Consider the following 56,221-nt stretch of genomic DNA (forward strand, 5'->3'; position numbering starts at 1 on the left):
CCCTGCCCTCGTAGCCGCGCGTCGTCATCCGGCACATCTGGTCCTCGAGGTCGCCAAGCCCGCGCAGGTGCCTTACCCGCCCCTGCTCGTAGAGTGCGGCCACCGGCTCTGCCCGCGCCGCTTTTCCCCTTTGCGCCCGCACAGCCCGAATAGGCAGCATGGGGTCGATCTGGTTCAGTACCGTCTGCACCAGGTCGCCGCCCTGGTTGACCTCGGCCACGAGGCGATCCGCCCCATGCCGCTCCCGCGCCGCCACGGCCGCATGCGCCCAGGCCATCGGGGAAGACGCCGAGACGCTGGCATCTTCCAGCACCCAGGCCACCCAGTCCTTCGGGTCGCCCTTCATCTCTGCGCCGACGACCACGATCCCGCATTCGTCTGACCCTGCGTGGCCCGTCACCGGCGGGTCGATCGCGACGACGATCCGGTCGAGCGCCGGCGGCGCGTCCCTCCGCGCCCGCTCGATCAGCTCCGAGGTCCAGAGTGCGCCCTCGCTGTCCTCGACCAGCACGCCATCCAGTTCCTGGCGCCCAAGACGCGTGCCGCCGTAGCGTGCCTCGACCTCTGCCAGGAAACTCGCGGCCAGGTTCGCCCGGTTCGCCTCGGTCGGCGCCGATGTCACGACCGTCGACTCCCGCTTCAGAAGATCTTTCAGGATCTGCACGTCCCGCGGGGTCGTTGTCACGCATTGCTGCGGATTGTCCCCGAGCCGTAGCCCGAACTGCAGCATCGACCAGGTTTCCTCGGCCTTCTTCCACTTCGCCAACTCGTCCACCCAGGCACAGTCGAACTGTGGCCCACGCAGGCTCTCCGGCTCGTGCGCCGAGAAGACCTGCGCCACCGCTCCATTCGGCCAGACCAGCCGCTTTCGGCTGGCCTGCCAGTCCGGCACGCGGTCGGGCGGCGAGCAGGCAAGGATCCCGCTGTCCCCGAACACCATCACCTCGCGAACCTGCTCGACGGTCTCTCCCACCAGCGCCACCCTGCGGGCCCGGCCGGCATCCCGGGGCCGCGGGCCCTCGACCTTCGACCGCACCCATTCGGAACCGGCGCGGGTTTTCCCCGCGCCGCGCCCACCCAGGATCACCCAGGTCTTCCAGTCACCCGCCGGCGGCAACTGATGCGGCATTGCCCAGAACTCGAACAGCCAGGGCAAGGCACAGAGCGCCGGTTGGGACAATTGCTCAAGAAACGCCTCCAGCACCTCGGGCGGCTCGGATGCGAGCAATTCTGCTCCCGATCTCATCGCGGGCCGCGGTAAGGTCGAGAGCCTGCTGATGAACATTCCCGACGAGCTTCCTGCGAAGGTCTTCGACATGGCGCGCCTCTTCCATCATGGCGACGGAAGCCTTGCGGAGTTCCGACAGGACCCCCTTGAGCTTCCCTGCACGATCGGTCTTCCCCTGACCGATCTCCTCAATGATATCCGTCAGCTCCCTGGAGCCGCTGCGATAGAGCGTAATGGCCTGATCAAAATACTGGCCGGACTGGTCACCCGATTGCTCGGTTTCGAACGTCTTATCCATGGTATGAACCTGCTCTTTCTCATGCCTCCGCACGAGCGAAACGAAAAAGCGCCGAGACCATCGGTCCGGCGCTTGCCCACTTCTTCCAGCTTGACTTGTTTCTACCCTGGACCGTTCGCCGAGTCAAGTTCGACGTCTGCCGCGCGAAATGAACACCGCGCGGCAGGTTACTGTTTTTTAACCTTTTCCCTACTGGTTCGCCCGCTGCGCCTCTATCTCGCGCCAGCGCTGAACGTTGCGGTTGTGCTCCGCGAGCGTCTCCGCAAAGGCATGGCCCCCCGTGCCATCGGCAACAAAGAAAAGGTAATCGCTCTCGGCCGGGTTCAGCGCCGCGGCGATCGACTCGCGGCCCGGGTTGGCGATCGGGGTCGGCGGAAGGCCGGTGATCACGTAGGTGTTGTAGGGCGTGGCCCGGCGCAGTTCGCTCTGGCGAAGCCCACGGCCGAGCGGCGCCTTGCCCTCGGTCAGCCCGTAGATCACCGTCGGGTCGGTCTGCAGCCGCATCCCTTCCTCAAGGCGATTCTTGAAGACACTGGCCACAAGCGGGCGCTCGTCCGCCACGCCGGTCTCCTTCTCGACGATCGACGCAAGCGTCAACGCCTCGAGCGGGGTTTCCAGCGGCAAGCCCGGAGCACGCGCGGCCCAGAGGTCGGACAGAATCGCCGCCTGGCGCTCCGTCATCTCGGTCAGCAGGGTCGCCCGGTCGCTGCCCCGCGACAGCTCGTAGCTGTCCGGCGCCAACGCGCCCTCGGCCGGAACCTCGGCAATCTCGCCCCTCAGGAACGGCGCCTGCTTGAGCTCCTCGACCACCTGCCAGCTCGTCACGCCCTCGGCGAGCGTCACCCGGTAGCGGGTGCTCGGGTTCTCGAGGATCGCGCTCAGCCCTTCCGGCTCCGGATCGACGCCCGGCACAAAGCTCGCCAGCTCGACGTAAGTCTGGGTCGCGGGATCAAGCTCCCGCACCAGCATGTTCGCAGTGGCGACGCCGATCCGGTAGTTGATCTCCGTGCCGCAGGTGCTGCGCCCGCTGGACGTGATCGCACCAAGGATCTGGTCCACCGAGGCACGCGGTTCGACGACAAAGCTGCCGGCCTTCAGCTGGCTGGCGCGGTTGCTGTATTCGGCACCCAGCCGAAACACCATGGCGTTGTCGATGGCGCCCTGCGCCAGCAGGTCCTCCGACACCCGCGACAGGGACGCGCCCGAAGGCACGACCACGCAGATCGCTTCCTCCAGCGGGCCCTCGCCCGCGTATTCGCTGCGGCCCCAGGCGAGGATGCCGGCCACCGCCAGCATCAGCACCACGAAGACCGTCAGCGCGTTCGAGGCGATTGCCCGGGCCATCAGGCGTCGACCTTGCCCATGACGAGGCTGGCATTGGTGCCGCCGAAGCCAAAGGAGTTCGACATCACGTAGTTGATCTCACGCTCCCGCTTTGCGTTCGGCGCGAGGTCGATCACCGCACCTTCCGGCGGCGTGTCGAGGTTGATGGTCGGCGGCGCCACCTGGTCCCGGATCGCGAGGATACAGAAGATCGCCTCCACCGCGCCCGCGGCGCCCAGAAGGTGCCCGATCGACGATTTCGTCGAGGACATCGTGACCTTGCCGGCGGCATTGCCGAGCAGCCGCTCGACAGCGCCGAGCTCGATCGTGTCGGCCATGGTCGAGGTCCCGTGCGCGTTGATGTAGTCGAGATCGGACGCCTGAATGCCGGCGCGTTTCAGTGCCACCTGCATCGCCCGATATCCCCCGTCGCCATCCTCGGACGGCGCGGTGATGTGGTAGGCATCGCCCGACATTCCGTAGCCCAGCACCTCGGCGTAAATCTTCGCGCCACGTGCCTTGGCGTGCTCGTATTCCTCGAGCACCACGACACCCGCGCCCTCGCCCATGACGAAGCCGTCCCGCTCGGAATCCCAGGGCCGGCTCGCACTCTTCGGATCGTCACCGCGCTTCGTGGAGAGCGCCTTGCAGGCATTGAAGCCGGCAATCCCGATCTCGCAGATCGAGCTTTCCGCCCCGCCCGCGACCATCACGTCCGCGTCGTCCAGCGCGATCAGCCGCGCCGCATCGCCGATGGCATGAGCGCCGGTCGCACAGGCGGTGACCACCGAGTGGTTCGGTCCCTTGAATCCGTGGCGGATGCTCACCTGGCCGCTCGCGAGGTTGATGAGCGAACCGGGGATGAAGAACGGCGACACCCGCCGCGGCCCCTTCTCGTTCATCAGGATCGCCGTATCGGCAATGCTGCTCAGCCCGCCGATGCCCGAGCCGATCATGACCCCGGTGCGCAGACGGCCTTCCTCGTCCTCGGGCGTCCAGCCGGCATCACGCACCGCCTGGTCGGCCGCAGCCATCGCGAACAGGATGAAATCGTCGACCTTCCGGCGTTCCTTCGGCTCCATCCAGTCGTCGGGACTGAAGGTCCCGTCGCTGCCGTCGCCCTGCGGAACCTCGCAGGCATACTTGGTCGTGACCCTGGCCGGGTCGAACCGCGTGATCGGGCCCGCGCCGGATTCGCCGGCCAGCAGGCGGCTCCAGGTCTCCTCGACGCCGCAAGCCAGGGGGCTGACCATTCCCAGACCGGTGATTACCACTCGCCGCATGTCGTGCACCTTGGTGTATTGTTGTCTTTCGGGGGGTGATACACGCGCCGCTCTGGCGGCGCAACAATCCGAGACCGCAGCCAAAGCCACGCGCCCCGCTCAGCGGCGCACCGCCGATCCCCTTGCCGAAGCGTGTCAGAAAGAGAAATGGCGCCTCCATCCGGAAGCGCCAAAACGGTTCGAGCAAGTGTCGAGCCGGAGTGCCGTCAGGCGGCTTCGGTGATGAACTTCACCGCGTCGCCGAAGGTCTGGATGGTCTCGGCCGCGTCGTCCGGAATCTCGATGCCGAACTCTTCTTCGAAGGCCATCACCAGCTCCACGGTGTCCAGCGAGTCGGCGCCCAGGTCGTCGATGAACGACGCGCTCTCGGTCACCTTGTCCTCGTCGACGCTCAGGTGCTCGACCACAATCTTCTTCACGCGATCCGCGATGTCGCTCATGTCACTTCCTCATGCGTTGGGGCTTGCTGCCCCGTTCTTGTCCGCGCCCGCTCGGGCTTCTTAAGTTGTTGCCCCGTTTGCGGGGCAGCTCGTCCCCGTCAGGCGCGGGGCATCTTCCAGACCCGTCCCAAGGACGGGCTACGGGCCGAAAACTGTGCCGCCTTTAGCACGTTCCCCTGCAAATGCAAACGTCTTGCCCTTGCAGGGAACTTGCCACGCTCACCGCTCTCGAACCGCTTCCCGGCAACATGGGCAAAGCCTTTGTCCAGCGCAAGTCCGCAGTCCGCAATACCGGTCTGCGGCTGGCGTCAGAGCATCGCCATGCCACCGTTCACATGCAGCGTAGCCCCGGTGACATAGCCTGCTTCGGGGCTGGCCAGATACAGCACCGCGGCCGCGATTTCCTCGGGCGTTCCCATGCGCGCGGCCGGGATCTTGGCGTTGATCGCCGATTTCTGGTCGTCCGTCAGCTTGTCGGTCATCGCGGTGGCGATGAAGCCCGGCGCCACCGCGTTGGCGGTGATTCCCCGGCTTGCGACCTCGTAGGCGATCGACTTCGTCATCCCGATCATGCCAGCCTTGGAGGCGGCGTAGTTCACCTGCCCCGGGTTGCCCGTGGCGCCGACAATGGACGAGATGTTGACGATCCGTCCCCACCGCTTCTTCATCATCGGCCGCATCACCGCCCGGCAGAGCCGCATCGTCGAGGTCAGGTTGACCTCGATCACCTGCGCCCATTCCTCGTCCGACATCCGCATGAAGATCTGGTCACGGGTGATCCCGGCGTTGTTCACCAGGATGTCGAGCCCGCCCATCGCCTCGATCGCCTGCTTCGGAAGCGCCTCGACGGCCTCGGCATCGCCAAGGTTGCAGGGCAGGACATGCGCCCGCTCGCCCAGCTCTGCGGCCAGTGCCTCCAGCGGCTCCACCCGGGTACCCGAAAGCCCCACCGTCGCGCCCGCTCCGTGCAGCGCCGCGGCAATCGCTCCGCCGATCCCGCCCGAAGCGCCGGTCACCAGCGCCGTCTTCCCTGTCAGATCAAACATCCGCTTCCTCTCTTCCGGCGCCGTCGCACCTTCTTCTGTCAAAAAATATCCTGCGGGGCTCCGGGGGTGCAAACCCCGGACTCCGGTTCTCAGCCGGCGGCTACCGCCTCGGCAACATCCTTCGGCGCCCCGATCGCCCGAACAGCGACCGACTTCTCGATCCTGCGGACCATCCCGCTCAGTGCCTTCCCGGCCCCGATCTCCCAGATCTCGTCGACACCCTGACCGGCCATCCACTGAATGGATTCGCGCCAGCGCACCGAATGCGTCACCTGCTCGACCAAAAGCGCCCGGATCTCGGCGGGGTCCTGCACCGCCTCGGCGCGCACGTTCGCCACCACCGGAACCTTCGGCGCCTTGATATCCACCTGCGCCAGCGCCTCCGCCATCACCTCGGCGGCTGGCTGCATCAGGGAGCAATGGAACGGTGCGGAGACCGGCAGCAGCAGCGCCCGCTTGGCGCCCTTGCCCTTGGCGATCTCGACCGCCCGCTCCACCGCGGCCTTGGTGCCGGACACCACGACCTGCGCCGGATCGTTGTCATTTGCCGCCGCACAGACATCTCCCTGAGCAGCCTCCTGCGCCACCGCCTGCACCGCGGCCAGATCCAGCCCAAGCACGGCCGCCATTGCGCCTTCGCCGACCGGAACGGCCTGCTGCATCGCCTTGCCCCGGGTCCGGAGCAGCCGCGCGGTATCGGTCACGCTCAGCGCCTCTGCCGCGGCCAGCGCCGAGTATTCACCCAGCGAATGCCCGGCCACGAAGGCCGCGCTGTCGACTCCCACGCCCTCGGAAGCCAGCGCCCGGATCGCCGCCAGCGACATCGCCATCAGCGCCGGCTGCGCATTCTCGGTCAGCGTCAGCGTCTCGATGTCGCCGTTCCAGATCAGGTCGGACAGCTTTTCGCCGAGCGCCTCGTCCACCTCGTCGAACACGGCCCGCGCCGCCGGATAGGCCTCGGCCAGGTCTTTCCCCATGCCGATCGCCTGGGCACCCTGCCCCGGAAAAACGAATGCCCTGCTCATGAGCGCTCTCCCAAGTCTCTCGTTTACGTTGCGCCCGTTTAGCCTCATGCGCCCCTGCCCACAAGCAAAGCCGGATGGCCAGCAAGTCGCACGAGACCGGACCACCCTTGATCCCGGCCGGGCCAAGCCCCTATCTCGAAAGAAAGAACGCACAACAACGACGTCGCGGACGTCAGGAGACAGACCCCAATGCGCAATGCCGCCCTGACCCTCGGCCTGATCGGCGGTCTGATCGCCATGATCATCGGCTTCTTCGGCTTCGGATATACCGAAGTGCTCAGGGCGCATTCCGAAGTGGGCGAGATCTTCGGTCCGGTGGACAATCCCCAGCTCCTTCACACCGCGAGCTTCCTCGCGCCGCTGCTGGCGATCGCCGGCGGCGCCATGGCCCGCACCCGCGCGCTTCTGGGCGGTCTGTTGATGCTGACAGCCGGCGCTCTGATGTATTTCGCCTTCGGCTTCGGCGTCTTCACCATGTTCCCCATCGGCTTCTGCCTGATCGGCGGACTGCTGGCCGTTGCCGCCGGACAGCCCGACGAACCCAAGGCGCATTTCTGACCTCTCGCCGCCCTGCGGCGGCGCCATCCCGCGGAACCTGCGGCAAACGCCTTGCCTTGAAACCCGGTTTGGCGTAACAGCGCCCATCTCCGCACCACAATCGTGACCAGCGGCACCTCTCGTGGACGGGCTGCGGAGCCAGACGCCCGACCTATGAAGGCCGCTTTAGAAATGACAGGAGCACGCATGCCGCTTTACGAGCATGTCTTCATTGCGCGCCAGGATCTGTCCAACGCGCAGGCCGAGGGGCTGATCGAGCACTTCGGGACCGTTCTTTCCGACAACGGTGGCAAGGTCGTCGACCAGGAGTACTGGGGCGTCAAGACCATGGCCTACAAGATCAACAAGAACCGCAAGGGCCACTACGCCTTCCTCAAGACCGACGCCCCGGCGCCGGCCGTGCAGGAAATGGAGCGCCTGATGCGGCTGCACGACGACGTGATGCGCGTCCTCACCATCAAGGTGGACGAGCACGGCGAAGGCCCGTCGGTGCAGATGCAGAAGCGTGACGAGCGCGAAGAGCGCCGCCGCGAGCGCCGTTGATCTCAGACATCAGGAAAGGATTGTAACCTATGGCCGCAAAACCGTTTTTCCGCCGCCGCAAGGTCTGCCCGTTCTCCGGCGACAACGCGCCCGCGATCGACTACAAGGACACCCGTCTTCTGCAGCGCTACATCTCCGAGCGCGGCAAGATCGTGCCCTCCCGCATCACCGCCGTCTCGGCCAAGAAGCAGCGTGAGCTGGCCCGTGCCATCAAGCGCGCCCGTTTCCTGGCCCTGCTGCCCTACGCCGTGAAGTAAGGAGCAAGACCCATGGACGTTATCCTTCTGGAACGCGTGGCCAAGCTTGGCCAGATGGGCGAAGTCGTCTCCGTCAAGGACGGCTATGCCCGCAACTTCCTTCTGCCCCAGGGCAAGGCTCTGCGCGCCTCCGAGGCCAACAAGGCCCGCTTCGAGGCCGAGAAGGCGCAACTCGAAGCCCGCAACCTCGAGACCAAGGCCGAAGCCGAAAAGCTGGCCGCGACCCTCGACGGTCAGCAGTTCGTCGTGATTCGCTCGGCCTCCGATGCCGGCGCGCTCTACGGCTCCGTCACCCCGCGTGACGCCGCCGACGCAGCGACCGCCAACGGCTTCTCGGTCGACAAGAAGCAGATCGCGCTGTCCCGTCCGATCAAGGAACTGGGCCTGCACGACGTGCACGTGAACCTCCACCCCGAGGTCGACGTGACGATCGTTCTGAACGTCGCTCGCTCCGAGGAAGAGGCCGAGCTTCAGGCTTCCGGCAAGTCCATCCAGGAACTCGCCCAGGAAGAGGAAGAAGCCGCCGAATTCGAGATCGCGGAACTCTTCGACGACATCGGCTCCGCCGCGTCGGACGACGAGGACCTGCGCGGCGCGACCGCCGAAGAGGCGCCCCAGGAGCCGATCGAGGACTGATCCTCCGGCCCTGCCGCGAACAGACAATGGGCCGTCCCTCGGGGCGGCCCTTTTTCGTTGCACATTCTGCCAGCCTATCCGGCCAGCCTGCGCCTGATCCGGTCCTCGATCGGCTTGCGCTGCTCTTCCGGAAGCGCCTCCAGCGCATCGACCAGCGCATGCAACTCCGCCCGCACGCCATGAAGCTGGTCGACCAGTCGCAGCAGCAGGTCCAGCGCGTCGTCCTCGAGGTCGAAGCTCTCGCACAGGTCGCAGGCCAGCTGCAGCCGCGCCACATCGATCTGCCCGAACACTGGCCCCGGACGCGCCGGCGCCTCGAGCGGCACCACGATCCGCGCCTTCACGAACCGCATCAGCAACGCCCGGTCCAGTCCGGGCACCTCGGCGATGATCTGCTCTTCGGTGTAGATCGTGGTCATGTCTTCATTCCCTTGCGCGGATCGTAGGAATGCTTCTGCTTCCAGGCCTCGAAGAAGCTGGCCAGCTCGTCGTCGACGCTGGGCGGCGCGACGATCTTAAGCTCGACCAGCTGATCGCCACGGTCCTCGCGGCCGCGCGGGGCAATCCCCCGGCCGCGAAGGCGCAACACCTGGCCTGAACTTGCGCCCTTCGGGATCGTCAGGTTGACCGGCCCGCTGATCGTCGGCACCTCGACCTTGCCGCCGAGGATCGCCTCGTCGATGGTGATCGGCAGCACGACGCGGATCGTGTCGCCCTCCCGGCTGAAAACCTTGTGCGGCGCCACCGAGACCGTCACCAGCGCATCCCCTTGCCGTCCCTTGCCGACCGGTGCGCCGCCCTTGCCCTTCAGGCGGATCGTCTGGCCGTCGGCGATGCCGCGCGGGATCTGGACCTGCAGCACGCTGCCGTCCGGCAGCGTGATCCGGGTGGTCCCGCCAAGCGCGGCGTCCATGAAGGGCACCTCCAGCCGATACCGCAGGTCTTCGCCGTCAGAATGGAATCCGTGCATGTGGTCGTGCCCTGCTCCGCCCCGCGCGCCCCGCTGGCTGCGCATGAAATCCGAGAAGAAGTCCGAGAGGTCCTCGTAATCGTCGAACCGCTGGCCGCCCCGATAGGGATTGTCCCGCGCACCGGCGTAGTTGCGGTAGTAATTCGCCTCGGGGCGTTCCTGCCCGGATGCGTCGATCTCGCCGCGGTCGAACCGCGCCCGCTTCTCCGGGTCCTTCAGCAGGTCATAGGCCGCCGCCGCCGCCTTGAACCGCGCTTCCCCGGCCTTGTCGCCCGGGTTGATGTCGGGATGGCTTTCCTTGACGATCTTGCGGTAGGCCTTCTTGATCTCGGCCGCGCTCGCCGTCTTGCTCACCCCAAGGGCTTCATAGGGATCCATCGTTCGTCCCGCTCCGTTGGTCGTGACCGTCGGCCCAGGGCCGACCATCTCCAAATATCGGGATTGTCCCGGCATTTTGCCAGTGCCGCGCGCGCCCCGCGACACCGAGGCCCTATTGCGCCGCAGGCACCGCGTTCGGATTGAGCTCCTGCTGCCATTGCTCGATGGCCTCGACAGGATAGACGAGCATCAGGGTCGTCAGCGCGAGGCTGTCCCGCCCGATCGCTGCGGCAAGGATCTCGAGCCCTGCGATCAGCACCAGCGTCCACCGCTGGCCAACCGCCCAGGCGAGTGCGAAACCGCCCATCATCCAGAGGTAGTCGCAGACCGCGTTGAGCACGGTGTCTCCGAGATAATCCCGATACAGCGTGGTGTCCCTGAACTTGTTGAGGACGAAATCGGTATGCTCGACCAGTTCCCAAGCGACGCCGGTCACCACCGCGACAACCATCAACGGCACGATCCCTGCGCGGGGGAACAGCCACCGCCCGAGCAGCACCACCAGCATCCCGTGCACGATATGGGACAGCGTGTACCAGTCGGCGATATGCTGCGAGTTCTCCGGGGAAAACACCGAACCGACCCAGAGCTTGACCTCTCCGCAGTTGCAGATCGGCGGCTGGCCCCATTGATAGAGCGTCACGCCGACGATCCCCGCGCCGAGCACAGCTGCCGCGAACAGGATGGAAGGCCGCATCCGGACCCTTTCTCGTTACCTCGCGCCATCCAGTCTGCGTCCGGGCGGCCACGCGTGGCAAGTCGGCCGGGCGTGCCGCCGACAAGGTGCGGCCTGCCGGCATCAATCACTGGCGTGGCAACGAAAAAGGCCGCCCCGAAGGGCGGCCCTGACTTCTGTCCGGTTCGAGCCGGAAATCACTCTTCGTCGAGCTTCTCGACGGCGGCCTTCAGCGCGTCCTTGTCGGCCTCGACATCCTCGACCGTGGCCAGTTCGAAGATGTAGTCGACGACCTTGTCCTCGAACAGGGGTGCGCGGATCTGCTGCTGCACCTGCTGGTTCTTCTGGACGAACTCGAAGAACTCGCGCTCCTTGCCAGGGTACTGGCGCGCCTGGTTGAGGATCGCCTGGGTCATCTCGGCATCGGAGACCTGGATCTCGTTCTTGGTGCCCAGCTCGGCGAGCAGCAGGCCAAGGCGCACGCGGCGCTCGGCGAGCTTGGTGTGCTCGTCGGTGGTCTCGATCTCCGGGTGATCGTGGCCGTGCACGTCCGGGTTGTCCTCGTGCCAGAGCTGGTGGGCGATCTGCTTGGCCTCGGCGTCCACCAGGGTCGGCGGCAGCTCGAAGGAAACCAGGTCGTCCAGCTTGTCCAGCAGGCTGCGCTTCATCACGGCGCGGGCGGCACCGGCGTATTCGGCTTCGAGCCGCTCGCGGATCTGGTCCTTCAGCGCGTCCAGGCTCTCGGAGCCGAACTGCTTGGCGAAGTCATCGTCCAGCACGGGCGCGGCGGGTGCCTTGATCGCCTTGATGGTGCAAGTGAACTCGGCGGCCTTGCCGGCCAGGTGCGACGCGCCGTATTCCTCGGGGAAGGACACCTCGACGACCTTCTCGTCGCCGACCTTCACGCCAACCAGCTGCTCTTCGAAGCCGGGGATGAACTGGCCGGAGCCGAGCTCCAGCGGGAAGTCCTCGGCGGAGCCGCCTTCGAACGCCTCGCCATCGACGCGGCCGACGAAATCCATCGTCACCTGGTCGCCGGACTCGGCGGCCTCGCCATCGGCGCGGTCCTCGAAGTTCTTCGCCTGCTCGGCCAGGCCGGACAGAGCCTCCTCGACGGCCTCGTCGTCAGCCTTCACCACCATCTTCTCGAGGGTCAGGGTCGACAGGTCGGGCTGCTCGATCTCGGGCAGCTTCTCGTAGGCCATGGAGACGACGACGTCGTCGCCCTCTTTCCAGTTCTCGCCTTCCATCTTGATCTCGGGCTGCATGGCCGGACGGTCGCCGCTCTGCTCGAGCTGCTCGCTCACCGCGCCGTCGACGGCCTCCTGCATGGCCTCGCCCAGCAGCTGGGTGCCGAACTTCTTCTTGAGCAGCGCCATCGGCACCTTGCCCTTCCGAAAACCTTTCATTTCGATCTCGGGCTGGGCCTCGGTCAGCTTCTCGTTGACCTTGGATTCCAGTTCGTCGGCGGTGATCGTGATCTGATACCCGCGCTTGAGGCCTTCGTTCAGGGTCTCGGTGACCTGCATGGCTCTTCTCTTTCCTTCTCACATTGGTGTCACCCGCAGCGCCACCGGGACCTCCGTTCGGCGGGGGCGATCTCTGCGATCCCCTGCCGTCCGGTCTCGCGACCCCAGCGATACGGGCGTTTCGTCCAGAACGCCTTTGGTGCGGATGAAGGGACTCGAACCCCCACGCCTTGCGGCGCCAGAACCTAAATCTGGTGCGTCTACCAGTTCCGCCACATCCGCCTTGAAACCGGAACGACTGCGGGCCCTTGTCAGCGCCGCAGCCGCCCGTTCCAAATTCGCGCCCTTCTAGCAAGGGTGTCGGCCAGATGCGAGGATAAAAAACATCCTTGCAACGGTTGCGCGAAATCCTTCGCCTGACCTAGCGGCAAAGCCTCCACGGCACTAGAATCGCTCGAAAAACACGTGTCAGGCAAAGACAGATCGGGCGGAAACATGAACTTCTCATTCCTTGGCGGGTCGGCCGCGCGCAACTTGCCGCCCCCGCCGCAGGCGGCTGCGGGACTCGAAACCGGCATTACCGGATCGATCCCGCTCTACACGTTCGACGGCGCGGTGCTGGCCGAATACCTCGAGCCTGGCGACCGCATCATCGCCCGTGGACGCGGCTCCGCGCTGCTTCGTGCCCTGCACGTGGTCGAGCACCACAGCCCCATGGTCCGGATCGCCCCGACCACGCTCGGCCGCGCCCGCCCGGAAAACTTCGTGCTCCTGCCACCCGACCAGCGGGTTGTGCTCCGCCGGGCCGTCGGCGCCCCCTGCGACGGGATATTCGCGGCGCGCGCGCTGGTCGATGGCGAGAACGTCAAGTGGCACGAGCCGAAGCGGCCGGTCCGGCTGGTTCACCTGGTGTTCGACACGCCCCAGATCGTCCACGCCGGCGGGCTCGAACTGGAGGTCGGCATCTAAGCCGCAGCCGCATCCCTTGCGACCGGGGCCGGATGCGCTCATATGATGGCGCTGCCCCCTCCCTGAGAGTTACAGATGGATACCGCCACCACACTCGACGTCACCTTCTGGATCACCGCAGGTGCGATCTTCGTCCTGCTGATCCTGTCCGGCTTCTTCTCCGGCTCCGAGACCGCGCTGACCGCCGCCTCCCGCGGCCGGCTGCATTCCATGGCCGACAAGGGAAGCAAGGGCGCCAAGGCGGCGCTGACCCTGAAAGAAGACAGCGAGCGGCTGATCGGCGGCATCCTGCTAGGCAACAACCTCGTCAACATCCTGGCGACCTCGCTGGCCACGGCCACCTTCACCCGCGCCTTCGGCGACGGCGGCATCGCGCTCGCGACGCTGGTCATGACCCTCCTCGTGCTGATCTTCTCCGAGGTGCTGCCAAAGACCTACTCGATCAACGACCCGGAACGCGCGGCCGAACGCAGCGCCCCGCTGATCTCGCCGATCATCACGCTGCTTTCGCCTGCCGTGAGCGCGGTGCGCGTCATCGTGCGCGGCGTGCTGCGGCTTTTCGGGATGCGCGTCGATCCGGATTCGATGCTGAGCGTCCGCGAGGAGATCGTGGGCGCGCTGGCGATCGGCCATTCCGAAGGCGTGGTCCACAAGGAGGATCGCGACCGCCTGCTCGGCGCGCTCGACCTCGGCGACCGCATGGTCGAGGAGATCATGCTGCATCGCTCCCAGATCGAGATGATCGACGCGGAGGCCGAACCCGAGACGATCGTGAGCCAGGTGCTGGCCTCGGCCTACACCCGCCTGCCCGTCTATCGCGGCGAGCAGGAGAACATCGTCGGCGTGATCCACGCCAAGGACCTGCTCCGGGCGCTCGAAAAGCTGATCCGCGACTCCGGCTCCTTCGACAACGCGCTGGCCAAGTTCGACGTGATGACCATCGCCAAGGCGCCCTACTTCGTGCCCGAGACCACCACGCTCGACGACCAGATGCGCCAGTTCCTGCGCCGTCACACCCACTTCGCGCTCGTCGTCGACGAATACGGCGCGCTGGAGGGGCTGATCACGCTGGAGGATATCCTCGAGGAGATCGTGGGCGAGATCACCGACGAGTTCGACGTCGATGCCGAACACCCGATCCGCCGCACGGAAAGCGGCGACTTCCTCGTCGACGGCGCCATGACGATCCGCGACCTCAACCGCGCCAAGGACTGGAACCTGCCCGACGAGGAAGCCAACACCGTGGCCGGCCTCGTGATCCACGAGGCCCAGACCATCCCAACCCAGGGGCAGGTCTTCTCGTTCCACGGCTTCCGCTTCGAAGTGGTGGCGCGCGAGCAGAACCGGCTGACCCGGCTCAAGATCCGCAAGCTCTGAGAGCGACCTAGCCATGGGGCGCGGCTCCGCCCTGCCCCATTCTCTACGTTCCGCCAAAGCAGGTGCCGAAGTGCCCGGCCCCGGCCATCCGGATCCGGGCATCCTCCTTGCAGGCAGCCCTGCGTTCCTCCGGTACCAGGGTTGGCCCGCCCGCCTTGACGGCCTCGGCATAGTCGGGTGTCTCGTAGCCGATGATGTTACCGTCCGGGCGGAAAAAAACCGTCGTCTCCAGCACCGGCGACGGGTCCTTGCCGGCGCGGGCAAAGGCATGGCTCGCGATCTCGAAGGAGCGCTGATCGACATAGGTTGATCGGAATCCCACGGCGTCGACGCTCTCGATGGTCAGGTTGATGCCGACCTCTTGGAGATCCACCTGCCGGATCTCCGCAACCGTCGCCTATTCCGTGGGGACCTCCGCTGGCCGAACGGGACACGGTCAGGCTCCGGGATCTGCTCGACTTCCCACAGAGGATGCCGGATCAAGTCCGAACCGACAGGATCGTGGGGTGAAACCGGACCAGCAATTGCCCTAGCGGCATTCGGGCATCGTCAAGCGCCGGGTCAGCTGGGAAAGCCCCCGTCGCACGCGACCTGCTCCAGATGCTGGGGGAAAGCTCCGCGAAAACCCGCGCCTGTGACGCCGGTCGGGGCCTGACGGGCGGTTCACGGGCAACAGGCAACCCGCCGCCTCGCCCGGTTCGGGCCGGATACAGGTTGAACCTGCGGCATCGCCGCCGGCTCTTGCCCGAATGACGTGATCTGATAGCCTCCCCGGGAGATCTCAAGGAAATCAGCATTTTCCGGCAGGACGGGCGCCTACCGCCGTTGCGATATCCGCGTCCGGATGCCAGCAGGAGGGCCGGACAGTGACGGAGACAGACGCACTCCCTGCCCTGACACGGGCAAGCACATGAGCCAACGCCCCATGACGAAGCGCCTCATCGGCTACGGTGCCGCCAGGGGCGCCGTCGATGCGCTCACATCGGTCCGCGGCATCGCGCTGGCATCGATCCTCGGCGCGGAGAGCTTCGGCGTGTGGCTCCTGTTCAGGATCTTCCTGCGCTACCTGTCCTTTGCCGGCCTCGGAATGCAGCGCGGCCTCGAGTTCAGCGTTGCCAGCGAGCGGGATCCCGAGGGCTGGGGCAAGGCGGGTGTCGCGCTGGTGCTGGCGATCTTCGTCCCCCTCGGGCTTCTCGCCTTGCTGGCCGGGATGCTCTGGAACGACGGCCCGGTGGCCACAGCCCTGCTGGCGGTCGGCGCCATGATCCTCGTCAACCGTCTGTGGATCCTCGGAAGCACCTACCTGCGCGGTGCCGGCGCCTTGCGAGACCTCGCGCGGCTTGAGGTCATCGTCGGGCTTCTGCAAGCGGTGCTGGTCGTGCTGCTGGCATTCTGGTTCGGCCTTCCCGGCACCTTCGCGGGAATGTTCGCCGGCTTCCTCGCCGGTGCGCTCCTTTTCTTTGCCGGGCGTCCTCTCCCCCCCGTCTGGGACGGGCAACGTGCCGCTGCAATGATCCGGATCGGATTTCCCGTGACGCTGTCGGGATTGCTGCTGGCGAGTTTCAGCTTCTCGGACAGGCTGGTCGTCGGGGCCTTTCTCGGCGTAAAGGCGCTCGGCCTCTACGGCTTTGCTATCGCCGCAGCAGAGATTGGGCAGAACCTCGCCAACGTGACGCGGACGGTCGTGTTGCCCGACATCTATCGCCGCACGGATACGGCAGGCGGTGGCGCTGCCGACGCCGGACAGATGCACCGCGTTCTGACCGGGTTCTCGATCTACGTTCCGATCATCTGCGGGTATTTCGCGGTGATGATCGGCCCGGCCGTCAGCGCGGTGGCGCCCGAGTTCAACGACGCCATCCCGGTTACCCGAACCTACCTGTTCGTCGCCGCCCTGCATGGCCTGTCGATTCTTGCGACCCTTGGCGTCGTCGCACGGGGGCAGCAGGCGCTGCTCCCAATCCTGAGCCTCGCCGGGATCGCCCTGAATGTCGCGCTGTCCTATGCGCTGCTGCAGCGGGGCGGCGGGCTCAGCGAGGTCGCGGTGGCCGCGCTGATCTCCCACAGCCTGCATGCCTGCGCGATCATGGTTCTGGTCTCGGACAACCATCGCCGCTCATTGGCGGCGCTTCAGGCGGTAAAGATCCTGTTTCCGGTGTTCTGGTGCCTGGCCGCCGTCCACCTGGTGCTGTGGCTGGTGCCCACCACGTCGTTCGGCACATTCGCGGCGGCGATGGTGTGCTTCACCCTGGCCATCGCACCGCTCGCCCTGTCGCTCCGCAGTGGAGGGCCCGCTCGGGGGCCGAGACGCTAGAACAACGGCGGGTGGGCGAGCCCCCCCGGAATGGCAACCCGCAGCAGGGCAAAGACCCCGACGGCGACAACGAGGCTCATCGCCCACCCCGCCCGCGCCCAGTAGCGGAACGCCAGAAGCAGGAAGACAGGGATCGCGACAACGCCGTCGATGAACTGGCAGAGAGCGACGAACCCCAGGAACCAGGCAAGGGCGCCGGGGTTGGTCCAACCCATCCGAATGGACTCCTTGGCCCGGATTTCGCGCAGAAGCTCCCAGGCCAGCAATCCGAAGGTCGGAATCACAACGATCATCGGCGCCCGCCGGGTTTCCGCCGGCAGGTCGACCGCCAGCAGGAAGAAACCCAACGCCGCAGCCATCATCAGCATGATGAAGGCCAGATGACCGCTCAGCCTCATTTCACCCTCGCGATCGACAGCAGTCGGCGCCTCCCGACAAGCGGCGCGGCGAAGGTCGCGACCAGAAGAAGCAACAGGCACAGCGCCACCGGGCGATCGAGCAGATCGATGCGCCCGAGCGAAAAGAGCCGCAGCGTCAGGTGCAGGTTGGTCTCGAACATGCCCCCCAGCACGAGGGCGATCACCAGCGGCACGCGGGGCCAGCGGTAGACCTTGAGCGCATAGCCGAACAGGCCGAAAAATGCCGCAAGGATCAGGTCCTCGGCACGCGCCCGGTTGACCATGGCCGCCACCGCAACAAGGGCGAGGATCAGCGGCACGAGAAACCGGGTCTGGATGAGAGTGATCCGCGCCAGTTGACCTGAGATCGCCACCCCGAGGATCGATGTCAGCCAGTTCGAGAAGAACAGCGACCAGACCAGTGCAAAGACCAGCGGAAGCTGGTCGTCGAGCAGCGCCCGGCCCGGGACGATCCCGTGGACCATGAGGGCCGTGAGCAGGAGCACGGTCCCTTCGCTGCCCGGTATCCCGAAGGCCAGCACGGGGAAGAGCGAGCCGCCATCCTTGGCGTCGCTGGCAGCTTCGGGAGCGATGACACCGCGAATATCCCCCTTGCCGAACCTCTCCTTGTCCTGCGCGCTCTGGACCGCGTGCCCATAGGCCACGTAGCTCGCGACCGTACCCCCGATCCCCGGCACGATCCCGACGATCGTCCCGATCGCGGAGCAGCGCAGGGTGAGCCAGCCATGCCTCAGCGGCGCCAAGCACCCTTCGCACACGCTGCCGGAAAGGTCCTCGGACCTCAGGCGGCCGGAAATCGTGCTTCGATCCGATTGCGACAGGTGGATCGCCTCCGAGATCGCGAAGAGCCCCAGCAGCACCGGGATGATCGGCAGGCCGTCCACGAGGTAATCCGTCCCCAGCGTGAACCGGTCGGACGCGGACAACGGGCTCGCGCCGATGAACGCGAGCAGCAGCCCCAGCCCCGTCATGGCGATCCCCTTGGCCGACAGGCCGCCGCTCAGCATGGAGACCATCGACAGGCCCCAGATCGCCAACAACAGGAATTCCGGCGGGCCGAAGGACAGGATCAGCGGCCGCATGAACGGCAGGAGCGCCAGAAGCACGAGGACGCCGAAGGTCGAGCCGAGCGCCGAGGACGCGGCGGCGCAGGCGATGGCGGTCCGGGCATTGCCGGCTTCGGCCATCGGGTGACCGTCGATCAGGGTCGCGGCATTCGGCGCGGATCCCGGCACGTTGAACAGGATCGAGGTGATCGACCCCATGAAGGTCGCCCCTCCCACGAAGGCGCCGAAGATCAGGACAATCTGCACCGGATCCCAGGACAGGGTCATGGTGATGGCGATGGCCATCAGGGTGACGCCGTTCAGTCCCGGCAGGAAGGCAAAGACCATGGACAACAGCGTGCCCGCGATCGGATAGATCAGGTTCGGCCACGCGAAGACGAGCCGCAATCCCTCCAGCGCGGAGTCGAGGATGCCGTTCAAGGGATCACTCGGCCCCTTCGATCAACGCACGGAGATCTGGCAGGAGCGCCTCGGCGGCGGCCAGCCGTTCAGCAGCATCCTGCCCGCGGCCGACGTCCAGCGGCCGTCGCGCCTTCTCCGCGGCGGCAAGGAACTCGGGGTCGTTGAGGGCCAGGTCGAGGCGGTCTTCCAGACAGGCCCGCAGCACTTCCGGCAGGCCCGCCGGCGCCACCACGGTGCGGCCGGCCTCCAGGATCTCCACCAGTGCATCCATCAGCCCGCCCGTGCTCTCGGGATCGTCGCCGGTCGCCACGGCGCGACGCCGCGCCGCGCCGTCAGGGCCGCCAATGACAGGCACCCCCTCAAGGGCGGGATGGCCGGAGATCGGGGCGGAGGTCACCTGGAGCACGGGCTTCAACTCGCCGTTCTCGATCGGCGCAATCGCCGATCCCCAGGAGACGTCCATGATATCGAACTCGCCACGCACGAGCCCGAGCACGGCTTCCTTGCTTCCGTCGTAGCCGGCGAGGAACTCCGCGTTCAGCTTCAGCAGCGTCTTGGCGATGGTGATCGTGAACCAGTCGCCGGACCCCACGCCCGTCACCCCGAACAGCAGCGGCTCGCTGCCGCCGAGAAACGCCCCGGTCTTATCCACCCGGATGTCGCTTTCGGAGTTGACCACCCAGACGTTCTGGTCCCGCGTCACGCGAGCAAGCACGGAGAAATCTTCCGTCACGCTCGGCACACCGTCCTGATCGCTCAGTTGCGCCACCAGCAACCCGCTGGCGTTGATGAAGCCGAGCGTCTTGCCGTCCGGCTCCTCTGCCCGGATCGACTTGACCCCCACCATGCCGCCAGCGCCCGGCATGTTCACGATCGCGATCTCCGCGCCGAGGTGCCGCTCCAGGACCGGCTCGATCAGCCGTGAGTAGGTGTCGTAACCGCCGCCTGCGGAATAGGGAACGACCCAGCGGATCGTCTCTCCGGCAAGGGCGCTGCAGTCCTCTGCCGCCGCAGCGCCTGCCGGAACCAAAGCGGCTCCCGTGCACAGCAGACCGGCGGCGGACATCCGGATGGCCTGTAGGACGGTCGGGTGCTGCGGTCGGCCAATCGTGTCGTCGGGTCCTGCGACCGGTGCTGTGCCGCCTGCGATTGCAGCGTTTCCGACGTTGAATTTCTGCCAAACCATCATGTCACCCTACTCCAAGCACCTTCCCCCACTTCTACACAAATCGCCGCCGCCTGTCTTGCCTGACGGGCTTTCGATCTGGCACGCTGTCACAGGAGAAAGACATGTAGCGAGTAACGGGGATTGTCCCGAAAGAGGTTACAATGCGTCTCATGGTAACGAATTGTCGGGTTGCGCAAGCCTACGCGACGCTGCGCGCGCTCCGGCCTCATGCAGAATACGTCGTTGCAACCACCTCCGGGAAGCGCCCGCTCGGGGTCTGGCCAACCTGCCACGCCGCCTACTCCCGTCTCGTCGACCGGCGCTACGATGTGCCGGACCCCGAAGACGACTGGTTCCATGGCCGGATCGGACCGGAGAACACGCCGCGCGAGGAGGCATTCATCCAGCGGATCGAGGAGATCTGCAAGAAAGAGCGGATCGACACGGTTTTCCCCACAAACGACGCCTGGGTCTACGTTTTTTCGAAGAACCGGGAGCGCCTGGCAGAGATCGGCGTCACCGTTCCAGTCCCCGATTACGAGGTCGTGAAACGCCCGCTCGACAAGTACGACACGGTGCAGGCCGCGGCGGAGAGCGGCTTTCCCCACCCGCGGACCTATCTCGCCACCGACGATGCGGCCGTGCAGGCGGCGATCGCGGATCTTCCGCCCCCCTGGGTCGTGAAGCTGCGGTTCACCAATGGCGGTCGTGGCATGTCCTTCCACTGGGACTCCGGTGAACTCCTGAAACGGGTGCAGGAGCTTCGGGAGGTCCACGGGGCGCCGATCGTCCAGGAATTCATTCCGGGTTCGGAAACACTGAGTTTCTACACGGTTGTCGACAAGCAGGGGCACGTGCTGTCCTGCCTGACGCCCGTCAACGCGCGCGAACGCCTCAGCCGCCCGTCCCATGCCGGGCGCAGCGCCTTTCGGACCGCGCCGCGCCATCCCTATGCCGACCAGGCGGCCGCCCTCGCCAAGCACATCGGTTGGTGGGGGAGCCTCACCATCCAGGCAAAGGTCGACGAGCGCGACGGCGTGCCAAAGATCCTGGAGATCAACCCGCGGCTCGGCGTCCACCTGTGGCTGCGCACCGAGATCGGGATCAACGAGCCGTTGATCGCGCTGCGGATTGCACGGGGCGAGCCGGTCGAGCCGGTGCCGCAGGTGCCGGCCGGAATCCGGTTGCTGAAACCGATCGAGGACACCATTGCCTTCGGCTGCGACAGTTTCGATTACGGCGTCTACAAGATCCGCCGTCTCGGCCGGAGCACGGCCGAAAACCCGCTTCCGCAAGACTCCTACCGTCAGATTTGGGATGACTACAGGGGCCCTTACCGCGAGACGGGAGAACGCCGTTACAGCCCCTATTACCAGTACTTCGGAAAGGACCCGCTTCCCTCGCTCATCTGGACCTCGAAGATCCTGTCCGCCCACGGATCGCTGTCATTCAAGCGGCTGGTTCGGCCCGGCAGCGTCAAGCGGCCCGTATAGGGGAGGAACGGATGCACCTCTCTCCCTATCCCCGCTCCAGAACCTACGGCGCACCGGCGATCTACGGACGCATCGCCGCCGACGCGCTGAGCCTTGGCGCGCATCGGGGCGAGGAGGACCTGCAGCGACTGGAAGCCGCCTTCGCCCGGATGCAGGGCACCCGGCACGCGCTGTGCCTGCCGCAGGGACGCGTCGGCATCTATCTCGCGCTGTCGGAAATGATCGCCTCCGGCCAGGAAGTCGTGCTGTCGCCCTACACGATCTACGACGTGGTCAACATGGTGCTGGCGGCCGGTGGCGTGCCCGTGTTCGCAGATGTGGACCCGACAACCGGCAACCTGAGCCCGGAGGCCGTGCGCGCCGCGCTGAGCCCCCGGACAGGCGCGGTTCTGGCCACCCATATCCACGGCCTCTCCTGTGACATCGAAGCGATCCTCGATATCTGCGCGGAACGCGGGGTCCCGGTCATCGAGGATTGCGCGCAATCGCTGGGCGCGCGGATCGGCGGTCGCGCCGTGGGAAGCTTCGGTGCGGCGGCGATCTTCAGCTTCAGCCGGGCAAAGAACGTCAACACCATCTTCGGCGGCATGCTGGTCACGTCGAACGACGCGCTGTTCGAACAGGCGCGCGACCGGCTTAGCGCCTTCGACTTCGAACCGCTTGGCCGGCTTGTCAGACGCACTGCGACCACCGTGCTGCTCGACTTCATGACCGCCCCGCTGATCTTTCAGGGCGTGACCTTCCCCCTCGTCCGGCTGGATGCGCGAAAGGAAACCGGGATGGTCGACCGCGCGATTGCCGCGGAATCCTCGATCGAGCGGCGCGACGAAATTCCGGAGCACTACCGGCGCCGGATGTCGCCGATGCAGGCGCGTCTTGCCCTGATGCAAATCCCGTCGATCGAGCCGAACCGCCAGCGCCGCGTGGAGCATGCGAAGCTCTACCAAGACGGGCTGTCCGACCTCGAATGGCTGCGGCTTCCGCCGATGAACGACGACGGGCGCAACACCTATCTCAGCTATCCCGTGCAGCTCGACGGACGCGACGCCTTCATGCGCCACATGCTGGCGAGCGGCCGTGACGTGCGAGCGCAATACTACCACAACCTCGCGGCCACGCGGGCCTTTGCCGAGTTCCACGGGGACTGCCCGAACACCCAGAAGATTGCCGCGCGCACCGTGCTGCTTCCGATCTATCCCGGCTATCCGAAGAGCGAGATCGAAAAAACGATCGACGCGATCCGCGCCTTTGCGACGGCGCACCGGCACACCGAAATCGCCGCGCCGGCCTAGCTTCGCTTGCCCCCCGGATCGGGCCAGGCGCGTCCCGAGCCCCGCCCACTGCACGCGCGCGCCCCGCGCGGCAGCTGCCGGACACTGACGAAAACGGCCCGATGTGATACCCTGCCCCGGTGAATTTGTTTCCTTCACCACTGGTCGCGGTGTCCGCATTTCAACTCCCCAACCCGAGGAGAGGCCATGACGCATTTCGATCTGGGCACCTATGCCCGCCCGGTTACCACCACGTCCCCCGAGGCGCAGGACGCCTTCAACCAGGGGATTGTCTGGCTCTACGGCTACAACCACGAGGAAGCCGCCGCCTGTTTCGAGCGCGCCATCGCGGCGGATCCGGCCTGTGGCATGGCGCATTGGGGCGTCGCCTATGCAATCGGCCCCAATTACAACAAGCCCTGGGAGTTCTTCGACGCCGAGGAGCGGGCCGCGACGCTGAAACGGGCGCACAGCGCGATCGCGGACGCCATGGCGCTGCGCGACGGGTTGTCGGCGGTCGAGAACGCGCTGATCGCCGCTCTGGCGGATCGCTTCCCCGACGACCCTGCGATCGAGGATTACGGACCGTGGAACGACTACTTCTCCGAGGCGATGGAAAAGGTCTATGCCGCCCATCCGACCGACCTCGACGTCGTCTCGATCTATGCGGAAGCCCACATGAACCGCACGCCCTGGCTGCTGTGGGATCTCAAGACCGGCAAACCGGCGGAGGGCGCCACGACGGAGCGCGCAAGGGCCGCGTTGGAGCGGGCCTTCAGCGACCAGTCCGACGCGTGGAACCACCCCGGCCTGCTGCACATGTACATCCACCTGATGGAAATGTCCCCGACGCCGGAGGTCGCGCTGCGTCACGGCGACCGCCTCGTGGACCTTGTGCCCGACAGCGGCCACCTCGTCCATATGGCGACCCATATCGACCTGCTCTGCGGCGATTACCAGAACGTCATCTACCGGAACCGCCGCGCCGCCGCCGTCGACCGCAAGTACGAAGCCCACGCCGGCTCGCAGAACTTCTACACCGTCTACCGCATTCACAACGTCCATTTCGAAGCCTATGGGGCGATGTTTCTCGGCCAGCCCGAGGTGGCGCTCGCGGCCTCAGAGGAGTTGATGCGGATGCTGCCGGACGAGGTCGTGCGCTTCATGCCGGAGCTCTTCGAGAGCTTCTACGGCAAGAAAATCCACGTCATGATCCGCTTTGGCCAGTGGCAGGGCGTTCTCGACGAGCCGTTCCCCGAGGATCGGGAGCTTTATTGCTACACGACCGCCGCCATGCACCAGGCCCGGACCATCGCGCTCGCCAATCTCGGGCGGCACGAGGAGGCGGCAGCCGAGCGCGAGCTTGCCGTGTCGGCCCGGAAAGCGGTGCCCGAGGAGTGGCTGGTTTTCAACAACACCTGCGAGGACGTGCTGCTGATCGGCGAGGCGATGATGGATGGGGAGGTCGCCTACAAGGCCGGACGGGTGGAAGAAGGTCTCGCTCACTTGCGGCGCTCGGTGGACCTCGACGACTCGCTCATCTACGACGAGCCGTGGGGCTGGATGCAGCCAACCCGCCACGCCCTCGGGGCCCTGCTGATGGACGCCGGGCAATACACGGAAGCGGAAGCCGTTTACCGGGCCGATCTCGGCCTCGACCAGACGCTGCCGCGCGCCTGCCAGCACCCGAGGAATGTCTGGAGCCTGCACGGTCTCCATGAATGCCTCGTGCGACGTGGCGAGCGGGTCGAAGCCGCCCATATCCGGCAGCAACTGGACCAGGCCGCCGCGCGGGCCACAGTCCCGATCCGTGCCTCCTGTTATTGCCGAAAGGCCGCGGCGGCCTGATCGCCGAAGGGGTGGCAAGCACCCGCGACGGAGAAGCCCACGGCCCGGGCCGGCGGAAATCCGGTTCGAAAGCGCGTGTTCGGGCCCGTTGCACGCGTCGGGAGTGTCACCGCAAAGGCAGCGAAGACGCGCTGGCCTGCGCCCCGGGCCAGCAGCCGGTTCACCTGGTGGTCGGACATATCGCGACGGTTGGCGAGGGAATACAGCGCCCGGCCCTGCGGACCGATGGGCATCGCAGATCGCTGGAGTGCCATCGCCAACGTTTTGACTGCCGAGTTTTTCTCGACCGCCTCGCGGTTGAGGCGCCTGCAGGTGACCGCGCGGGGATCCAGCTTCCGGCACTCCGTTGGCCGGCTTCGACGTCGGACATGCCCAAAGGCTGCAGGAGGGATGCCGGATAACCCTGATCAGGACGGCACAGCGACGCCAAGCGCCCAGCTGGCTCCGGGAAGGCCTGAGCCGCACCAAGGGCCGCGAGAGCGGCATGCTTTGCTCCGACGCCTGGCCGCGTGTTTACCGCCCTTTGAACAAGCCGCCCAGGATGCCGCGGACCACGGCCTGCCCCGACTTCGTCCCCAGCTGACGGGCGAAGCTCTTGGCGAAGGCCTCGGCCACGCTGTCGCTGCGGGAGGACCGGCGTGTGGGCGTGGAGGTGGAGCGGCCGACCCGGGTTCCGGAGTAGCGGCGGGCGGAGTTGTATTCCCGCATTGCCGCCGAAAGATCGTCTTCGGCCTTTTCCGCGGCCTCCGCCTCGGCCGCCGCGGCCTCGGTGCGCGCCTTGAGCATCTCGAAGGCGCTTTCCCGGTCCAGCGTGGTGTCGTAGCGGCCCGCCACCGGCGACGCCGCCATCACCTGCTTGCGGAGGTCAGGCGCGATCGGGCCGAGCTGCGAGGACGGTGGGCGGATCAGGGTCCGCTCCGCCATGCCCGGCATCCCCTTCTTCACCAGGAACGAGGTCACGGCCTCGCCGGTGCCGACTTCGCGGATCGCCTGTTCGATATCGAAGGCGGGGTTGTCGCGATAGGTCTCGGCGGCCTGTTTCAGCGCCTTGCGGTCGCGCGCCGTGAAGGCACGCAGCGCGTGCTGCACCCGGTTGCCGAGCTGGCCAAGCACGTCTTCGGGCACGTCGTCCGGGTTCTGGGTCACGAAATAAACGCCCACGCCCTTTGAGCGGATCAGGCGCGCCACCTGCTCGACCTTGTCGACCAGCGCCTTGGGCGCATCGTCGAAGAGCAGGTGCGCCTCGTCGAAAAAGAACACGAGCTTCGGCCTATCCGGATCGCCCACCTCGGGCAGGCTTTCGAACAGCTCGCTCAGCAGCCAGAGCAGAAAGGTCGCGTAGAGCCGCGGCGAGGCGATCAGCTTGTCGGCCGCGAGGATGTTGACCCGCCCGCGCCCGGCCTCGTCGGTCAGGAACAGGTCGTCCAGCGCCAGCGCCGGCTCGCCGAAGAACTGCGCGCCGCCTTCCGTTTCCAGCACCAGAAGCCGGCGCTGGATCGCGCCCACCGAGGCGGTGGAGATATTGCCGTAGCGCAGCGACAGGTCCTTGCGGTTCTCCCCCACCCAGACCAGCAGCGATTGCAGGTCCTTCAGGTCCAGCAGCGGCCAGCCTTGTTCGTCGGCCACCCGGAAGGCGATGTTGAGAATGCCCTCCTGAACCTCGGTCAGCTCCATCAGCCGCGACAGCAGGAGCGGTCCCATCTCCTCGACCGTGGTACGCACCGGGTGCCCGCTCTCGCCGAAGAGATCCCAGAAGGTGACCGGAAATGCCTGGTAGGCATAATCCGCGAAACCGATGGTCGAAGCCCGCTCGGTAAAGGGCGCGTGGGTGCCCGCCTCGGCCGATCCGGCCGCCGCAAGCCCGCTCAGGTCGCCCTTCACGTCTGACAGGAACACCGGCACCCCGGCGGCGGAGAACCCCTCCGTCAGGATCTGCAGGGTGACGGTCTTGCCGGTGCCGGTGGCCCCCGCGATCAGTCCGTGCCGGTTGCCGTAACGCAGCAGCAGCTCCTGTGCGGTGCCGTAGCCCTCGCCGCCTCCGCCCACGAATATCCGATCCATCGCCTGCCCTCCTGCCTGTCAGCCTTCGCCGAAAAATACACTGTTAACCGGCATTTGCCATAGCCCAGGTATTCCACGGCATACAGAAACACCCGGCATTGCCCCACTCTGTCACGGGCCGATCGTGCTCCCGGAACCGCCATTTCTTTCATCAAGTATCAGAATGGGTGCCATGATCGATCAAAATACCGTCCGAGCAGAATTTGTCTGTTGACCGCCATTTTTAATGATCATAGCGTCACCCCCGTCAAGTCGGCCCGTCCGACAGGGAGTAAAGAAAAGCGCAAAAATGCGTTTGGGGTTCGCCCCGGAAAAGGGTCCTCACGGGCCCTTTTTTACCGTCGCCAGTTTCCCGCGCCATGCGGCGGCACAGGGCGCCCCGGTCGGCAAGGTTCCGCAAGCGACGCGCCCCCACAGCATGGCCCTTCCAACTTTCCCACCTGACACTCGACACGCCGCATGTTACATCCGGCGCCCAAGAAGCAGGACAAAACTCGAGCCGTAAAGCGAAGTTCACACATGACCAATATCCTTCAGACCCGTCTATCCGCCCTGGCGCTGGCTGCTCTGCTTGCCGCCACCCCGGCCCTCGCTCAGGACGCCGCCACCGACGCTCCGGCCGATCCGGCCCCCGCCGAAACGGCGGAGCAGACCGAAGGCAACGACCTCGGCCTCAGCATGGGCGAGCCGGCAGAGGCCGAGAGCGAGCTTGGGCAGACCTATATCCATGACGTCTCGGGCGACTGGGAGATCCGCTGCATCCGCACCCCGCTGGAGGCCGACCCCTGCGCGCTGCACCAGGTCCTGCGCGACGACGCCGGCAACGCCGTTTCCACGATCGAGCTGGTCAATCTCGACCGGGGCGGCCAGGTGGCTGCCGGTGCGACCATCGTGACACCGCTGGAGACGCTGCTCACCGGCCAGCTTACGCTCGCTGTCGACGGCGGCGCCGGGCGCAAGTACCCGTTCAACTTCTGCACGGAGCGCGGCTGCGTGGCCCGCGTCGGGTTCTCCCAGGAGGACGTCGAGCGCTTCAAGCGCGGAAACGCGGCCAGCCTTTCCATCGTCCCTCTGGTGGCGCCGGATCAGACGGTGAGCCTCAAGCTGTCGCTCACCGGCTTCACGGCCGGCTTCACCACGATCAGCGAACTCAATGCGCTGAACGCTGCGGCCGTGGACAAGGCCACCGCCGAACAGCAGAACGGGAACGCCAGCGCGAATTGAGCCGTCCCTTCGGAGCAGCCGCAGACACGAAACGCCGCCCCACCCGGGCGGCGTTTTCATTGGAACGGGCGGACAGCGGAGAGACGCCCGGCGCCGCCTCAGACCTTGCGCAGCGCCAGCACCGCGTTGAGGCCGCCAAAGGCGAAGGCGTTGGACAGGACCACGTCGACCTCGGCGTCGCGGGCCACGTTGGGCACCACGTCGAGCGCGCATTCCGGGTCCGGCTCCTCGTAGCCGATGGTCGGCGCGATCACGCCCTCGCGCAGCGCCATGGTGCAGGCGAGCAGTTCCACCGCGCCGGTGCCGCCGATCAGGTGGCCGTGCATCGACTTGGTGGAGGAGATCATCAGGTCGTTCGCATGATGTCCGAGCGCATCGGCCACCGCGGCGCATTCCGTCTTGTCGTTGGCGGCCGTCCCGGTGCCGTGGGCGTTGATGTAGCCCACCTCGTCGGGATTGACCTTCGCGTCGCGCATGGCCCCGACGATGGTCCGGGCAGCACCCTGCTTGGAGGGCATCACGATGTCCGCGGCATCCGAGGTCATGGCGAAGCCGATCACCTCGGCGATGATGTCCGCGCCGCGCTTCTTCGCGTGCTCGTATTCCTCGAAGACGAAAACCGCCGCGCCCTCGCCCTGCACCATGCCGTTGCGATTGGCAGAGAACGGGCGGCAGGCGTCCTTGGACATCACCCGCAGCCCTTCCCAGGCTTTTACCCCGCCGAAACAGAGCATGGATTCCGAGCCGCCGGTGATCATCACCTCGGCCATCCCGCAGCGGATAAGCTGGAACGCCTGCCCCATCGCGTGGTTCGAGGAGGCGCAGGCGGTGGAGACCGTGAAGGTCGGACCCTTGAGGTTGAACTCCATCGAGACGTGGCTCGCCGCGGCGTTGTTCATCAGCTTCGGCACCACGAAGGGATGCACGCGGTTCTTGCCGTCCTCGTAGACCGAGCGGTAATTCTCGTCGAGCGTGTTCATGCCGCCGCCGGAATTGCCGAGCACGACCCCGGTGCGCGCCGCGAGATCGCCGACGAAGGTCAGCCCCGCCTGCGCGATCGCCTCGCGGGCGGAGAGCAGCGTGAACTGGGTGAACCGGTCGTAGAGAACGATCTGCTGGCGGTTGAACACGGCATCGGGATCATAGCCGCGCACCTGGCCGCCGATCTGGATCGCCAGCCGTTCGACATCGCGCAACTCCAGCGGACCGATCCCGCACCGTCCCTCGCGCATTGCCTCCCAGGTCTCGGCAACGTTCGATCCCAGGGCATTGATCGTGCCCTGGCCGGTAATGACGACGCGCTTCACGAGGCGGTCTGCTCCGCGATCAACCCTTCGACCGCCGCGACGATGGCAGCGACGGAGGAGATGTCGAAATCGCTTTTCTCGGGCTCGTTGGCATTGAAGGGCACGGAGATGTCGAAGGCCTCCTCGATGGCGAAGATGCTCTCCACCAGGCCGAGGCTGTCGATGCCGAGATCCTCCAGAGTCGCGTCCATCTTGACGTCGGACGGCTCCAGCACCGCCTGCTCGGCGATGATCGCGATCACCCGGTCCTTGATGCTGTCAGCCATCTTGCCAGCTCCCTGCTCTCTTTGACCGGCACATTTAGTTCGTGCGGTCTACCTTGGAAAGCACCTTTCGCACCTCCGCGACCTCACGGAACAGGCGCGGCAGGCGGCGCAGCGCCTTGTAGCTTTCGACCTGCAGCGACATCTTCGTCGCCGGGTAGCCCATCATCACCCGCCCCGACGGCACGTTGGAGAGCACCTTGGTGCCGGCCGAGATCACCACGTCCGACCCGACGGTGATATTGTCCGCAAGCCCGGACTGGCCTGCCATCACCACCCGGTCGCCAACGATCGTGGACCCGGCGACGCCGGAATGGCCGCAGAACAGGCAATCCTCGCCGGCGATCACGTTGTGGCCGATCATCACGAGGTTGTCGATCTTGGTGCCCCGGCCGATGCGCGTCGCCCGGATCGTGCCCGCGTCGATGGTCGCGTTGGAGCCTACCTCCACGTCGTCGCCGATCTCGACGCCACCGAGGGAGTGGATCTTGACCCAGCTATGGCCCGTGTTCTGAACCTCGTCGCTCATCGCGCCGCGCGCCTGCTCCATGCCGGAGGCCTGCGGCGAGACAAAGGAGAATCCGTCGCCGCCGATCACCGCGCCGGGCTGTGCCGTGAAACGCGCGCCGATCCGCACGTTTCGTCCGATGCGAACCCCGGCATGGATCACCGCCTCTGGGCCGATCACCGACCCCTCGCCGATGCTCACATGGGCGGCAATCCTGGCTCCTGCGCCGATCCTTGCGCCGCGACCGATCACCACGAGCGGGCCGATGGCGGCCTCCGCGCCGATCTCTGCCGTGGGGTCGATCACGGCGGCTGGGTGAATGCCGACCTCGACGCCCGGGCCGGCGTCGAGCAGCCGGGTGAGGCCCGAGAGCGCATAGCGCGGGCGCTCGATCAGCACCGCGGCATCGAGCCCCAACGCCCGCCAGTCGGCGTCGGCCCAGAGCATCGCCGCCCGCGCCCGACCGTCCTTCAGCCGTTCGGCATAGGCGGGCGCCATCGCGATGGCGAGGTCGCCCGGCCCGGCATCTGCCGGCTCTGCGGCGTGATCGATCGCCAGCGTCACGTCGCCTTCGGCCCGCGCGGCCAGCGCCTGCGCGATCTGCTCGATGGTATAGGCCATGGGATCCCCCTGCTCGGCTTCAGGGCCGAGCAATAGTGCATCGCGGGGAAAGCCCGCAACCGCCGATTGCCCGGGCCTGTGCGCATGAGCGGGCGGAGGGGCGCGGCGGCCCCGCCCCGTCAGCTCCCGGCTTCGCCGAGTTTCACGCCAGCCGCCTGCATCGCCGCCCAGATCCGGGCATCCCGGCCATAGATGTCGGGGCGATAGCTGATCCGGCCCTTCGCCGTGGCAAAGGCGGTGCGGTACTGCAGGTGCACCGGCACAGGCTCCTCGAGGTTGACCCGGGTTTCGGAGCCGGAGTTGAGCCGCGCATGGAACAGCCCTTCGGGATCCGAGGTCTGGCGCGCCAGCAGCGCATAGGCGAATTCGAAAGGCTCCGCGAGCCGCACGCAGCCATGGGAGAAGGCACGCTGGTCACGGGCGAAGAGGTTCTTCGACGGCGTGTCGTGCAGATAGATATTGTACGGGTTCGGGAACATGAACTTCACCAGCCCGAGCGCGTTGCTCTGCGACGGCGGCTGCTTGAGGCTGAACGGGAAGGACGACGCCGTGTATTGCGCGAAGTTCACGCTGCCCCGGCTTACCGTCCGGCCACGGGAGTCGACCACCCGGAGATGGCTCACCGCATTGGGGTTCTTCTTCAGCAGCGGCAGGTATTCCTTGGTCGCGATGGAGCGCGGGACGTTCCAGGTCGGATTGATGACCATGTATTCCATCACATCCGAGAACTCCGGCGTGCGCCGGCCCGACTGGTCGCTGCCGACCACGACGCGGGTCGAGAAGGTCTCCTTGCCGTTGTCGATGATGCGGGCGGTATACTCGGTGATGTTCACGAGGATATGGCGCTCGCCAAGGGGCACGTTGCTCCAGCGTTCGCGCTCCATTGCCACGATCACCTGGCTCAGGCGCTGCTGCGGCTCGATGTTGATCTCGGCCAGCGTTGCCGGCCCCGCAATGCCGTCGGGCTCGAGGCCATGCTCTATCTGGAACTGCTGGACCGCCTTCTGCAGCGTCCCGTCGAAGGAACCGCTGGCGGAGCGCTTCATGAAGCCCATCGCGATCAGCCGGTTCCGCAGGGCGACGACCTGTTCGCCGGATTGCCCGGGCTCGAGCTTGCCCGCCGAAACCTTCGGGCCCCAGCCGCCATGGCCCAGCGTCGCCTCCAGCCGCAGCTTCTCGGCAAGGAGCGCGTTGTATTGCTGCGTGCCGGGCGGCAGCGCTTTCATGAACCCCTGGGGAGAGGACTTCGCAAAGGCTTGCAACTGCAGCACCGGATCGCGGCGCGGCACCTGTCGCACGATCTCGCTGTCGATCTTGCCGGGAGTCATGGCGCCGGTCTGGATATCCGTGCTGAACTGCAGGAACATCTTGGCCGCCAGCACTTCCGCCCGCCCCCGGTCCCGCGCCGTCTCGGCGGCGGCGAAGGCGGCCTTGAGCGTCTCCGGATCGTAGCGTTCCGCCGGCAAGCCGTGGATATCGGCGGTTTCCAGCGCCGCCAGCAGGGCCGCGCGGCGCGTGCCATCCTGCTCGCCGGTGAAGATCGGCGCATAGCCGCGGGTCCGGTAGAAGGTGGCCACCGCCTCGTTGCCATAGGACGCTTCCGCAACCGCCTGCTTGAAGGCGGTTACCTGCGCCTGAACAGGCTCCGCCAGCCCGATCAGCGCGATCGCGGAGAGGGTCATGAGGCACGTGGAGAACGAACGGCGGGTGACCGCGAACGGCATGGCAAATCCCTTTAATGGTAACAAAAGTTTCGCGTCGTTTCGTGACACCCATTCTCGCACGGCGCCCGGCGGTGTCCATGTGGAATTGCCGGCTGTCCGACGGCCGCCCCCGGGTGTGGCCCGAGCGCGACGCTGCAACGCAACAAGAGCCGCCATTGCGCGAAGTTCGGAAAATGTTCCCGCGTTAGGCGTTTCTAAGCAGGTTTCTGCCTACTTTCGGCCAAATTCAGCCGCTGCGCCAATTGTGCACTTGGATGGAGAATCGCTTTGTGGCATCACACTTGCACACCTGGGGATGAGGTGTGGAGAAAAACCGCAAAAATGCGGACAGACGACAGGCAAACGGGACAGGCAAACCTATGACCGATGGCTACAGTGCCCCCAGGGGTCTCTCAAGACGTGGCATTCTCAAAGCATTCGCAGCAACGGCAATAACGGCGGCCCCGACCTATGCGGGCGCAGTCGGTTTTCTTCGTGGAGGCGGTGATGTGCGACGCCTGAAGATGTACAACGGCCGTACCGGCGAAAGCATGGACACGATCTACTGGATCGAGGGCGACTACATTAAGGACGCGCTCAACGAGATCAACGCCTTCATGCGCGACTGGCGCCGCAACGAGGTTCGTACGATCGACACCCGCACGATCGACATCATGGCCGCCTCGCACAACCTGATGGACACCTCCGAGCCCTACATGCTCCTGTCCGGCTACCGGTCGCCCAAGACCAACGCGATGCTTCGGTCCCGCTCTGGCGGCGTCGCCAAGAACTCCCTTCACATGAAGGGCCAGGCCGCCGACCTGCGGATCGGCAATCGCTCGATCTACCAGATGGCGAAAGCCGCGCAGGCCTGCCGGGCCGGTGGTGTCGGAGTCTATCGCGGCTCCAACTTCGTTCACATGGACTGCGGCGCCGTCCGCCAGTGGAACGGCTGAACACCGAATTGACGCCCTGAGGGGCGCCGTCCCGCCTTTGAAAAGGCTTCGACCGCTTCCGGCGGTTGGGGCCTTTGTGCTTTTCGGCAGGCGTTGCGCGGAGTCGCGCGGCTCCTGCCCCAGATCCTCCACCAAATCCGGCGTCGTGCCCCCCGTTCGTACGGGATGTCCTGCCGCAGACCTTGAAGCGCATCTCCTTTTGCCGTTTGGCCGAGGTCGCAGCGCCTCAGCCCGTGCAACAGCTCCGGCCCGCCGGTGGACTTCCGACCCTGACCACTTGACCCGGCCCATGGCACCGTCAAGAAAGTGCCCTGACGCCTGCCACGCACCAGCGGACAGGCATCAGGAATATCCGAAAGCCGGAAGGTCCCCACAATGTTGCAGCCCACCGGGCCATTCATCGCCATTGCACCGTCCGATTCCCACCGCGACGAGCTGAACGACCTTCCGCTGCCGGTCGCCGTTCTGTCGGTGGACGAGGCCGGGGCGCCGATCGCGCGGCTGGCCGACACCTCGCTGTCCCAGGCAAACGCCTATGCGCAGATGGTCGGGATGCTGGTCCTGAGCCCCGAAGCTGCCACCGAAGCCGCGGCGATTGCAGACGCCTGGAGCGCCCGTTTCGGGACGGACCTCCCGCCGACACTCGACCTGTCGCAGCCACAGGATGCGCCGCGGACCGCGATCCTGAGCTGGCTCGTCGCGACCCTCGCAGACGGCCGCGCCACGCAGGCCGCGCGCAATGTCCAGCTCCAGCGCGATCTCGGCGCGCTGCGCAGCGTCCACGAGGCCACCCAGACCGCTTTCAGCCGACTTGAGACCTATGTCTACAAGCTCGGCGGCCCGGCCCGCACGCTCGCCTTTCAACTCGAGCCGATCAGGTCACGTCCACCGGTCACATTGCAGAACAAGGACCGTGCCGAGCAGCGGTTGCCGATGTCCTCCGCCGGGCTCTCGGACGTCGCGGTCTCGATCGCCGAACGTCCGGGCGATGCTGACGGACAACTGGATCTGTCGCTGGAACTCCAGGAAAGCGGCGAGATCGTTGCCGAGTGGACCGTGCCCGCGGCCGAACTCCAGGAGGGCTGGCTCCGGCTATCCCGGGCGGTGAGCCTCGCCACGGATCGCCAGACGGTGATCCTTCGGGTCCAGTGGCAGGGCAGCAGCCAATTGAAGCTCTCCCAGACCATCGCGCATCCCGATCCCCGCTTTCGGGTCAGCCGCAACAGCGTCCCGCAGGAGGCGGTGCTGGCCGCCGCGGGGTGGTCCTGCGTGGCCGGCACCAGCCTGCCCCATCCCGCTGGCGCCTGGGCCGACCGGATCATCCACCCGCGCCGCTGGATCGTACCGACGCAGGCCCTGCGCGAGGCCCACAGCGCCTCGCCGGACGGAACCGTCGCCTATTCCGATGCCCTCGGCGGGCTCACCGTCACCCCGACGAGCGCAGGACCCGCCATCGCTCGGATTTCCGGCGCCGGGGTGCCCGGCATGCAGCAGATCATCTGTGGCGTCGAAACCAAGGCAGACGCCGGTCCGACGGTTGAATATGCGCTGGCGATCCTGCCCGCCGAACCGGACCGCTCCGGCCCGATCGGCGTGGCGGCGCTTGCCGCCGGGACCATGACCGATTGGGTGCCACTGCCGGTGGCCCGGTGGGCGGAGATCCAGCTTTTCCTCGAAGCGCCGCTCGATGCGCCGAGCGACATCTGCGTTCTGACCCGCCTGCAGGAGGCCGATATCGAGAGCGAAACCGCCGTCCCCGATGACCTGCGCTGCTGTGTCTTCAACATCCGCGCCAATGCCTGAGCTGTCGGAGACGGAGATGACGGAGCCCTCCCCCCAACTCGCCCCGCGCATCGCGGTGATCGTGCCCATCTTTCGCCATTCGGTGCTGCTGGCCGAAGCCGTTCAGTCGGTGCTCGACCAGAGGGCGGATTTCGGCATCCACATATTCCTGGTCAACGATGGTTGCCCGCATGCGGAGACCGAGGCCGTCTGTCGAGACTACGCCTTGGCCTGTCCGGACCGCGTCACGTATCTCCGCAAGCCCAATGGTGGGCTGAGCGATGCCCGCAATCACGGCATCCGTCACGCCATGGCGGCCTTTCCCGGCATCGAGGCGCTCTACATGCTCGACGCGGACAACAAGCTTCGCCCGGATGCACTGGCCCGCACCATGGCCGCGCTCGACGCCCATCCCGAGGCCGACTGGATCTACCCCAACATCGACATGATCGGGCTGGAATTCGCCGGCGATTACGGCGGCGACTATTCGCTGCTGGTCCACACCGGCATGAACATTTCCGAGGCAGGCAGCCTGATCCGCCGCCGGGTGTTCGACGCCGGGGTTTACTTCGACACCGATTTCAAGCTCGGGTTCGAGGACTGGGATTTCTTCCTGAGCGCGGGACGTGCCGGGTTTCGAGGTCGGAACCTCGAGGATTTCGGATTTCAATACCGCAAACGCCCCGAGAGCATGCTCGCCGATTCCGCGCGCGACGCCGAGATGATCCGCGGAACGATGCGTCACAAGCACCGGGACCTTTTCGCCCCAGAGAGCCTGCTTGCCCTTGAGCAGGCGGAATGCCCCCGCTTCGCGATTTTCACCGCTGATACCGGAGAGGTGCGCCTCACCGTCGATCCAATGGCCGAGGCTGCCCGCCGCGTCACGCTCGACTGCTTCGAGCAGATGATCTGGCGGCACCGCATCGCCCCCACCCGGTTCCACTTCCCGCCCTTCGTCGTGCTCGCGCGCGGCGCCGTGATGGCGGCACTGGAGAAGGCCGGCGCGCTGCGATGGGCCTTGTGGAAACTGGAATGGATGGCTGAACGCCGGGGCGTCGCCTCGCTCTCGCTGTCGACCAGTCAGAACGGCCGGTTCGGGTTCACCGATCGCAGCACGCCGCAAAGTCTGCCTGAGACAGCCGATGTGCTTGTGGTCCGTTCGAAATGGCTGCTCGAGTTCCTCTCGGAAAAGGGCCCGGACGGTCCGGCCCCGTCCGATCCGACGCGACGGATGTACGGCGCGACCCTCGATCTGCGGCTGCCTCCCGAGACTGCCGACGCCGCATCGTCCGGACAGAGGGGCCTCGCAACGGAAGACATGCGCACGCTGTTCGGTCGCCTGCACGGCTCGCCATTCCGGGCGGCTTCGTTCAGCGGCTGGGAATGGCGCGTCGGCGATATCCACCAGCGGCCACGTGCGCACCACCTCGTGCGGGAGCCGTTCGGCGGTGCGCCGGTCTACCCCAAGATGCCGGATGGCAGGCGCCATGTCGGGCTGATCCTGCCGCTTGTAGAATTCGGCGGGGTCGAGAAGGTTGCGCTGAACATGGCCAAGGGGTTGCGCAGCCACGGCTGGGTGCCGCATCTGTTCGTCGTGGAAGCGACGGAGGGCGCAATTACCCAAGAGTGGCGGAGCACGTTCGAGAGCGTGAATTTCCTCTCCGCAGCGGATTTTGCCCTCTGGGAAGCCGACGGCGAGACCTATTTCGGCACGGACGTTCCGAACTGGGCCACGGGTGGCAACCACAGCCCTGCCCTCGGCCTCATGGGCTGGCTCGACGTGGTCATCAATTGCCATGGCGGGGCCATCAGCGGGATCATGGGGCAGCTCAGGCGGCTCGGCGTGGTGACCGCGAATTCGCTGCACCTCAACGAGCTGTCGCCGTTCGGCCGTCCGTTGGGCAACACCTATCTCGGGCTCGCCTACGAACACGCCTACAACCTCTTCCTGCCCTGTTCGCACCAGCTCGGGGATTGGTGCCATGCGATGGGGATTCCGTCGGAAAAGATCCTGCCCGTTCCCAACGCGCCGAGCTTTCCGGCCGATCCGGACCGGCTCGCCGTCGACCAGGCAGCCCGCAACGCGCGCGGCGAGACGGACCCGCTTCGGGTGATCTTCCTCGGGCGGCTCGACCGGCAGAAAGGCATCGACAAGCTGTCGGAATGCGTGATCGACACACGGCAGCGCGGCGTGGCGATCGATTGGCGCGTGGTGGGCAAATCGGTGATCGGCTCCGACGCACCGCCCCTGCCCGGCTACATGGAAGACCTGCTGGAACCGCCCCTCACGGAGGCCGGGGACTTGCTCGACGCCTTCGCCTGGGCCGACGTGATGGTCCTGCTCTCCTCCTACGAGGGCCTGCCGCTCACCATCCTCGAAGCAATGCGCTCTGGCGTGGTGACCGTGGCGACCGATGTCGGCGCGGTCTCGGAGGTGGTGACGGATGGTGAAAACGGTGTGCTGCTGAACGTCGAAACCGCGTCGCGGGACTGCGTGCAGGCGCTCGGCCGGCTGTCGGCGGATCGGGCGCTCCTGCGCCGCCTGTCCGACCGGGCGCGGAGCGACATGCAGGACCGGGACTGGCAGTCCGCGACCGCGCCGCTCCACGCACGCCTCGAGCGCATGGTTGCGCCACCGGCCAAAGACGATGTCCTGACCGCGAGCAAGGGCGAGCAAGGCGAGCCGATGATTGCCGCAGGCCCGTCTTGCGGCGCCCGCCGCCCCGGTTGAATTCGCCGGACCCAGGGCTTAGCGATGAGACAACCGGCGAGGTCCGACGCCCCCCGGAGAGCACAAGGATAGGAAAAGTGCCCAATATTCAGAACATCAAGGCCCCGGTCTCGCTGATCGCCCACGGCCGGTCCGGCACCTCGCTCCTGTTCAAGGCGTTCGCGGCGCGGGGGGACATGGACTGCGTCGGCGAGGCAGGCAACATGGTGTTCACCACCTGGCGCGCGCTCGAGCAGGTCTCGGGGCTGACGCGCTACGGCAAGGTCGAGAACCCGAATGTCTACGGGCGCGACGCCGGCGCACTGGTTCGCAAGGCGTTCCTGACGATCTATCCGTCCGAGCGCGAACACTGGATGATGAAGCCGATCGGTACGCCCCGCATCATGTGGGACTTCCCAGGCAACGACTGGGACGCCTTCGCCACGTGGTACTGGAAGGTCTTCAACACCTCGTTCCCGCAGGCGCGCAAGTTCACGATCATCCGCAATCCCAACGACGTCTTCCTCAGTTCCAAGAAATTCTGGGGCGGCAAGGACCTGGCGCTCTGGCGGGCGCAGTACATCATGTACAAGATCATCGCCCACGAGGACGCCGGTCTGCGGCACATCATGCTCTACGATCAGCTGGTGGCCGACCCCGAGCCTCAGATGCGACGGATGATGGAGCGCATCGGCGTACCGTTCTCCGACAAGATGATGAAGGCCTTCGGACAGCTTCATGTGCCGTCGGAGGGCGTGCATGTTCAGAGTGATCCCGGCGGCGCGCTTCAGGAGAAGGCCGCCAAGGGGTTCTCGCGCGAGGATGAATGGGGCTCGATCGAGGATGCCGAGTTCCGCGAGGAGGCGATGGCGGAATACGCCAAGCTGCGGTCGCGCGCGCTGGAGAACTCTGGCACCTGATCGCCGCAGAGACGTTCAGGGCGCGGGCGCACGCCGGTTGGGCGGCGCCCGGCCCCTCCCTGTTGACCGAAGACCGACCTCCGCACAGGCCGACCTCCGGGGAGGGAGCCGTGTGCGCGGGGCGCGCCTGTGGTCACGCCCCGCGCAATCCGATTGGGGCTCAGGCCAGCGCGTGCACCATCTCCAGCGCCGCGATCTGGCCGGGGTCTGCGATCCCGGCGGATTTCTCGCCGAACATCCGCGCCCGACCGAGCTTGTTCTGCTGCGGCTTGAATGCTTCGACGGTCTCGGCCGCCGCTGCCTCCGCCGCCGCCTGAAGCGCCGCGGGCTCGTCGAGCCCGGCGGTCGCGCGGGCCATCGCGTCCATGCTGTCGAGCACGCATTTGTCGCCCAGGTTGCCCTTGCCGCGGGCCATCATCGCCTCGCAGGCGCCGGCGAGCAGGCCGGAGACCTCGGAGAATGGCACGGCCTCACGCCCCTTGCAGGCCTTGGCCGCCGACATGAAGCCCGTGGCGACGAGCGTGCCATAGGAGGAAGACGAGGCCCGTTGGAAGCATTTGGCGCATTCCATGAAAGCCTTGCCCAGATCGTCCGGCAGGCCCTCGGCATTGTCGGCAATCTCGCGCCAGCCCTTGGAAACGGTGATGCCCAGATCGCCATCGCCAAGGCGGCCATCTGCCTCGTTCAGCTTCGCCGCCACGCCCTCCGCGTGATCTGCGATCCGCGCCGCGGCGGCGCGCAGGCTGGCCGTGGTGAACTCTGCCATCACACCCTCCAGAACGCGCAGTCGCAGGGCGCCTTCAGCAGCGCTTCCAGCTCGTCGTCCAGCTTGCAGAGCGTGATCGTCGCGCCGGCCATCTCCATCGAGGTCGCGTAACGGCCGACCAGCGGCATCACGATCTCCACGCCCTTGCCGTCGAGCACGGCCTTGGCATGGCGGTAAATGATGTAGAGCTCCTCCGGCGGCGTCGCGCCGAGGCTGTTGACGAGGATCGAGCAGCGATCCCCCTGCCCCAGCGGCATGTCGGCCAGCAGCCGCTCCATCATCTCGTCGACGATCTCGTCGGCGGGCTTCAGTTCATCGCGCCAGATGCCGGGCTCGCCGTGGATGCCCATACCCATTTCCATCTCGGTCTCGCCGATCTCGAAGGTGGGCTTGCCGGCCTGCGGCACCGTGCAGGGCGAAAGCGCCATGCCGATGGAACGGCAGGCGTCGGCGGCCTTCTGCGCCACCGCCGTCACCTCGTCGAGGCTGGCCATATGCTCGGCCTTGGCGCCGGCGATCTTGAACGCATAGACCATCCCCGCCACGCCGCGGCGTTTCGCGGCCTCTTCCGGCCCGGCGGAGGCCACGTCGTCGGCCAGCAGGACGGTGGTGGAGGCGATGTCGTCCTCCATCTCCACCATCTCCCCGGCCATGTCGAAGTTCATGACGTCGCCGCCGTAATTCCCGTAGAGCCGCAGCACGCCGGCGCCGGCATCGGCATGCCGCATGGTCGCCGCCATCTGCTCGGCCGAGGGCGAGGCAAAGACGTTGCCGATGGCGCAGCCGTCGAGCAGGCCCTTGCCGACATAGCCGGTGAAGACCGGCAGGTGGCCGGAGCCGCCTCCGGTCACGATGCCCACCTTGCCGGGTGTCTTGCCGCCCGCGCGCACGATCACGCGGGGCTCCGGCTGAGCGTAGAACTCGGGATGCGCGGCGCAGAGGCCGTCGAGCATCTCGTCCACGTAGCTGTCGGGTGAATTGAGGATCTTCTTCATGTCACCATTTCCTTGTTCGGCAACCAGTCACGCAGCGTCGCCCGCGACAACGAGTTGCTTGTCCATCTCCTGGCCCGCCTCGCGAACGGCGGCCGCATAGAGCCCGATGTCGCTCGGCCCCACGATCAGCGAATGGCCGCGGCTCTGGAGCTCGCCATAGGTCCGGAGCGGCCGGCCGACGGTGCCCATCGGCTTGCCCGTCGCGCGGATCGCGGCTTCCGTCTCGCCGACATAGGCCTCGACGTCCTCCTCGGTCAGCCGCTCGAGCTTGTCGATGGAACCGGCGAGGTCGTGCGGGCCGAGGAACAGCATGTCGATCCCTTCGACGGCCGCGATTTCGGGGATGTTGGGAACGGCGTCGCGATGCTCGATCTGCGCCAGCAGGAACAGCTCGTCGGGTGCCTCGCTGACGTAATCCGGCCGCGCGCCGTAATGCGAGGCCCGCACGATCGGCGCGGCATAGCCCCGCGCCCCCTTGCCCGGATAGCGGCAGGCAGCGACGGCTGCCTCGGCGGCGGCGCGGTCGTTGACCATCGGCACCATGATCGTGTGGATACCGAGGTCGAGGATCCGCTTGAGATAGACATGGTCGTTCCAGGGCACGCGCACGATGTAATGGCCGCCCGCGGCCTCGACCGCGCGCACCATCTGGACCGTCGACGCAAGGTCGCCCTGACCGTGCTCGTTGTCGATCAGAACGCAGTCCCAGCCCGCCCAGATGGCGGCCTCGGCCAGCGCGGGCGAGGCAAGTTCCTGCCAGATCGCCCGGACGGTGCGCCCTTCGGAGAGCTGCTGACGCAGCCAGTTTCTCGACGTCATCTGGAAACCCCTTTCCGTTTTCTTCCCGCCCGCAGCATCTCGCGGATGGTCCGCAGGATCAGAAGACCCCAGAGACCGAGCGTGAGGATGCCGAGAACGAGCGAGTATTGCCTGTCGAAGAAGCCCATGAAGTCGCCCTGGGCCTTGATCATCGAGATCATGAAGTTGTCCTCGATGATCTTGCCGAGCACGATCCCGAGGATCGCGGGCGCGAGCGGGATGCCGTTCTGCTCCATCAGGTAGCCGACCAGCCCGAGCGCGAGCACGATCCAGACCGCGGTGACGGTGCCGGCAATGGCGAAGGCGCCGACCAGCGAGAACAGCAGGATCACCGGCGCCATGACCGCGCGCGGGACCTTCAGGATGTAGGTGGAGGCGAGGATCGCAAGGATCCCGACCGGCACCATGATGATGTTGGCCACGAGGAACGAGCCGAACAGCGCCGAGGTCAGCTCCGGCTGGTCAACGAAGATCCGCGGCCCCGGGGTCATGCCCTTGAGCAGAAGCACCCCGATCGCGATGGCGGTGACACTGTCTCCGGGGATGCCGAAGACCAGCGCTGGCGTCCAGGCCCCACCGATGGCGGCGTTGTTGGACGAGCCGCCCGCGGCGACGCCCTCGTAGCTGCCCTTGCCGAACTTCTCGGGGTTCTTGGAGAACCGTCGCGCCAGAGCATAGGAGATCCAGGCCGCGATATCGGCCCCTGCCCCCGGCAGGGCGCCGACCAGTGTGCCCAGCACCGAGGAACGCGCCAGCGTGCCCGGAAAGCGGACGACGATCCGGAAGGCGCCGGCGAGCGCGCGCCCGACCTTTTCGGTGATCTCGGTCACGGCTTCCTTGCGTTTCTCGAGGTTCTGCACCGTGCGCAGCACCTCGGAGAAGGCGAAGATCCCGATCATCGCCGGGATGAAGCTGATCCCGTCGAGCAGGTCCGGCACGCCGAAGGTGTAGCGCGGATGGCCCACGGCCACGTCGATCCCCACCGAGGCGACGGCGAGGCCGATGCAGAGACTGGCGAAGCTCTTTGGCACCGTGCCGCCGCCGACGAAGATCGCGCAGGTCAGGCCGAGGCAGGCCAGCCAGAAGGTCTCGAAGCTGGAGAAGCTGATCGCGATACGTGCGAGCTGCGGCGCGATCATCATCAGGATCAGCACGCCGACCACGCCGCCCACCGCCGCGGTGAAGAGCGACACGAACAGCGAGGTTCGTGCGTGGCCCTCCTGCGACAGCCGGTGCGCGTCGTCGACATAGGCCGCCGAGGCAGGCGTTCCCGGGATTCGCAGCAGCGTGCCCGAGATGTCGCCGGCGAAGATCGCGGTGGTCGTCGTGGCGACGATCGCGCTGATCGCGGGGATCGGGTCGAGGAAGAAGGTGAAGGGCACGAGAAGCGCCACCGCCATGGTGGCGGTCAGCCCGGGCACCGCGCCCACGAAACAGCCATAGAAGGTGGCGATGGCGATGATCGCGAGGTTTTCGGGCGCCAGGACGGTCAGAAAGACATCAGGGGTCATGTCGGGCCTACCACGCGATCGGTTCGAGCAGGCCCCACGGCAGCGGGACGTGCAGGAAGGAGTAGAAGATCAGGTGCACCAGCACGGTGACACCCACGGCCAGCAGGATCGATTTCAGCCAGTTGATCCCGAACAGGATCAGCAGCACCAGCAGCATCGGGAAGGCGACGAGGTGAAATCCGAGCTTGTTGAGAAACAGCGCGAAGAACACCACGCTGGCCAGCACCGCGCCGGTGTTGATCCAGGCCTGCCGGGACATCGGCGGGCTCGGCTCGGCCACGGGGACCGCCGCGGCGCGCTTGACGAGCCCCGTGGCGAGGATCAGCAGACCGCAGATTATCAGGCCGCTGCCGGCGATGCTTGGAAAGAGCCCGGGGCCGTGCGTCATGCCCGCGAGCGTGGGAAAGGTGCGTGCCTCAAGGACAAGCCAAGCCCCGAAGGCGGCCAGAACGGCGCCCGTGGCGACATCTTTGTTCATCATGGGTCAACTCTCGACGTGCGGTTCGAGAAAGTGTCCGGGGCAGCTGTTTGGGGGGGAGGCGCTGCCCCGGACTTTGCGGAATGGCATCAGACGGCGGGAACGGCCGTCACTTCGCCATGCCGATAGCCTTGATCGTGTCGCCGAGCGCCTGGTCGTTCTTGACCATCAGCGCCGCCAGATCCTCGCTGCCCATCAGCACCACATCGGCGCCGCGGCTGGCCTTGAAGTCGGCCCATTCCTGGGTGTCCATCACCTTGAGCGCCGCCTTCTCGTAGGAACAGGCGATCTCCGGATCCATGCCGCCCGGCCCGGACAGGGTGATGTTGGCAGCCAGCGTCCAGCCGGAAGGAAGTTCCTCGGCGGTGGTCGGGATGTCCGGCAGCGCGGCCATGCGCTCGGTGTGCATGTAGCCCAGGCCCTTCAGCTCGCCCTGCTCGATGAGCGTCTTGGCTTCGGACTGCGCCACGGTCACCACGTCGACGCCACCGGCCATCAGCTCCTGCATCGCCGGCCCTGCGCCCTGCGACGGGATCCAGCGGATCGCTTCGGGATCCATGCCTTCGGCATTCAGCAGGCCGGCCAGCGCCAGGTGCCAGATGCCGCCCTGCGAGGTCCCGGATGCGGTCAGCTCGCCCGGGTTCGCCTTGGCGTATTCCAGGACTTCCGTCACGGAGCCGAATTCGCTGTCGGCCTTCACGGTGAAGCCGGCCGGCACCACGTCCACCAAGGCGATGGGGGTGATGTCCTCGTGGGTCAGATCGGTCAGCCCGACCCAGTGCATGGTGTTGATCTCGACCGTCACGGCGCCGACGGTATAGCCGTCGGGCTCGGCCCGGGCGATCGCCGAATGGCCGGTCACGCCGTTGCCGCCGGTGCGGTTGACCACGTTGAACGGCACGCCGAATTCCTGGCTCAGCAGGCTGGCGAGCATCCGCGAGTTGGCGTCGGTGCCGCCGCCGGCGCCCCAGGGCACGATGTAGGTGACGGCACGTTCCGGTTTCCAGTCGCACTCGGCCGCAGCCTGGGTCGCGAGCACGGCACCGAATCCGAGGGCCGTGGCGCCCAGCAATCTGGTCAGGTGGGTCGTCGTCATGGAATCCTCCCAAGATTCACACTGTTATGTGGCGTGTCCGGCGCGCGGTTCCCGTCCTCTACGGGGCCTCTTTCCACGTCCGAATAAAAGAACGGTAGCATTGCTCAATCGATTGAGCAATGCTGGAGTCACGGCTCTGACCGAGACGAACCGTCGCCCCCGGACAGCGCCGTCGGGAGCAGGAAAGAGGGAGGAATGCACGATGACGCCCCGCGTGACACTCAAGACCGTAGCCGCCGCCGCGGGCGTTTCCGTGTCCGCGGTCTCGCTGGCGCTGCGCGACAACCCGCGAATCTCCGAAGAGAAGCGCGCCGAGATCAAGCGGATCGCCGGAGAGCTCGGATACATCTACAACCGCCACGCTGCCAACCTGCGCACCGGCACGAACGACACTGTCTCGGTCTGCGTCAACGACCTGCGCAACCCGGTCTTCGCGGAATTCGTCACCAGCATCGAGGAGGCGCTGCGGGAGAGCGACCGGCTGGTACTGCTGTGCAATGCGCATGAGGAAGAGGAGGTCCAGGCCAGCTTCATCCGCCGGATGCTGGAACAGGGCTCCAACGGGCTTGTGCTGTCCCCGGTGGCGGGCACGCGCGCCGAGGCGCTGCGCGAGGTGGTCGGGCCACAGTTCCCGACGGTGCTGATGTCGCGCGGGCTCGATGACGACAGTTTCGACCAGGTCGTCAACGACGACCCGCTCGGCCTGCGCCTGGCGGTGCAGGCGCTGGTGGAACTGGGTCACCGCAAGATCGCATGGATCGGCGGCGGGCAGGACACCAGCACGGCACGCCGGCGCTTCGCGGGGTTCGAAGCGGGCCTGCGGGAGGCCGGTCTGCCGATCGATCCCACCCTCGTCCTGCCGACGGCGCATACGACGCTGGAGGCCGGCCGCCGCGCGATGATCCAGATCCTCGATGCGGCGCCCGAGGTGACCGGCGTGCTCTGCTTCGGCGACCTGCTCGCGCTCGGCGCGGTCTCCGCCTGCCGGGAGCGCGGCCTCGAGGTCGGGCGGGACATCTCGATCATCGGGCACGACGACATCGAGGAGACGGCCTATTTCGATCCCGCGCTCTCGACCGTGCATGTGCGCAAGCGGATGATCGGCCGAACGGCGGCGGAACTCCTATTGCAACGGATCGACGCCCCCTTCGCGCCGCCGGTCTCGCGGGTGATCGCACCGCGGCTAGTGTTTCGCGGCACAACCGGCCCCGCGCCCTGACACCCGCCAGTCAACCGAAGACGAAATCGCTGGCGTCGAGATCGGCACCAAGGCCGGTAATGGTGATCTCTGTTCCAGCGAAGCCGATGGTGGCGCGGTCGTCGCCCAGATAGCCGATCTCGAGATCCTTGTAGCCGATCCCGTCGGCAGTGATGCGGATCACGTCCATTTCCTCGAAGCCCACGATAATGTCGGCGCCGTCGTCGGCGGCGAAGACGAAGGTATCGGCCCCCGCCCCTCCGGTCAGCCGGTCGTCGCCCCGGCCGCCGTTCAGGATATCCCTGCCGCGGGCGCCGATCAGGCGGTCGTTGCCGGCCCCCCCCGAAAGATCGTCGTTGCCGGCCCACCCGTCGAGGTAGTCGTCGCCAGCCCTTCCGAGCAGGGTGTCGTTGCCGCGATCCCCTTTCAGGTCATCTCCCCCCGCTCCACCGTCGAGCCGGTCCGCCCCGTCGCCGCCACGCAGCCTGTCGGCCCCGCCGCCGCCGAGCAGCACATCCTCGCCGGCTCCGCCCCAGGCAAGGTCGTCGCCGGTGCCGCCGTCCAGGGTGTCGTTGCCGACGCCACCCGAAAGCCGGTCGTCGCCGCTGCCGCCGGAAAGCCAGTCGTCTCCGCCCTGCCCGGTCAGCGTGTCATTGCCCGCCTCGCCCCAGACCCGGTCGGATCCGGCCGCGCCGGTTTCGCCGGTATCGCGAAACAGGTCGTCCCCGTCGCCGAGCCGGACCGTGTCGGCGCCGTTGCCGCCCTCGACCACGTCATGACCGTCGCCGGCGTCGATCTGGTCGTCGCCGCGGCCGCCGAAGATCTGGTCGTTGCCCTGCCCGCCGGACAGCACATCGTTGCCCGCCTCGCCTTGCAGCAGGTCGCTTCCCGCGCCGCCATCAAGGCTATCCGCTCCGCCGCCGCCGTAGAGCACGTCGTTGCCCCGGTTGCCCTGCAGCTTGTCCGCGCCGTTGCCGCCAAAAACGGTATCGGCATCCGCCCCGCCGATCAGCGTGTCGTCCCCGGCGCGGCCGACCAGCAGGTCGTTGCCCGCGCCGCCCATCACCGTATCCGCCCCGAAGGTGCCGTTCTGGAAGTTGTCCCGGAACACGTCGTTTCCGGCGCCGAGGAACACCAGGTCGCGGCCGTTCCCGCCGAGGACGAGATCATCGCCCGTGCCGGCGTCGATCCGGTCGTTCTGGTTGCCGCCATCGATCGTGTCGTCGCCCGCGCCGCCCTCGATCCAGTCGGCGCCGGCGCCGCCGTCGATCCGGTCGGCACCGCCAAGGCCCAGCAGCCTGTCGGCACTCCCCGAGCCCTTCAGGATGTCCGCCCTCTCGCTGCCGCTGTAGGCGTCGGGCCGGTCGGCATCCGTTCCGGTGCGGGTGCCGTCAAGGAAAGTGACACGAAGGACGCCATAGGACCCGACGGTAAACCCCTGCTGCGCGGCGGCGTTCTCCTCCCCGGCGCTGATCGTCAGCACCGGCGTCGCGCCCACCTCGTCCGCCGGCCCGTCCGCCCCGAGTTCGGTCATCCAGTAGAACTGGCCGTCGAGACCGAGCGACTCGAGGTCGAGCACGAATCTCTCCGCCGCCTCGGCGCGGGAAGCGATGAACACCACCGTCTCCGCGCCCTTGCTGTAGACATGGACATCGCCCGCGGTGCCGCCTTCGCGGGCGACCAGGTCCATCCCCTTCACGCTGTCCGACAGCAGCCGGAACGCCTCGCCCGCGAGCGAGAGCCCCAGATCCCCCTCGTTCCCGGCCATGTTGGTGCTGTTATACTGCTGAACCGGCCAGACATAGGCCGCGTCCACCCCCTGCTCCACCATCTCGGAGAACATCCACAGCAACGCCGAGGCCTGCTTCAGGCCCGTCTCCTCCGTCCGTCCGTTGGCGGTGTTCCACTCCGTGATGTGGTATTCGATCCCGGCAAAGCGCGCGTCCTCCAGCCAGCTCTGCTGCCGCCCGAAGTAATAACCGAAATTCGCCAGCTCCTCGTAGCTGCCCCAGGTGTAGTAATGCGCCACGACCGCATCGATGGCGGCGACGGCCTCGTCGCTCAGCTCTTCCATGATGACGTCGTTCTGCAGATGGCCGGGATCGGTGGAATAGCGGCCGTACTGTCCGATCTGCACGGCGATCTCTGGCTCCTGCCAGCCGCGGGGCGCATCTCCGGATGCGGCGAAGTCGTCGATGGCCTCCTGCGCGGCCTCCGCGATCACGCTGGCGATCCGGGCGTATTCGGCGTCGGTCATCTCGCCAGAGAGCCAGTATTCGTTGCCGATCTCGATCCCCACGATCTCGGCGTCGCCGTACTTGCCCGCCAGCACGTCGGCGACATAGGCCTTCACGTCGGCAAAGGCGGCGTCTGACGGATGCCGGCTGCCGAGCTTGCCCTCTTCCAGCAGCGTCCCGGTCGGGATCACCAGGTTGACCCCGACGCCCGCCGCTCCGGCCTGCGCAAGGAAGGTCGAGAGCGGCAGCAGCTCGCGCATCTCGCCCCGCATCGGGTCCCATATGCTGGTCCGGTCGGGGTCGTTGATATCGAAATACCATTCGGTGATCGAACCGCCGGGATAACGGATGTTGGTCAGCCCGAGGTCTCTGATCGCCTCGTCATAGGTGCCGGCGTCCATGCGGTCGCGGTCGATCAGGAAATTGCCGCCGAACATGTCGTCGTCGACATGGCCAAGGGGGGCATCGGATTGGAACTCAATACGGGTTGTCATCGGGCGGCCTCGTGTCCTGTACCGGAGGCGCCGACGGCGGTTCGCCGGCATCCTGAACTCCCCCCGATCAGGACGCCCGCGGGCTTGGTCCCCGCTTAACGAAGCGTGGCCGCAATGTGGAACTTCGTTTAGATTTGCATCAATCTCTCGGAGAAGATCTGTCGCGATCGGATTTTGATGGATGTTTTTCCGTTATTTTTCAGACACATGAGGACTCGCCATCACGGAACTCTCGCATCGCAAAGGTTACCATCCTGGTAACCTTGATCAGCAAGTCCGCACCGGGCCTCGCGCTGCCGGTCATCGTCTGCAACGGCGACCAGCCCACCGAGGCGTCAACGCGCGGCGTTAACCATTTGCCAAGGAAATCGATGCTAACGAAACGTTAACGGCGTAGTCTCGGCCCCATGAAACCGCGCCATTCCCTCCTTCTGACACTGCCTGCCCTGGCCGCCTGCGGGCCGGCGCCGGATGTGCCGGTCGCGGTGACGTCTCGCGCGCCCAACGCCACCTTCGCCTGCATCGCACCTCGGCTGGAGCGGCTGCCCCTGCGCTACGACACCCGGCCGACGCCCGACGGATGGCGGATGGACCTGCTGGTCTTTGCCGGTCCGCCCGCCGGCTGGTATCGCAACGGCACCATCGAGCACAGCGACGGCACCGTGCTCTATGCGCCGGACGGCGCCACGCTCGGCATCTTCCCAGAGCGCCTGTCCGAAGAAATTGCGCCGATCCTGCGCCGCTGCACCGGGCGCTGATCGGCCCGCCTGCAGCTCAGAACTGCCCTTCCTTCACCGCCTCCATGGCGACATAGGTCGAGGTGCTGGCGACGTGCGGCAGGGCCGAGAGCTTCTCGGCCAGAACCTGACGGTAGCTCACGATATCGGAGGTGCGCACCTTGAGCAGGTAATCGAAATTGCCGGCGATCAGGTGGCATTGCTCCACCTCCGGGATCGTTCGGACCACGCGCTTGAACTCGGCCAGCGCCTTTTCGCGGGTGTCTGTCAGGCGCACCTCGACAAAGGCCACATGGGCCCGGCCAAGGCGGATCGGGTCCAGCATCGCCTGGTAGCCGGTAATCACGCCTTCCGCCTCAAGCCGCTTGAGCCGCGCCTGCGTCGGCGACTTCGAGAGCCCGATCCGACGCGCAAGATCGGTCACCGGAATGCGCCCCTCGGCGGACACGACATCGAGGATGGCGTGATCGAAGGAATCGAGGGGCTGGTTGCTCCGGGTCATGACAGGCGATTCTCCCGATTATGGTCTCGTAATCGATCCTATTGCCCGCATAATGGAGAACATAGGGAAATCAGACCGCTCAGGAGCGCATATCATTTCCCGAGCTCCACTTACAGGCATGACCATGACCCAGACGCCCGACACCGCCCGTGCGCGCCTTCGCGCCCTCCACCTGCCCGACGAGGCCGCCTGTCTCCGGGACCTGGCCGCCATCGCGGATCTCTCCCCCGAGGCGCGCGGCGCCATCGGAACAGACGCCGCTGGCATCGTGGAGGCGATCCGCAAGTCGGACGATCCCGGCCTGATGGAGATGTTCCTGGCCCAGTACGGCCTGTCCACCGACGAGGGCATCGCGCTGATGTGCCTGGCCGAGGCGCTGCTGCGTGTGCCGGACGCCGCCACGATCGACGCGCTGATCGAGGACAAGATCGCGCCGTCGGACTGGAACCGGCACATGCGCAAATCCGCCTCCATGCTGGTCAACGCCTCGACCTGGGGGCTGCTGCTCACCGGCAAGGTGCTCGACAGCGACCACCCGGGGCTGGCCGGCACCCTGCGCGGCGCCGTGCGCCGGCTGGGCGAGCCGGTGATCCGCACCGCCGTCGGCCAGGCAATGCGCCAGATGGGCAACCAGTTCGTGTTGGGAGAGACCATCGATTCCGCGCTGAAACGGGCTGCGAAGATGGAAGCCAAGGGCTATGGCTACTCCTACGACATGCTTGGCGAGGCCGCGCGCACCGAGGCCGACGCGCTGCGCTACCACGCCGCCTACCTGACGGCGGTCAAGAACATCGCTCCAGCAGCAAAGTCGGAGGACATCCGCTCCAATCCGGGCATCTCGGTCAAGCTTTCCGCCCTGCACCCCCGCTTCGAGGTGAGCCAACGCGACCGGGTGATGAAGGAGCTGGTCCCGCGCATCCGCGACATCGCGGTGGCCTGCAAACATGCCGACATGGGCCTGACCATCGACGCAGAGGAAGCCGACCGGCTGGAGCTGACCCTCGACGTCTTCGAAGCAGTCGCCCGCGACCCGGCGCTGGCCGACTGGGACGGTTTCGGGACGGTGATCCAGGCCTATGGACCGCGCGCCACCGCCGCCATCGACTGGATCGTGGCGCTGGCCGAAGAGCTCGACCGCCGTTTTACCGTGCGGCTGGTCAAGGGCGCCTACTGGGACGCCGAGATCAAGCGCGCGCAGGTTTTGGGGCTCAAGGGCTTCCCCGTCTTCACCCGCAAGCCGCTGACCGACGTGAGCTACATCGCCTGCGCCCGCAAGCTGCTGGCCGCCACCGGCCGCATCTACCCGCAGTTCGCCACCCACAACGCGCATTCCGCCGCGGCGATCCTGCACATGGCGCAGGACCGCGACAGCTTCGAGTTCCAGCGCCTGCACGGCATGGGCGAGCGGCTGCACCAGATCGTCAAGGACCGCGAGGGCACCCGCTGCCGGATCTACGCCCCCGTCGGCGCGCACCGCGACCTGCTGGCCTATCTGGTTCGCCGCCTGCTGGAGAACGGCGCCAACTCCTCCTTCGTCAACCAGATCGTCGACGAGGCCGTGCCCGCCACCACCGTCGCGGCCGATCCCTTCGACGCCGCAGCGGCGGCACTGGCGAAGCCGACCCCGGTGATCGTTCCAGCCGAGATCTTCGGCGCCGACCGCCGGAACGCCCGCGGCTGGGACCTGACCGCGCCGGAGGATCTGGCCGAGATCGACGCCGCCCGCGCCCCGCACCGCGAGGCCCGCTTCCGCGCCGGGCCCATCGTCGCCGGACAGGGCTATGACGGCGACGGGCTGGAAATCCTGAACCCGGCCGACCCTTCCGACATCGTCGGTCACGTGGTCGAGGCGCCGGCCGAGCTGATCGAGGCCGCGCTGGAGGCCGCCCGGCCGTGGGATGCCTCGCCGGCCGAACGCGCCGCCGTCCTCCGCCGGGCCGCCGCGCTCTACGAGGAAAATTTCGGCCTGTTCTTCGCGCTGGCCGCCCGCGAGGCCGGCAAGACCCTGCTCGACGCGGTGGGCGAACTGCGCGAGGCGGTGGACTTCCTGCGCTACTACGCCAGCGGGATCGCCGGGCTCGAGCGGCCCGCCCGCGGCACTTTTGCCTGCATCAGCCCGTGGAACTTCCCGCTCGCGATCTTCACCGGCCAGCTCTCGGCGGCGCTCGCCGCCGGCAACGCGGTGATCGCCAAGCCCGCGGAACAGACCCCGCTGATCGCCGCCGCCGCCGTGCGCCTGCTGCACGAGGCCGGGGTGCCGGGAACCGCCCTGCAGCTTCTGCCCGGACGCGGCGAGACCGTGGGCGCGGCGCTGACCTCCGATCCGCGGATCGACGGCGTCTGCTTCACCGGCGGCACCGACACCGCGCAGATCATCAACCGCTCCATGGCCGCCAACCTCGCGCCATCGGCGCCGCTGATCGCCGAGACCGGCGGGCTGAACGCGATGATCGTCGACAGCACGGCCCTGCCGGAGCAGGCGGTACGCGACGTCCTGGCATCGGCCTTCCAGTCCGCCGGCCAGCGCTGCTCCGCCCTGCGCTGCCTCTACGTGCAGGAAGACATCGCCGAGGACCTGCTGGAGATGCTCGAAGGCGCGATGGAATGTCTGCGCCCCGGCAATCCCTGGGATCTCTCCACCGACCTCGGCCCGGTGATCGACGCCGAGGCGCGCGCCACGATCGAGGCCCATGTGGCAAAGGCAAAGGACGAAGGCCGGCTGATCCACCGGCTCAAGGTTCCTGCGACTGGCCTGTTCACCGGCCCTGCGGTGCTCCGGGTCTCCGGGATCGAGGCACTGGAGCGCGAGGTCTTCGGCCCGGTCCTGCATGTCGCCACCTTCCGCGCCGAGGAACTGGACGCGGTGATCGACCGGATCAACGCCACCGGCTACGGGCTCACCTTCGGCCTGCACACGCGGATCGACGACCGGGTGCAGTCGGTGGTGGACCGGGTCGAGGCCGGCAACATCTATGTCAACCGCAACCAGATCGGCGCCGTGGTCGGCTCCCAGCCATTCGGCGGTGAAGGTCTCTCCGGGACCGGCCCCAAGGCGGGCGGGCCGGAGTACCTACCGCATTTCACCGCCCCGCGCCCGCCGGAAACCGCCGCGGGTGACCAGCAGGGAACGGCGGAGCCCTCCGCACTCCGCAACGCGCTCGCCGCCGCCGCAAAGGCGAAGGCCCCAATCGCGCGCCACGAGCTGCCCGGCCCGACCGGCGAATCCAACCGTCTCTCCACCCTGCCCCGCGCGCCCGTCCTCTGCCTCGGACCGGGAGCGGAGGCGGTTGCCGCCCAGGCCGCGGAGGTCCGCGCCGCCGGTGCCACGCCGGTCGAGGTGACGGGGACCCTCGCTCCCGCGGCGCTCACGGAACTCGACGGCTTCTCCGCCGCTCTCTGGTGGGGCGACGCGGAGACCGCGAGGGACTTGCGCAAGGCGTTGGCGGCCCGCACGGGCCCGATCCTGCCGCTGGTCACGGGCTCCGGCGAAACCGCCCCGTTCCAGCTCGAACGGCATGTCTGCGTCGACACAACGGCATCGGGCGGAAACGCGGCACTCCTGGCGGCCGCCTCGCAGTAGCCCTCAACCGCGCCGGTTTCCAAGTCTCCTCGTGTGGAGTCCCGGGCCCTCTGGCCCGGGACGGAGGGGGCAGACAGACCCCTTCTTGCCTGTGCCGCCGCGCCGTGCCATGGGGGCGGAGAAGACGCGCACATGACATTACCCTCCTCTCTCTGGCCACGGATCGCGCTGGCTGCCATCATCGGCATTCTCTCGGGCGGCCTTGCCGCGCGGGTGGGCCTGCCGCTGCCCTGGATGCTGGGCCCGATGCTCGGCTGCGGGCTGGCCGCGCTGGCGGGCGCGCCCCTGCACGGCCCTGTGCCGGCACGCGGCGTCGTGGTGCCGATCATCGGCGTGATGCTCGGCTCGGGCTTTCACCCGGAAATGCTCGGCCACATGGCCAATTGGACCGGCACCCTGATCCTGCTGCCCGCCTTTCTCGCCGCGGCGACCGGCGCCAGCTTTGTCTTCTACCGCAGTGTCGGCGGATATCGTCCGGTCGACGCCTTCTTCTGCGCCGCGCCCGGCGGGCTGAACGAGATGGTGATCCTCGGCGGCGCGGCCGGCGGGGACGAGCGGCGCATCGCACTCGCACACGCCTTGCGGGTCTTCCTCGTGATCTCGATCATCGCACTGGTCTATGCGCTGGTGCTCGACATCCGGGCCGCCCGAGGAGCACAGACCTGGGTCGGCCTCGGCGACCTGTCACTCAGGGACTGGGCCGTGCTGGGCGGCTGCGCCATCCTCGGCGCCGTGCTGGCAAAGCCGCTGCGCCTGCCCGCACCGCAGCTCTTCGGCCCCGGCCTGCTCAGCGCCGCCGCCCACCTGACGGAGATCGTCACGCTGCCGCCGCCCTCGATCCTGGTGATCGCCAGCCAGATCACCATCGGCACCATCCTCGGCTGCCGGTTCATCGGCGTGAAGCCGCGCGAAATGGGGCGCGACATGGCGCTCGGGCTCGGCGCGACGCTGATCCTGCTCTGCGTCACAACGGTTTTCGCGGCGCTTCTGGGGCCCCTCACCGGCACGTCGCTGGCCGAGGGCGTGCTCGCCTATTCGCCTGGCGGCCTGACCGAGATGTCACTGCTGGCGCTCGCCATGGGGCAGGACGTGGCCTTCGTCTCGACCATGCATATCGCGCGCATCGTGATGGTCGTGTTCGGGATGCCCCTGGCTTTCCGGAGCTTCGGCGCACGCCTCGGTGGCTCCCCGCCGGAGGACGGCGACGGCTGACCTCCCGCGTTGCAGATCTGCCAACTTTCATTGGCGGATCGAGGCGCGGAAGCGATTTCGCTACCCCAGCGTCAGGTTTCGGTGTTGAGATTTTCGGACAACAAACGCGGCACCGGTCGTCCGGGAGACCGCAACAAAGCGAGCAGAGCAATGAACGACCACCAGATCCCCGCCTCCAAGACGGCGCCGGAACGGCCGCCCGAGACGCGCAAGCGCCGTGCACCGCGCACCGAACAGGCCTCTCCCGCCCCCGAACCGGGGCGCCATCCGCTCTACGTCTTCACCGACTTCGCCAGCATCTGATCCCGGAGCGCCGGCAGACATCAGCTTCCTCTTGCCCGGCCCCGCCGGGCAAGTAGGGTGACGCCATGTCAGAGCCCGTGTCCAGCATACGCAACCTCGGTCCGGCGATGGAGGCCGCCTGTGCCCGCGCCGGGATCCACTCGGCCGAGGAGTTGCGAGCGCTCGGCGCGGATGAAACCTACCGCCGGCTGCTGATGACCGGCACCCGCCCCCACTTCATCGGCTATTACGTGATCGAGATGGGGCTGCACGGCCGCCCTTGGAACGATTGCAAGGGCGCCGAGAAGGAGGCGCTCCGCGTCCGTTTCGACGCCATCGTCGCCAGCGTCACGACCAGCCCCAACCACGGGATCGAACGCATCCTCGACGAGATCGGCGTCGGCCGACGCCGCTGACCCCACACATCGACGACGAAAAAGGCCGCCCCCGGGAAGGGAGCGGCCTGATCACGCGGGGCGTGAGGATCGAAAGGGTCAGCCGACCAGTTCGAGGCCCGAGAAGAAATAGGCGATCTCGACAGCGGCGGTCTCCGGGGCGTCGGAGCCGTGGACCGAGTTCTCGCCGACCGATTCCGCGAACTCGGCGCGGATGGTGCCGGCGGCCGCCTCGGCGGGGTTGGTGGCGCCCATGACTTCGCGGTTCTTCGCGATGGCGTTCTCGCCTTCCAGCACCTGCACCACGACCGGCTCGGAGGCCATGAAGGAAGTCAGCTCGTCGAAGAACGGGCGCTCCTTGTGCACGGCATAGAACACGCCGGCCTGATCCTTGGTCAGGTGGATGCGCTTCTGGGCGACGATGCGCAGGCCGGCATCCTCGAACTTGGCGTTGATCTTGCCGGTCAGGTTCCGCTTGGTGGCGTCCGGCTTGATGATGGAGAGGGTGCGTTCGATGGCCATGGGATGTCTCCTGTTGGCGACGTTGAAATTTGGCCGCGCCGTAGCATGGGGAGGCCGTGTTGAAAAGCCCCGGCGGGCGGGACCGGGGCGCTGCCCCGGACCCCGGGGTACTTGACCAGGGAGAATGGCGAGGGTGAGCGCCGGCCGCGTTGACAGTGCCGCCGCGCTCGGGCAGAGGCGTGACCATGCTGAAGCTCACCGACATCTCCTATTCCGTCGAAGGACGGCCGCTCATCGAGCATGCAACCGCCGTGATCCCGACCGGCCACAAGGTGGGCGTGGTCGGGCGCAACGGCACCGGCAAGACCACGCTCTTCCGGCTGATCCGGGGCGAGCTGACGCTGGAGACCGGGAGCATCGAGGTGCCGCGCGGCGCGCGGATCGGCGGCGTGTCGCAGGAGGTGCCGGGCAACGAGGTTTCGCTGCTCGACACGGTGCTGGCGGCCGACACCGAGCGCGCGGCGCTGATGGCCGAGGCGGAGACGGCGACGGACCCGGCGCGCATCGCCGAGGTGCAGACCCGGCTGACCGATATCGACGCGTGGTCGGCGGAGGCGCGCGCCAGCTCGATCCTGCGCGGCCTCGGTTTCGAGCCGGAAGAACAGGCAATGCCCTGCTCCGCCTTTTCAGGCGGCTGGCGGATGCGCGTTGCGCTGGCGGCGGTGCTGTTTTCCCAGCCCGACCTGCTGCTGCTCGACGAGCCGACCAACTATCTCGACCTCGAAGGCGCGCTGTGGCTGGAGACCTATCTCACGCGCTATCCCCACACGGTGCTGATCGTCAGCCACGATCGGGCGCTGCTGAACCGCTCGGTGGGCGCGATCCTGCACCTCGAAGACCGCAAACTCACGCTCTACCAGGGCCCCTACGACACCTTTGCCGAG

Annotated in this window: 51 protein-coding genes and 1 tRNA gene (2 of these 52 cut by a window edge); 22 read left to right on the plus strand and 30 right to left on the minus strand. The window is 67.0% G+C overall.

Going from position 1 to position 56,221, the window contains the following annotated elements; genetic code table 11:
* From CHB86_RS04775 to fabD, 7 genes are all read right to left on the minus strand, one after another.
* Nucleotides 1-1,246 carry the 5' portion of a DNA-packaging protein gene (locus tag CHB86_RS04775; protein WP_176442774.1) on the minus strand. 98 nt of this gene lie to the left of the window's left edge, so only the first 1,246 of its 1,344 coding nucleotides appear in the window; the start codon lies at nt 1,244-1,246; the stop codon falls past the left edge of the window.
* Entirely contained in the window at nt 1,185-1,526 is a 342-nt protein-coding gene (locus tag CHB86_RS04780; RefSeq protein ID WP_089231815.1) for a hypothetical protein, read from the minus strand. The genes CHB86_RS04775 and CHB86_RS04780 overlap by 62 nt, the downstream gene beginning before the upstream one ends.
* 189 nt (nt 1,527-1,715) lie before the next feature.
* Nucleotides 1,716-2,870 (minus strand): endolytic transglycosylase MltG, encoded by a 1,155-nt coding sequence (gene mltG, locus CHB86_RS04785; RefSeq protein WP_089231816.1) that lies wholly within the window; start codon nt 2,868-2,870, stop codon nt 1,716-1,718.
* Nucleotides 2,870-4,132, minus strand: coding sequence for a beta-ketoacyl-ACP synthase II (gene fabF, locus CHB86_RS04790; protein WP_089231818.1), 1,263 nt, complete (start codon nt 4,130-4,132; stop codon nt 2,870-2,872). Before fabF ends, mltG begins: the two co-directional genes overlap by 1 nt.
* A gap of 206 nt (nt 4,133-4,338) precedes the next feature.
* On the minus strand, nt 4,339-4,572 hold the full coding sequence (locus CHB86_RS04795) for an acyl carrier protein (RefSeq protein WP_089231820.1): 234 nt from the start codon (nt 4,570-4,572) through the stop codon (nt 4,339-4,341).
* Between the two features lie 308 nt (nt 4,573-4,880).
* On the minus strand, nt 4,881-5,618 hold the full coding sequence (fabG, locus tag CHB86_RS04800; RefSeq protein WP_089231821.1) for a 3-oxoacyl-[acyl-carrier-protein] reductase: 738 nt from the start codon (nt 5,616-5,618) through the stop codon (nt 4,881-4,883).
* Between the two features lie 89 nt (nt 5,619-5,707).
* Nucleotides 5,708-6,643 (minus strand): ACP S-malonyltransferase, encoded by a 936-nt coding sequence (gene fabD / locus CHB86_RS04805; RefSeq protein ID WP_089231823.1) that lies wholly within the window; start codon nt 6,641-6,643, stop codon nt 5,708-5,710.
* A gap of 189 nt (nt 6,644-6,832) precedes the next feature.
* On the opposite strand from fabD, the gene CHB86_RS04810 reads away from it, so the two are divergent.
* The 4 genes from CHB86_RS04810 to rplI all read left to right on the plus strand — a co-directional run bounded on the left by CHB86_RS04810 (nt 6,833) and on the right by rplI (nt 8,637).
* The gene (locus CHB86_RS04810) at nt 6,833-7,201 is read left to right on the plus strand and encodes a hypothetical protein (protein ID WP_089231825.1); all 369 of its coding nucleotides are present in this window, start codon (nt 6,833-6,835) and stop codon (nt 7,199-7,201) included.
* A 186-nt stretch (nt 7,202-7,387) separates the two neighbouring features.
* Nucleotides 7,388-7,744, plus strand: a complete 357-nt coding sequence (gene rpsF, locus CHB86_RS04815; protein WP_089231826.1) for a 30S ribosomal protein S6 — start codon at nt 7,388-7,390, stop codon at nt 7,742-7,744.
* A 29-nt stretch (nt 7,745-7,773) separates the two neighbouring features.
* Nucleotides 7,774-8,001 (plus strand): 30S ribosomal protein S18, encoded by a 228-nt coding sequence (rpsR, locus tag CHB86_RS04820; protein WP_005852865.1) that lies wholly within the window; start codon nt 7,774-7,776, stop codon nt 7,999-8,001.
* Between the two features lie 12 nt (nt 8,002-8,013).
* The gene (rplI, locus tag CHB86_RS04825; RefSeq protein ID WP_089231828.1) at nt 8,014-8,637 is read left to right on the plus strand and encodes a 50S ribosomal protein L9; all 624 of its coding nucleotides are present in this window, start codon (nt 8,014-8,016) and stop codon (nt 8,635-8,637) included.
* 74 nt (nt 8,638-8,711) lie between these two features.
* On the opposite strand, the gene CHB86_RS04830 is transcribed toward rplI, so the two are convergent.
* The 5 genes from CHB86_RS04830 to CHB86_RS04850 all read right to left on the minus strand — a co-directional run bounded on the left by CHB86_RS04830 (nt 8,712) and on the right by CHB86_RS04850 (nt 12,412).
* Nucleotides 8,712-9,056, minus strand: coding sequence for a hypothetical protein (locus CHB86_RS04830; protein WP_089231830.1), 345 nt, complete (start codon nt 9,054-9,056; stop codon nt 8,712-8,714).
* Nucleotides 9,053-9,985: a DnaJ C-terminal domain-containing protein gene (locus CHB86_RS04835; protein ID WP_245837749.1), complete on the minus strand. Its 933-nt coding sequence runs from the start codon at nt 9,983-9,985 to the stop codon at nt 9,053-9,055. The genes CHB86_RS04830 and CHB86_RS04835 overlap by 4 nt, the downstream gene beginning before the upstream one ends.
* A 112-nt stretch (nt 9,986-10,097) precedes the next feature.
* Nucleotides 10,098-10,682 carry a DUF2585 family protein gene (locus CHB86_RS04840; protein WP_089231832.1) on the minus strand — a complete coding sequence of 195 codons (585 nt, stop codon included), beginning with the start codon at nt 10,680-10,682 and terminating at the stop codon, nt 10,098-10,100.
* 176 nt (nt 10,683-10,858) lie between these two features.
* Nucleotides 10,859-12,190 (minus strand): trigger factor, encoded by a 1,332-nt coding sequence (gene tig / locus CHB86_RS04845; RefSeq protein WP_089231834.1) that lies wholly within the window; start codon nt 12,188-12,190, stop codon nt 10,859-10,861.
* Nucleotides 12,191-12,327: 137 nt separating this feature from the next.
* A tRNA-Leu gene (locus CHB86_RS04850) sits at nt 12,328-12,412 on the minus strand.
* A gap of 213 nt (nt 12,413-12,625) precedes the next feature.
* Between CHB86_RS04850 and CHB86_RS04855 the strand changes: the two genes are divergently transcribed.
* Together CHB86_RS04855 and CHB86_RS04860 are read left to right on the plus strand one after the other, a co-directional pair.
* Nucleotides 12,626-13,099: a Hint domain-containing protein gene (locus CHB86_RS04855; RefSeq protein WP_089231836.1), complete on the plus strand. Its 474-nt coding sequence runs from the start codon at nt 12,626-12,628 to the stop codon at nt 13,097-13,099.
* A gap of 75 nt (nt 13,100-13,174) precedes the next feature.
* The gene (locus CHB86_RS04860) at nt 13,175-14,476 is read left to right on the plus strand and encodes an HlyC/CorC family transporter (protein ID WP_089231838.1); all 1,302 of its coding nucleotides are present in this window, start codon (nt 13,175-13,177) and stop codon (nt 14,474-14,476) included.
* A 43-nt stretch (nt 14,477-14,519) separates the two neighbouring features.
* Here CHB86_RS04860 and CHB86_RS04865 read toward each other — a convergent pair whose 3' ends face one another.
* Nucleotides 14,520-14,849: a hypothetical protein gene (locus CHB86_RS04865; RefSeq protein WP_089231840.1), complete on the minus strand. Its 330-nt coding sequence runs from the start codon at nt 14,847-14,849 to the stop codon at nt 14,520-14,522.
* 552 nt (nt 14,850-15,401) lie between these two features.
* On the opposite strand from CHB86_RS04865, the gene CHB86_RS04870 reads away from it, so the two are divergent.
* Nucleotides 15,402-16,790, plus strand: a complete 1,389-nt coding sequence (locus tag CHB86_RS04870) for a lipopolysaccharide biosynthesis protein (protein WP_089231841.1) — start codon at nt 15,402-15,404, stop codon at nt 16,788-16,790.
* Here the strand turns inward: CHB86_RS04870 and CHB86_RS04875 are convergent.
* The 3 genes from CHB86_RS04875 to CHB86_RS04885 are packed head-to-tail and all read right to left on the minus strand — an operon-like array spanning nt 16,787 to nt 19,744.
* A complete protein-coding gene (locus CHB86_RS04875; RefSeq protein WP_089231843.1) occupies nt 16,787-17,188 on the minus strand; it encodes a hypothetical protein in 402 nt (133 codons plus the stop codon). The two genes, CHB86_RS04870 and CHB86_RS04875, sit on opposite strands and share 4 nt — an antisense overlap.
* Nucleotides 17,185-18,696 carry a tripartite tricarboxylate transporter permease gene (locus CHB86_RS04880; RefSeq protein ID WP_089231844.1) on the minus strand — a complete coding sequence of 504 codons (1,512 nt, stop codon included), beginning with the start codon at nt 18,694-18,696 and terminating at the stop codon, nt 17,185-17,187. The genes CHB86_RS04875 and CHB86_RS04880 overlap by 4 nt, the downstream gene beginning before the upstream one ends.
* Nucleotides 18,697-18,700: 4 nt before the next feature.
* Entirely contained in the window at nt 18,701-19,744 is a 1,044-nt protein-coding gene (locus CHB86_RS04885) for a tripartite tricarboxylate transporter substrate-binding protein (RefSeq protein WP_141134827.1), read from the minus strand.
* A 263-nt stretch (nt 19,745-20,007) separates the two neighbouring features.
* Between CHB86_RS04885 and CHB86_RS04890 the strand changes: the two genes are divergently transcribed.
* From CHB86_RS04890 to CHB86_RS04900, 3 genes are all read left to right on the plus strand, one after another.
* Nucleotides 20,008-21,339, plus strand: coding sequence for a carboxylate--amine ligase (locus tag CHB86_RS04890; RefSeq protein ID WP_089231847.1), 1,332 nt, complete (start codon nt 20,008-20,010; stop codon nt 21,337-21,339).
* 11 nt (nt 21,340-21,350) lie between these two features.
* The gene (locus CHB86_RS04895) at nt 21,351-22,631 is read left to right on the plus strand and encodes a DegT/DnrJ/EryC1/StrS family aminotransferase (protein ID WP_089231849.1); all 1,281 of its coding nucleotides are present in this window, start codon (nt 21,351-21,353) and stop codon (nt 22,629-22,631) included.
* A 186-nt stretch (nt 22,632-22,817) separates the two neighbouring features.
* A complete protein-coding gene (locus CHB86_RS04900; RefSeq protein ID WP_089231851.1) occupies nt 22,818-24,458 on the plus strand; it encodes a hypothetical protein in 1,641 nt (546 codons plus the stop codon).
* A gap of 513 nt (nt 24,459-24,971) precedes the next feature.
* Here CHB86_RS04900 and CHB86_RS04910 read toward each other — a convergent pair.
* Entirely contained in the window at nt 24,972-26,519 is a 1,548-nt protein-coding gene (locus CHB86_RS04910; RefSeq protein ID WP_089231854.1) for a helicase HerA-like domain-containing protein, read from the minus strand.
* 519 nt (nt 26,520-27,038) lie between these two features.
* Here CHB86_RS04910 and CHB86_RS04915 point away from each other — a divergent pair.
* Entirely contained in the window at nt 27,039-27,743 is a 705-nt protein-coding gene (locus CHB86_RS04915) for an invasion associated locus B family protein (RefSeq protein WP_089231856.1), read from the plus strand.
* A gap of 98 nt (nt 27,744-27,841) precedes the next feature.
* Here CHB86_RS04915 and CHB86_RS04920 read toward each other — a convergent pair whose 3' ends face one another.
* From CHB86_RS04920 to CHB86_RS04935, 4 genes are all read right to left on the minus strand, one after another.
* Nucleotides 27,842-29,050, minus strand: a complete 1,209-nt coding sequence (locus tag CHB86_RS04920; RefSeq protein WP_089231857.1) for a beta-ketoacyl-[acyl-carrier-protein] synthase family protein — start codon at nt 29,048-29,050, stop codon at nt 27,842-27,844.
* Nucleotides 29,047-29,316 carry an acyl carrier protein gene (locus tag CHB86_RS04925; protein WP_089231859.1) on the minus strand — a complete coding sequence of 90 codons (270 nt, stop codon included), beginning with the start codon at nt 29,314-29,316 and terminating at the stop codon, nt 29,047-29,049. The genes CHB86_RS04920 and CHB86_RS04925 overlap by 4 nt, the downstream gene beginning before the upstream one ends.
* A 34-nt stretch (nt 29,317-29,350) precedes the next feature.
* The gene (locus CHB86_RS04930) at nt 29,351-30,442 is read right to left on the minus strand and encodes a UDP-3-O-(3-hydroxymyristoyl)glucosamine N-acyltransferase (protein ID WP_089231860.1); all 1,092 of its coding nucleotides are present in this window, start codon (nt 30,440-30,442) and stop codon (nt 29,351-29,353) included.
* 119 nt (nt 30,443-30,561) lie between these two features.
* Nucleotides 30,562-32,166, minus strand: coding sequence for a L,D-transpeptidase family protein (locus CHB86_RS04935; RefSeq protein WP_089231862.1), 1,605 nt, complete (start codon nt 32,164-32,166; stop codon nt 30,562-30,564).
* 359 nt (nt 32,167-32,525) lie between these two features.
* On the opposite strand from CHB86_RS04935, the gene mepK reads away from it, so the two are divergent.
* The 4 genes from mepK to CHB86_RS04955 all read left to right on the plus strand — a co-directional run bounded on the left by mepK (nt 32,526) and on the right by CHB86_RS04955 (nt 38,513).
* On the plus strand, nt 32,526-33,101 hold the full coding sequence (gene mepK / locus CHB86_RS04940; RefSeq protein ID WP_089231864.1) for a peptidoglycan L,D-endopeptidase MepK: 576 nt from the start codon (nt 32,526-32,528) through the stop codon (nt 33,099-33,101).
* A gap of 375 nt (nt 33,102-33,476) precedes the next feature.
* Complete coding sequence (locus tag CHB86_RS04945) at nt 33,477-34,904, plus strand: DUF6212 domain-containing protein (RefSeq protein WP_089231866.1); 1,428 nt, start codon at nt 33,477-33,479, stop codon at nt 34,902-34,904.
* Between the two features lie 16 nt (nt 34,905-34,920).
* Nucleotides 34,921-37,614: a glycosyltransferase gene (locus tag CHB86_RS04950; RefSeq protein ID WP_176442775.1), complete on the plus strand. Its 2,694-nt coding sequence runs from the start codon at nt 34,921-34,923 to the stop codon at nt 37,612-37,614.
* Between the two features lie 77 nt (nt 37,615-37,691).
* Nucleotides 37,692-38,513 carry a sulfotransferase family protein gene (locus CHB86_RS04955; protein WP_176442776.1) on the plus strand — a complete coding sequence of 274 codons (822 nt, stop codon included), beginning with the start codon at nt 37,692-37,694 and terminating at the stop codon, nt 38,511-38,513.
* A gap of 160 nt (nt 38,514-38,673) precedes the next feature.
* Here the strand turns inward: CHB86_RS04955 and CHB86_RS04960 are convergent, their stop codons facing one another.
* The 6 genes from CHB86_RS04960 to CHB86_RS04985 all read right to left on the minus strand — a co-directional run bounded on the left by CHB86_RS04960 (nt 38,674) and on the right by CHB86_RS04985 (nt 44,178).
* Nucleotides 38,674-39,279, minus strand: coding sequence for a dihydroxyacetone kinase subunit L (locus CHB86_RS04960; RefSeq protein WP_089231871.1), 606 nt, complete (start codon nt 39,277-39,279; stop codon nt 38,674-38,676).
* A complete protein-coding gene (locus CHB86_RS04965) occupies nt 39,279-40,274 on the minus strand; it encodes a dihydroxyacetone kinase subunit DhaK (protein WP_089231873.1) in 996 nt (331 codons plus the stop codon). Before CHB86_RS04965 ends, CHB86_RS04960 begins: the two co-directional genes overlap by 1 nt.
* Before the next feature lie 27 nt (nt 40,275-40,301).
* On the minus strand, nt 40,302-41,093 hold the full coding sequence (locus CHB86_RS04970; RefSeq protein ID WP_089231875.1) for an HpcH/HpaI aldolase family protein: 792 nt from the start codon (nt 41,091-41,093) through the stop codon (nt 40,302-40,304).
* Complete coding sequence (locus CHB86_RS04975; protein WP_089231877.1) at nt 41,090-42,604, minus strand: tripartite tricarboxylate transporter permease; 1,515 nt, start codon at nt 42,602-42,604, stop codon at nt 41,090-41,092. The genes CHB86_RS04970 and CHB86_RS04975 overlap by 4 nt, the downstream gene beginning before the upstream one ends.
* A 7-nt stretch (nt 42,605-42,611) precedes the next feature.
* Complete coding sequence (locus tag CHB86_RS04980) at nt 42,612-43,085, minus strand: tripartite tricarboxylate transporter TctB family protein (RefSeq protein WP_089231879.1); 474 nt, start codon at nt 43,083-43,085, stop codon at nt 42,612-42,614.
* Between the two features lie 106 nt (nt 43,086-43,191).
* Nucleotides 43,192-44,178 carry a tripartite tricarboxylate transporter substrate binding protein gene (locus CHB86_RS04985; protein ID WP_089231880.1) on the minus strand — a complete coding sequence of 329 codons (987 nt, stop codon included), beginning with the start codon at nt 44,176-44,178 and terminating at the stop codon, nt 43,192-43,194.
* Between the two features lie 202 nt (nt 44,179-44,380).
* Here CHB86_RS04985 and CHB86_RS04990 point away from each other — a divergent pair, with 202 nt between their 5' ends.
* Nucleotides 44,381-45,397: a substrate-binding domain-containing protein gene (locus CHB86_RS04990; protein ID WP_089231882.1), complete on the plus strand. Its 1,017-nt coding sequence runs from the start codon at nt 44,381-44,383 to the stop codon at nt 45,395-45,397.
* Between the two features lie 10 nt (nt 45,398-45,407).
* Here the strand turns inward: CHB86_RS04990 and CHB86_RS04995 are convergent, their stop codons facing one another.
* Nucleotides 45,408-48,107 carry a calcium-binding protein gene (locus CHB86_RS04995; RefSeq protein ID WP_141134828.1) on the minus strand — a complete coding sequence of 900 codons (2,700 nt, stop codon included), beginning with the start codon at nt 48,105-48,107 and terminating at the stop codon, nt 45,408-45,410.
* Nucleotides 48,108-48,514: 407 nt separating this feature from the next.
* On the opposite strand from CHB86_RS04995, the gene CHB86_RS05000 reads away from it, so the two are divergent.
* Nucleotides 48,515-48,865, plus strand: coding sequence for a hypothetical protein (locus CHB86_RS05000; RefSeq protein WP_089231885.1), 351 nt, complete (start codon nt 48,515-48,517; stop codon nt 48,863-48,865).
* A gap of 16 nt (nt 48,866-48,881) precedes the next feature.
* On the opposite strand, the gene CHB86_RS05005 is transcribed toward CHB86_RS05000, so the two are convergent.
* Entirely contained in the window at nt 48,882-49,346 is a 465-nt protein-coding gene (locus CHB86_RS05005; protein ID WP_089231887.1) for an Lrp/AsnC family transcriptional regulator, read from the minus strand.
* A gap of 124 nt (nt 49,347-49,470) precedes the next feature.
* Here CHB86_RS05005 and putA point away from each other — a divergent pair, with 124 nt between their 5' ends.
* The 4 genes from putA to CHB86_RS05020 all read left to right on the plus strand — a co-directional run bounded on the left by putA (nt 49,471) and on the right by CHB86_RS05020 (nt 54,836).
* On the plus strand, nt 49,471-52,926 hold the full coding sequence (gene putA / locus CHB86_RS05010; protein ID WP_089232562.1) for a bifunctional proline dehydrogenase/L-glutamate gamma-semialdehyde dehydrogenase PutA: 3,456 nt from the start codon (nt 49,471-49,473) through the stop codon (nt 52,924-52,926).
* 132 nt (nt 52,927-53,058) lie between these two features.
* Nucleotides 53,059-54,138, plus strand: a complete 1,080-nt coding sequence (locus CHB86_RS05015; protein WP_089231888.1) for an AbrB family transcriptional regulator — start codon at nt 53,059-53,061, stop codon at nt 54,136-54,138.
* A gap of 150 nt (nt 54,139-54,288) precedes the next feature.
* On the plus strand, nt 54,289-54,441 hold the full coding sequence (locus CHB86_RS24535; protein ID WP_176442777.1) for a hypothetical protein: 153 nt from the start codon (nt 54,289-54,291) through the stop codon (nt 54,439-54,441).
* A 65-nt stretch (nt 54,442-54,506) separates the two neighbouring features.
* Entirely contained in the window at nt 54,507-54,836 is a 330-nt protein-coding gene (locus CHB86_RS05020; protein WP_089231890.1) for a TfoX/Sxy family protein, read from the plus strand.
* A 78-nt stretch (nt 54,837-54,914) separates the two neighbouring features.
* Here CHB86_RS05020 and ndk read toward each other — a convergent pair whose 3' ends face one another.
* Nucleotides 54,915-55,337 (minus strand): nucleoside-diphosphate kinase, encoded by a 423-nt coding sequence (gene ndk / locus CHB86_RS05025; protein ID WP_089231892.1) that lies wholly within the window; start codon nt 55,335-55,337, stop codon nt 54,915-54,917.
* A gap of 185 nt (nt 55,338-55,522) precedes the next feature.
* Here ndk and CHB86_RS05030 point away from each other — a divergent pair, with 185 nt between their 5' ends.
* A protein-coding gene (locus CHB86_RS05030) for an ABC-F family ATP-binding cassette domain-containing protein (protein ID WP_089231893.1) crosses the window boundary here: on the plus strand, nt 55,523-56,221 show its 5' end (the start). Its footprint extends 1,155 nt past the window's final position; 699 of the gene's 1,854 nt are visible here — the first part of the coding sequence; its start codon is at nt 55,523-55,525; its stop codon lies beyond the right edge, outside the window.

The organism is Tropicimonas sediminicola, assembly GCF_900188335.1.
Taxonomy (GTDB): domain Bacteria; phylum Pseudomonadota; class Alphaproteobacteria; order Rhodobacterales; family Rhodobacteraceae; genus Tropicimonas; species Tropicimonas sediminicola.

Coding starts and splice junctions, on each gene's coding strand:
- CHB86_RS04780 (WP_089231815.1), bottom strand. CDS start 1,526: ATGGATAAGACGTTCGAAACCGAGCAATCGGGTGACCAGTCCGGCCAG.
- mltG (WP_089231816.1), bottom strand. CDS start 2,870: ATGGCCCGGGCAATCGCCTCGAACGCGCTGACGGTCTTCGTGGTGCTG.
- fabF (WP_089231818.1), bottom strand. CDS start 4,132: ATGCGGCGAGTGGTAATCACCGGTCTGGGAATGGTCAGCCCCCTGGCT.
- CHB86_RS04795 (WP_089231820.1), bottom strand. CDS start 4,572: ATGAGCGACATCGCGGATCGCGTGAAGAAGATTGTGGTCGAGCACCTG.
- fabG (WP_089231821.1), bottom strand. CDS start 5,618: ATGTTTGATCTGACAGGGAAGACGGCGCTGGTGACCGGCGCTTCGGGC.
- fabD (WP_089231823.1), bottom strand. CDS start 6,643: ATGAGCAGGGCATTCGTTTTTCCGGGGCAGGGTGCCCAGGCGATCGGC.
- CHB86_RS04810 (WP_089231825.1), top strand. CDS start 6,833: ATGCGCAATGCCGCCCTGACCCTCGGCCTGATCGGCGGTCTGATCGCC.
- rpsF (WP_089231826.1), top strand. CDS start 7,388: ATGCCGCTTTACGAGCATGTCTTCATTGCGCGCCAGGATCTGTCCAAC.
- rpsR (WP_005852865.1), top strand. CDS start 7,774: ATGGCCGCAAAACCGTTTTTCCGCCGCCGCAAGGTCTGCCCGTTCTCC.
- rplI (WP_089231828.1), top strand. CDS start 8,014: ATGGACGTTATCCTTCTGGAACGCGTGGCCAAGCTTGGCCAGATGGGC.
- CHB86_RS04830 (WP_089231830.1), bottom strand. CDS start 9,056: ATGACCACGATCTACACCGAAGAGCAGATCATCGCCGAGGTGCCCGGA.
- CHB86_RS04835 (WP_245837749.1), bottom strand. CDS start 9,985: ATGGATCCCTATGAAGCCCTTGGGGTGAGCAAGACGGCGAGCGCGGCC.
- CHB86_RS04840 (WP_089231832.1), bottom strand. CDS start 10,682: ATGCGGCCTTCCATCCTGTTCGCGGCAGCTGTGCTCGGCGCGGGGATC.
- tig (WP_089231834.1), bottom strand. CDS start 12,190: ATGCAGGTCACCGAGACCCTGAACGAAGGCCTCAAGCGCGGGTATCAG.
- CHB86_RS04855 (WP_089231836.1), top strand. CDS start 12,626: ATGAACTTCTCATTCCTTGGCGGGTCGGCCGCGCGCAACTTGCCGCCC.
- CHB86_RS04860 (WP_089231838.1), top strand. CDS start 13,175: ATGGATACCGCCACCACACTCGACGTCACCTTCTGGATCACCGCAGGT.
- CHB86_RS04870 (WP_089231841.1), top strand. CDS start 15,402: ATGACGAAGCGCCTCATCGGCTACGGTGCCGCCAGGGGCGCCGTCGAT.
- CHB86_RS04875 (WP_089231843.1), bottom strand. CDS start 17,188: ATGAGGCTGAGCGGTCATCTGGCCTTCATCATGCTGATGATGGCTGCG.
- CHB86_RS04885 (WP_141134827.1), bottom strand. CDS start 19,744: ATGTCCGCCGCCGGTCTGCTGTGCACGGGAGCCGCTTTGGTTCCGGCA.
- CHB86_RS04890 (WP_089231847.1), top strand. CDS start 20,008: ATGCGTCTCATGGTAACGAATTGTCGGGTTGCGCAAGCCTACGCGACG.
- CHB86_RS04895 (WP_089231849.1), top strand. CDS start 21,351: ATGCACCTCTCTCCCTATCCCCGCTCCAGAACCTACGGCGCACCGGCG.
- CHB86_RS04900 (WP_089231851.1), top strand. CDS start 22,818: ATGACGCATTTCGATCTGGGCACCTATGCCCGCCCGGTTACCACCACG.
- CHB86_RS04910 (WP_089231854.1), bottom strand. CDS start 26,519: ATGGATCGGATATTCGTGGGCGGAGGCGGCGAGGGCTACGGCACCGCA.
- CHB86_RS04915 (WP_089231856.1), top strand. CDS start 27,039: ATGACCAATATCCTTCAGACCCGTCTATCCGCCCTGGCGCTGGCTGCT.
- CHB86_RS04925 (WP_089231859.1), bottom strand. CDS start 29,316: ATGGCTGACAGCATCAAGGACCGGGTGATCGCGATCATCGCCGAGCAG.
- CHB86_RS04930 (WP_089231860.1), bottom strand. CDS start 30,442: ATGGCCTATACCATCGAGCAGATCGCGCAGGCGCTGGCCGCGCGGGCC.
- CHB86_RS04935 (WP_089231862.1), bottom strand. CDS start 32,166: ATGCCGTTCGCGGTCACCCGCCGTTCGTTCTCCACGTGCCTCATGACC.
- mepK (WP_089231864.1), top strand. CDS start 32,526: ATGACCGATGGCTACAGTGCCCCCAGGGGTCTCTCAAGACGTGGCATT.
- CHB86_RS04945 (WP_089231866.1), top strand. CDS start 33,477: ATGTTGCAGCCCACCGGGCCATTCATCGCCATTGCACCGTCCGATTCC.
- CHB86_RS04950 (WP_176442775.1), top strand. CDS start 34,921: ATGACGGAGCCCTCCCCCCAACTCGCCCCGCGCATCGCGGTGATCGTG.
- CHB86_RS04960 (WP_089231871.1), bottom strand. CDS start 39,279: ATGGCAGAGTTCACCACGGCCAGCCTGCGCGCCGCCGCGGCGCGGATC.
- CHB86_RS04965 (WP_089231873.1), bottom strand. CDS start 40,274: ATGAAGAAGATCCTCAATTCACCCGACAGCTACGTGGACGAGATGCTC.
- CHB86_RS04970 (WP_089231875.1), bottom strand. CDS start 41,093: ATGACGTCGAGAAACTGGCTGCGTCAGCAGCTCTCCGAAGGGCGCACC.
- CHB86_RS04975 (WP_089231877.1), bottom strand. CDS start 42,604: ATGACCCCTGATGTCTTTCTGACCGTCCTGGCGCCCGAAAACCTCGCG.
- CHB86_RS04980 (WP_089231879.1), bottom strand. CDS start 43,085: ATGATGAACAAAGATGTCGCCACGGGCGCCGTTCTGGCCGCCTTCGGG.
- CHB86_RS04985 (WP_089231880.1), bottom strand. CDS start 44,178: ATGACGACGACCCACCTGACCAGATTGCTGGGCGCCACGGCCCTCGGA.
- CHB86_RS04990 (WP_089231882.1), top strand. CDS start 44,381: ATGACGCCCCGCGTGACACTCAAGACCGTAGCCGCCGCCGCGGGCGTT.
- CHB86_RS04995 (WP_141134828.1), bottom strand. CDS start 48,107: ATGACAACCCGTATTGAGTTCCAATCCGATGCCCCCCTTGGCCATGTC.
- CHB86_RS05000 (WP_089231885.1), top strand. CDS start 48,515: ATGAAACCGCGCCATTCCCTCCTTCTGACACTGCCTGCCCTGGCCGCC.
- CHB86_RS05005 (WP_089231887.1), bottom strand. CDS start 49,346: ATGACCCGGAGCAACCAGCCCCTCGATTCCTTCGATCACGCCATCCTC.
- putA (WP_089232562.1), top strand. CDS start 49,471: ATGACCCAGACGCCCGACACCGCCCGTGCGCGCCTTCGCGCCCTCCAC.
- CHB86_RS05015 (WP_089231888.1), top strand. CDS start 53,059: ATGACATTACCCTCCTCTCTCTGGCCACGGATCGCGCTGGCTGCCATC.
- CHB86_RS24535 (WP_176442777.1), top strand. CDS start 54,289: ATGAACGACCACCAGATCCCCGCCTCCAAGACGGCGCCGGAACGGCCG.
- CHB86_RS05020 (WP_089231890.1), top strand. CDS start 54,507: ATGTCAGAGCCCGTGTCCAGCATACGCAACCTCGGTCCGGCGATGGAG.
- ndk (WP_089231892.1), bottom strand. CDS start 55,337: ATGGCCATCGAACGCACCCTCTCCATCATCAAGCCGGACGCCACCAAG.